General features: G+C 62.4%; 52 protein-coding genes, 2 tRNA genes and 1 riboswitch (2 of these 55 running past the window's edge). Of the genes, 25 read left to right on the forward strand and 29 right to left on the reverse strand.

The features are described 5' to 3' along the window. Positions 1–57: the final stretch of a DUF4442 domain-containing protein gene (locus tag R2E40_RS07535; RefSeq protein ID WP_024943809.1), read on the forward strand. 426 nt of this gene lie to the left of the window's left edge; 57 of the gene's 483 nt are visible here — the last part of the coding sequence; its start codon lies off the left edge, out of view; its stop codon occupies positions 55–57. A 60-nt stretch (positions 58–117) separates the two neighbouring features. Here the strand turns inward: R2E40_RS07535 and fldA are convergent, their stop codons facing one another. Genes fldA through R2E40_RS07555 form a run of 4 tightly spaced genes read right to left on the reverse strand, consistent with a single transcriptional unit; the run spans position 118 to position 2,040 of the window. After that, positions 118–642 carry a flavodoxin FldA gene (fldA, locus tag R2E40_RS07540; protein ID WP_011705429.1) on the reverse strand — a complete coding sequence of 175 codons (525 nt, stop codon included), beginning with the start codon at positions 640–642 and terminating at the stop codon, positions 118–120. A 39-nt stretch (positions 643–681) separates the two neighbouring features. Then, positions 682–978 carry a LexA regulated protein gene (gene ybfE / locus R2E40_RS07545; RefSeq protein WP_011705430.1) on the reverse strand — a complete coding sequence of 99 codons (297 nt, stop codon included), beginning with the start codon at positions 976–978 and terminating at the stop codon, positions 682–684. 20 nt (positions 979–998) lie between these two features. Then, complete coding sequence (locus R2E40_RS07550) at positions 999–1,220, reverse strand: DUF2788 domain-containing protein (protein WP_011705431.1); 222 nt, start codon at positions 1,218–1,220, stop codon at positions 999–1,001. A gap of 55 nt (positions 1,221–1,275) precedes the next feature. After that, positions 1,276–2,040 carry an alpha/beta fold hydrolase gene (locus R2E40_RS07555; RefSeq protein ID WP_318165540.1) on the reverse strand — a complete coding sequence of 255 codons (765 nt, stop codon included), beginning with the start codon at positions 2,038–2,040 and terminating at the stop codon, positions 1,276–1,278. A 292-nt stretch (positions 2,041–2,332) separates the two neighbouring features. On the opposite strand from R2E40_RS07555, the gene seqA reads away from it, so the two are divergent. Together seqA and pgm are read left to right on the forward strand one after the other, a co-directional pair. Continuing rightward, positions 2,333–2,842, forward strand: a complete 510-nt coding sequence (seqA, locus tag R2E40_RS07560) for a replication initiation negative regulator SeqA (protein WP_077095586.1) — start codon at positions 2,333–2,335, stop codon at positions 2,840–2,842. A 57-nt stretch (positions 2,843–2,899) separates the two neighbouring features. Further along, the gene (gene pgm / locus R2E40_RS07565) at positions 2,900–4,549 is read left to right on the forward strand and encodes a phosphoglucomutase (alpha-D-glucose-1,6-bisphosphate-dependent) (protein WP_318165137.1); all 1,650 of its coding nucleotides are present in this window, start codon (positions 2,900–2,902) and stop codon (positions 4,547–4,549) included. A gap of 84 nt (positions 4,550–4,633) precedes the next feature. Here the strand turns inward: pgm and R2E40_RS07570 are convergent, their stop codons facing one another. Then, entirely contained in the window at positions 4,634–5,515 is an 882-nt protein-coding gene (locus R2E40_RS07570) for a DMT family transporter (protein WP_318165138.1), read from the reverse strand. A gap of 96 nt (positions 5,516–5,611) precedes the next feature. On the opposite strand from R2E40_RS07570, the gene R2E40_RS07575 reads away from it, so the two are divergent. Next, positions 5,612–6,094 carry a MarR family winged helix-turn-helix transcriptional regulator gene (locus R2E40_RS07575; RefSeq protein ID WP_011705436.1) on the forward strand — a complete coding sequence of 161 codons (483 nt, stop codon included), beginning with the start codon at positions 5,612–5,614 and terminating at the stop codon, positions 6,092–6,094. 24 nt (positions 6,095–6,118) lie between these two features. Here R2E40_RS07575 and R2E40_RS07580 read toward each other — a convergent pair whose 3' ends face one another. Further along, on the reverse strand, positions 6,119–6,709 hold the full coding sequence (locus R2E40_RS07580; RefSeq protein WP_318165139.1) for a TetR/AcrR family transcriptional regulator: 591 nt from the start codon (positions 6,707–6,709) through the stop codon (positions 6,119–6,121). Positions 6,710–6,821: 112 nt separating this feature from the next. Here R2E40_RS07580 and R2E40_RS07585 point away from each other — a divergent pair, with 112 nt between their 5' ends. After that, complete coding sequence (locus tag R2E40_RS07585) at positions 6,822–7,487, forward strand: peroxiredoxin-like family protein (RefSeq protein WP_318165541.1); 666 nt, start codon at positions 6,822–6,824, stop codon at positions 7,485–7,487. A gap of 77 nt (positions 7,488–7,564) precedes the next feature. Here the strand turns inward: R2E40_RS07585 and mltB are convergent, their stop codons facing one another. The 8 genes from mltB to R2E40_RS07625 form a co-directional block, all read right to left on the reverse strand. Next, positions 7,565–8,668 carry a lytic murein transglycosylase B gene (gene mltB / locus R2E40_RS07590; protein WP_011705439.1) on the reverse strand — a complete coding sequence of 368 codons (1,104 nt, stop codon included), beginning with the start codon at positions 8,666–8,668 and terminating at the stop codon, positions 7,565–7,567. 95 nt (positions 8,669–8,763) lie between these two features. Beyond that, positions 8,764–9,366 (reverse strand): CDP-alcohol phosphatidyltransferase family protein, encoded by a 603-nt coding sequence (locus tag R2E40_RS07595; protein ID WP_318165140.1) that lies wholly within the window; start codon positions 9,364–9,366, stop codon positions 8,764–8,766. Between the two features lie 14 nt (positions 9,367–9,380). Then, positions 9,381–10,019: an ATP-binding cassette domain-containing protein gene (locus R2E40_RS07600; protein WP_318165141.1), complete on the reverse strand. Its 639-nt coding sequence runs from the start codon at positions 10,017–10,019 to the stop codon at positions 9,381–9,383. 23 nt (positions 10,020–10,042) lie between these two features. After that, complete coding sequence (locus tag R2E40_RS07605) at positions 10,043–11,719, reverse strand: ABC transporter permease (RefSeq protein ID WP_318165142.1); 1,677 nt, start codon at positions 11,717–11,719, stop codon at positions 10,043–10,045. Beyond that, positions 11,719–12,903 carry an ABC transporter substrate-binding protein gene (locus R2E40_RS07610; RefSeq protein WP_318165143.1) on the reverse strand — a complete coding sequence of 395 codons (1,185 nt, stop codon included), beginning with the start codon at positions 12,901–12,903 and terminating at the stop codon, positions 11,719–11,721. The genes R2E40_RS07605 and R2E40_RS07610 overlap by 1 nt, the downstream gene beginning before the upstream one ends. A 20-nt stretch (positions 12,904–12,923) precedes the next feature. Then, the gene (locus R2E40_RS07615; RefSeq protein ID WP_318165144.1) at positions 12,924–15,077 is read right to left on the reverse strand and encodes an FAD-dependent oxidoreductase; all 2,154 of its coding nucleotides are present in this window, start codon (positions 15,075–15,077) and stop codon (positions 12,924–12,926) included. After that, positions 15,077–15,658 (reverse strand): carboxymuconolactone decarboxylase family protein, encoded by a 582-nt coding sequence (locus R2E40_RS07620; RefSeq protein ID WP_318165145.1) that lies wholly within the window; start codon positions 15,656–15,658, stop codon positions 15,077–15,079. The genes R2E40_RS07615 and R2E40_RS07620 overlap by 1 nt, the downstream gene beginning before the upstream one ends. Before the next feature lie 11 nt (positions 15,659–15,669). Then, positions 15,670–16,344 carry a DUF1499 domain-containing protein gene (locus R2E40_RS07625; protein WP_318165146.1) on the reverse strand — a complete coding sequence of 225 codons (675 nt, stop codon included), beginning with the start codon at positions 16,342–16,344 and terminating at the stop codon, positions 15,670–15,672. Positions 16,345–16,395: 51 nt separating this feature from the next. On the opposite strand from R2E40_RS07625, the gene R2E40_RS07630 reads away from it, so the two are divergent. Then, positions 16,396–16,956, forward strand: coding sequence for a peptide-methionine (S)-S-oxide reductase (locus R2E40_RS07630; protein ID WP_318165147.1), 561 nt, complete (start codon positions 16,396–16,398; stop codon positions 16,954–16,956). Positions 16,957–16,970: 14 nt separating this feature from the next. On the opposite strand, the gene R2E40_RS07635 is transcribed toward R2E40_RS07630, so the two are convergent. Continuing rightward, complete coding sequence (locus tag R2E40_RS07635; protein ID WP_024943795.1) at positions 16,971–17,249, reverse strand: peptidylprolyl isomerase; 279 nt, start codon at positions 17,247–17,249, stop codon at positions 16,971–16,973. Positions 17,250–17,330: 81 nt separating this feature from the next. Continuing rightward, complete coding sequence (locus R2E40_RS07640) at positions 17,331–17,705, reverse strand: hypothetical protein (protein WP_060388962.1); 375 nt, start codon at positions 17,703–17,705, stop codon at positions 17,331–17,333. A gap of 574 nt (positions 17,706–18,279) precedes the next feature. Between R2E40_RS07640 and R2E40_RS07645 the strand changes: the two genes are divergently transcribed. Together R2E40_RS07645 and R2E40_RS07650 are read left to right on the forward strand one after the other, a co-directional pair. Next, on the forward strand, positions 18,280–20,055 hold the full coding sequence (locus R2E40_RS07645; protein ID WP_372587765.1) for an autotransporter assembly complex protein TamA: 1,776 nt from the start codon (positions 18,280–18,282) through the stop codon (positions 20,053–20,055). A 79-nt stretch (positions 20,056–20,134) separates the two neighbouring features. Continuing rightward, a complete protein-coding gene (locus tag R2E40_RS07650; RefSeq protein ID WP_318165148.1) occupies positions 20,135–23,920 on the forward strand; it encodes a translocation/assembly module TamB domain-containing protein in 3,786 nt (1,261 codons plus the stop codon). A gap of 138 nt (positions 23,921–24,058) precedes the next feature. Here R2E40_RS07650 and R2E40_RS07655 read toward each other — a convergent pair. Continuing rightward, positions 24,059–24,143 (reverse strand) — tRNA-Tyr (locus R2E40_RS07655). A gap of 52 nt (positions 24,144–24,195) precedes the next feature. After that, positions 24,196–24,280 (reverse strand) — tRNA-Tyr (locus tag R2E40_RS07660). Positions 24,281–24,405: 125 nt separating this feature from the next. Between R2E40_RS07660 and R2E40_RS07665 the strand changes: the two genes are divergently transcribed. Continuing rightward, the gene (locus tag R2E40_RS07665; protein WP_282466378.1) at positions 24,406–24,921 is read left to right on the forward strand and encodes a VC2046/SO_2500 family protein; all 516 of its coding nucleotides are present in this window, start codon (positions 24,406–24,408) and stop codon (positions 24,919–24,921) included. Between the two features lie 81 nt (positions 24,922–25,002). On the opposite strand, the gene hpf is transcribed toward R2E40_RS07665, so the two are convergent. Continuing rightward, a complete protein-coding gene (hpf, locus tag R2E40_RS07670; RefSeq protein WP_011705453.1) occupies positions 25,003–25,341 on the reverse strand; it encodes a ribosome hibernation-promoting factor, HPF/YfiA family in 339 nt (112 codons plus the stop codon). Between the two features lie 371 nt (positions 25,342–25,712). Here hpf and R2E40_RS07675 point away from each other — a divergent pair, with 371 nt between their 5' ends. The 5 genes from R2E40_RS07675 (at position 25,713) to yciA (ending at position 33,003) form a co-directional block, all read left to right on the forward strand. Further along, the gene (locus R2E40_RS07675) at positions 25,713–28,229 is read left to right on the forward strand and encodes a putative bifunctional diguanylate cyclase/phosphodiesterase (RefSeq protein WP_139748550.1); all 2,517 of its coding nucleotides are present in this window, start codon (positions 25,713–25,715) and stop codon (positions 28,227–28,229) included. An 84-nt stretch (positions 28,230–28,313) separates the two neighbouring features. Further along, positions 28,314–30,230: a transglycosylase SLT domain-containing protein gene (locus tag R2E40_RS07680; protein WP_318165149.1), complete on the forward strand. Its 1,917-nt coding sequence runs from the start codon at positions 28,314–28,316 to the stop codon at positions 30,228–30,230. Between the two features lie 179 nt (positions 30,231–30,409). Continuing rightward, entirely contained in the window at positions 30,410–31,408 is a 999-nt protein-coding gene (locus R2E40_RS07685; protein WP_024943788.1) for a LacI family DNA-binding transcriptional regulator, read from the forward strand. Positions 31,409–31,666: 258 nt separating this feature from the next. Further along, the gene (locus tag R2E40_RS07690) at positions 31,667–32,479 is read left to right on the forward strand and encodes an SDR family NAD(P)-dependent oxidoreductase (RefSeq protein WP_158197627.1); all 813 of its coding nucleotides are present in this window, start codon (positions 31,667–31,669) and stop codon (positions 32,477–32,479) included. A gap of 128 nt (positions 32,480–32,607) precedes the next feature. Next, positions 32,608–33,003, forward strand: coding sequence for an acyl-CoA thioester hydrolase YciA (yciA, locus tag R2E40_RS07695; RefSeq protein WP_005299258.1), 396 nt, complete (start codon positions 32,608–32,610; stop codon positions 33,001–33,003). Positions 33,004–33,009: 6 nt separating this feature from the next. Here the strand turns inward: yciA and R2E40_RS07700 are convergent, their stop codons facing one another. Beyond that, positions 33,010–33,234, reverse strand: coding sequence for a hypothetical protein (locus R2E40_RS07700; protein ID WP_005299261.1), 225 nt, complete (start codon positions 33,232–33,234; stop codon positions 33,010–33,012). Positions 33,235–33,345: 111 nt separating this feature from the next. On the opposite strand from R2E40_RS07700, the gene R2E40_RS07705 reads away from it, so the two are divergent. After that, a complete protein-coding gene (locus R2E40_RS07705; RefSeq protein WP_016350239.1) occupies positions 33,346–34,191 on the forward strand; it encodes an endonuclease/exonuclease/phosphatase family protein in 846 nt (281 codons plus the stop codon). 85 nt (positions 34,192–34,276) lie between these two features. Here the strand turns inward: R2E40_RS07705 and R2E40_RS07710 are convergent, their stop codons facing one another. Continuing rightward, positions 34,277–35,824: a LysM peptidoglycan-binding domain-containing protein gene (locus tag R2E40_RS07710; RefSeq protein ID WP_011705461.1), complete on the reverse strand. Its 1,548-nt coding sequence runs from the start codon at positions 35,822–35,824 to the stop codon at positions 34,277–34,279. Between the two features lie 70 nt (positions 35,825–35,894). Further along, the gene (gene gloB / locus R2E40_RS07715; RefSeq protein WP_318165150.1) at positions 35,895–36,659 is read right to left on the reverse strand and encodes a hydroxyacylglutathione hydrolase; all 765 of its coding nucleotides are present in this window, start codon (positions 36,657–36,659) and stop codon (positions 35,895–35,897) included. A 71-nt stretch (positions 36,660–36,730) separates the two neighbouring features. Here gloB and R2E40_RS07720 point away from each other — a divergent pair, with 71 nt between their 5' ends. Beyond that, positions 36,731–37,453, forward strand: a complete 723-nt coding sequence (locus tag R2E40_RS07720) for a class I SAM-dependent methyltransferase (RefSeq protein WP_016350242.1) — start codon at positions 36,731–36,733, stop codon at positions 37,451–37,453. Between the two features lie 55 nt (positions 37,454–37,508). Here the strand turns inward: R2E40_RS07720 and rnhA are convergent, their stop codons facing one another. Next, positions 37,509–37,973, reverse strand: a complete 465-nt coding sequence (rnhA, locus tag R2E40_RS07725; RefSeq protein ID WP_029303441.1) for a ribonuclease HI — start codon at positions 37,971–37,973, stop codon at positions 37,509–37,511. Positions 37,974–38,025: 52 nt separating this feature from the next. On the opposite strand from rnhA, the gene dnaQ reads away from it, so the two are divergent. After that, positions 38,026–38,760, forward strand: coding sequence for a DNA polymerase III subunit epsilon (dnaQ, locus tag R2E40_RS07730; protein ID WP_011705465.1), 735 nt, complete (start codon positions 38,026–38,028; stop codon positions 38,758–38,760). Further along, positions 38,757–40,022 (forward strand): TIGR03503 family protein, encoded by a 1,266-nt coding sequence (locus R2E40_RS07735; RefSeq protein ID WP_318165151.1) that lies wholly within the window; start codon positions 38,757–38,759, stop codon positions 40,020–40,022. Before dnaQ ends, R2E40_RS07735 begins: the two co-directional genes overlap by 4 nt. An 81-nt stretch (positions 40,023–40,103) precedes the next feature. Here the strand turns inward: R2E40_RS07735 and R2E40_RS07740 are convergent, their stop codons facing one another. Beyond that, a complete protein-coding gene (locus R2E40_RS07740) occupies positions 40,104–41,621 on the reverse strand; it encodes an HD domain-containing phosphohydrolase (RefSeq protein ID WP_011705467.1) in 1,518 nt (505 codons plus the stop codon). Positions 41,622–41,786: 165 nt separating this feature from the next. Further along, complete coding sequence (gene fadE / locus R2E40_RS07745; RefSeq protein WP_318165152.1) at positions 41,787–44,243, reverse strand: acyl-CoA dehydrogenase FadE; 2,457 nt, start codon at positions 44,241–44,243, stop codon at positions 41,787–41,789. A 244-nt stretch (positions 44,244–44,487) separates the two neighbouring features. Here fadE and lpcA point away from each other — a divergent pair, with 244 nt between their 5' ends. From lpcA to R2E40_RS07760, 3 genes are all read left to right on the forward strand, one after another. After that, positions 44,488–45,066 carry a D-sedoheptulose 7-phosphate isomerase gene (lpcA, locus tag R2E40_RS07750; RefSeq protein WP_011705469.1) on the forward strand — a complete coding sequence of 193 codons (579 nt, stop codon included), beginning with the start codon at positions 44,488–44,490 and terminating at the stop codon, positions 45,064–45,066. Positions 45,067–45,205: 139 nt separating this feature from the next. Next, positions 45,206–45,985 (forward strand): class II glutamine amidotransferase, encoded by a 780-nt coding sequence (locus tag R2E40_RS07755; RefSeq protein WP_042067710.1) that lies wholly within the window; start codon positions 45,206–45,208, stop codon positions 45,983–45,985. Positions 45,986–46,306: 321 nt separating this feature from the next. Then, positions 46,307–46,642, forward strand: coding sequence for an Hpt domain-containing protein (locus tag R2E40_RS07760; RefSeq protein ID WP_011705471.1), 336 nt, complete (start codon positions 46,307–46,309; stop codon positions 46,640–46,642). A gap of 50 nt (positions 46,643–46,692) precedes the next feature. Here the strand turns inward: R2E40_RS07760 and R2E40_RS07765 are convergent, their stop codons facing one another. Beyond that, on the reverse strand, positions 46,693–47,604 hold the full coding sequence (locus R2E40_RS07765; RefSeq protein WP_043167498.1) for a gluconeogenesis factor YvcK family protein: 912 nt from the start codon (positions 47,602–47,604) through the stop codon (positions 46,693–46,695). A 114-nt stretch (positions 47,605–47,718) separates the two neighbouring features. Between R2E40_RS07765 and R2E40_RS07770 the strand changes: the two genes are divergently transcribed. Both R2E40_RS07770 and R2E40_RS07775 read left to right on the forward strand, forming a co-directional pair. Then, positions 47,719–48,903 carry an FIST signal transduction protein gene (locus tag R2E40_RS07770; protein ID WP_318165153.1) on the forward strand — a complete coding sequence of 395 codons (1,185 nt, stop codon included), beginning with the start codon at positions 47,719–47,721 and terminating at the stop codon, positions 48,901–48,903. An 18-nt stretch (positions 48,904–48,921) separates the two neighbouring features. Further along, the gene (locus tag R2E40_RS07775) at positions 48,922–51,018 is read left to right on the forward strand and encodes an ATP-binding protein (RefSeq protein WP_318165154.1); all 2,097 of its coding nucleotides are present in this window, start codon (positions 48,922–48,924) and stop codon (positions 51,016–51,018) included. A gap of 227 nt (positions 51,019–51,245) precedes the next feature. On the opposite strand, the gene R2E40_RS07780 is transcribed toward R2E40_RS07775, so the two are convergent. From R2E40_RS07780 to narQ, 3 genes are all read right to left on the reverse strand, one after another. Then, a complete protein-coding gene (locus R2E40_RS07780) occupies positions 51,246–51,821 on the reverse strand; it encodes an LON peptidase substrate-binding domain-containing protein (protein ID WP_011705475.1) in 576 nt (191 codons plus the stop codon). Positions 51,822–51,925: 104 nt separating this feature from the next. After that, positions 51,926–52,564: a two-component system response regulator NarL gene (gene narL / locus R2E40_RS07785; RefSeq protein ID WP_011705476.1), complete on the reverse strand. Its 639-nt coding sequence runs from the start codon at positions 52,562–52,564 to the stop codon at positions 51,926–51,928. Further along, positions 52,564–54,276 carry a nitrate/nitrite two-component system sensor histidine kinase NarQ gene (gene narQ / locus R2E40_RS07790; RefSeq protein WP_016350249.1) on the reverse strand — a complete coding sequence of 571 codons (1,713 nt, stop codon included), beginning with the start codon at positions 54,274–54,276 and terminating at the stop codon, positions 52,564–52,566. The genes narL and narQ overlap by 1 nt, the downstream gene beginning before the upstream one ends. Positions 54,277–54,355: 79 nt before the next feature. Further along, positions 54,356–54,495: riboswitch (molybdenum cofactor riboswitch) on the forward strand. Between narQ and moaA the strand changes: the two genes are divergently transcribed. Together moaA and napF are read left to right on the forward strand one after the other, a co-directional pair. Beyond that, entirely contained in the window at positions 54,483–55,478 is a 996-nt protein-coding gene (gene moaA, locus R2E40_RS07795) for a GTP 3',8-cyclase MoaA (RefSeq protein ID WP_318165155.1), read from the forward strand. (Overlaps the previous riboswitch by 13 nt.) A 249-nt stretch (positions 55,479–55,727) precedes the next feature. Next, a protein-coding gene (gene napF, locus R2E40_RS07800; protein WP_042067718.1) for a ferredoxin-type protein NapF crosses the window boundary here: on the forward strand, positions 55,728–55,972 show its start. The gene runs 265 nt beyond the window's last position; 245 of the gene's 510 nt are visible here — the first part of the coding sequence; it begins with the start codon at positions 55,728–55,730; the stop codon falls past the right edge of the window.

Here is a 55,972-nt window from a genome sequence, read left to right on the forward strand (position 1 = left end):
AAGCGCACCCTCTATGTGCGGGCCAAACCGGAGCACCGGAGTGGCGAAAGAGGCTGAGCCAGAAAACAACAAGGGCCCCGCGGGGCCCTTGTTGTCAGAGAGGCTGGCGAGCCTGGATCACTCCAGCTCGGCCAGGCACATCTCTTCGTGCAGCTGCTTGCACCAGCCCTTGACGCGCTCGGCGGTCAGCTCCGGCTGGCGATCTTCGTCGATGCCCAGACCCACGAAGTGCTTGTCGTCCACCAGTGCCTTGGAGGCTTCGAATTCGTAGCCGGCGGTTGGCCAGTTGCCGATGACGATGGCGCCTTTGGCTTCGACGATGTCACGCAGGGTGCCCATGGCGTCGAGGAAGTACTCGGCATAGTCTTCCTGATCGCCGCATCCGAAGATGGCGACCAGCTTGTTGGTGAAGTCGATTTCTTCCAGCTCGGGGAAGAAGTCGTCCCAGTCGGCCTGGGCTTCGCCATAGTACCAAGTCGGGATACCGAACATCAGCAGATCGAAGCTGTCGATGTCGGCCTTGCTGCTCTTGGCAATGTCACGGACTTCAATCAGTTGTTTGCCCAGTTCTTTCTGGATCATCTTGGCGACAGCTTCGGTATTACCGGTATCGCTGCCGAAAAACAGACCTACACTAGCCATAGTGTTTAGTTACCCGTATCTGGTGTTAATGCTTAACGGTCAGATTGTGATGCCTGCAGCATGTGCAGACTCAATCTGTTGCTTCAGGATAGATTGGATCAGCTCGGCTCGGCTGACGTTCTGTTGTAACGCAAGTTGGTTCAGGCGTTCCAGCAACTCGGCCTCCACCTTTAACTCTACCCGCTTCAAACCGTTCTCCCGATCGCGCTTGAGCTGGTTGCGCTTGTTGATCTTGAGCTGGGTCTCGCGGGGGAGTGGGTTGGTCTTTGGCCTGCCGGGGCGCTTCTCATTTGCGAACAGATCCAGTGTTGTTCGATCAGTTTGCTGTTTGGCCATACATCACAGATGAAAATAAGTTAGCCGATGCCTGAGCCTTCCCAGCCCAGTTCGATCAGCCCCTTGGCGACAAAACCTGCACAACCCAGGAAGAGTACCAACCAGACGATGAGTCGGCCGAAACGGGGCACGTTGCCGCGTTTGAGCACGTCCTGAATGGCCAGGCCAATCAATACGAAAATGGCCACAAAGAATAACTTCAGGCCCAGACTCTCGATCAGGTCGATATGTTCACTTAGCATGGATTGCGCACACTCCTTATGACGGGCGCACTATATCACAAAGGATTTGAAACTGTTAACCGCCTGTCGACAGGAAATCCACAACCAGTTTGTTGAACAAAACCGGCTTTTCCGCGTGCAGCCAGTGACCGGTACCGGCGATGACCCGGGCCTTGGCGGCGGGGAATTGCGCCATCACCGTCTCGGTATGCGCGGGCAGCATGTAGTCGGAATCCCCCCCCTTGATGAAGAGAGCTGGGCCCTCGAAACGGCTCTGTGCATCGGGCCAGCCCATGATGTCGGCGTAGTTGCGCTCAAGGGCCGGGACGTTGAAACGCCAGCCCCAGCCGTGCCCGGTTTTGGCAAACGACTTGAGCAGGAATTGGCGCACGCCGGCGATCTCGATGTGCTGTGCCAGGATGGCTTCCGCCTCGCTGCGGCTTTGCGGAGCCTGTTCGAGGGTGGCGTTGAGACCGGCGAACACATTCTGGTGGCGGGCGTGGGGGTAGGCGACCGGCGCGATATCGGCCACCACCAGCTTGGCAACGCGCGTTGGCGCGAGCTTGGCCAGCTGCATGCCCACCTTGCCCCCCATGGAGTGACCCACGATGGCCACCTGCTCAAGCCCGAGCCGATCCAGCAGGGCGAGCAGATCGGCGGCCTGGGCCGGGTAGCTCATCTCGTCGGAGTGAAAGGAGGCGCCGTGGTTGCGCAGATCGACGCTGATGACCCGGTATTGTTCGCTCAGCGGGCGCGCCAGCAGGCCGAGGTTGTCCAGGCTGCCGAACAGCCCGTGGATCAGCACGACGGGTTGGCCCTGACCCTGCTCCTTGAAGTTCAATAATGGGTTTTGTTGCAAAATGACACCTTGTCGGTCGTGAGTGCGTTGCTCGTTGTGGTTTAACACACTGGAAAGAAAAGGATTTCACTCATTGCGGAGCAAAAAAGTGTGGTTTTTTTTCTAAAAAAAGTCTGCCAGATCGGCTATCAGTGCGACGGATCACACACTTGGCCCGCTATTATGCCGTATTCTCGATGAGATTCATGCACATCTGTCCGCCCCTTGCTTGGGCTGCCGGGTTTGCCTATGTATAATCGCCGCATCCGAATTTCGACGAGTCCAGCGCATCCCTATGAAAACCATCGAGCTTGATGACGATCTCTACTTCTATATCGCCAGCCAGACCCGGCACATCGGCGAGAGTGCCTCCGATATCCTGCGCCGCCTGCTGGAACAGCCCGCCAATCAGGCTGCGCCGGTGGCCGAGCCGGTGACGACGGCCCAGCCGCACGCCGTGGCCGATGCCATGGGGCTGGAGGCGCTGCTCGATTCTGGCGAGCTGCAAAAAGAAGAGAAGTCCATCAACCGCTTCATGCAGGTGCTCAGTACCCTCTACCGGGATGACCCGGTCGGGTTTACCCAGGCCACCGAAATCAAGGGGCGCAAGCGCGTCTATTTCTCGCGGGATCCCGATGCCCTGCGCGCCAGCGGCAGCACCACCAAGCCCAAGCCGGTGCCACAAACCCCGTTCTGGGTGATCACCAATACCAATACCAGTCGCAAACAGAACATGGTGGCCCAGCTGATGACCAGCATGGGGTATGGCGACGAGGTGATCGCCCGGGTGTGCGGCGCAATTTAACGCTTCATCAGACTCAGGCCTTGCCGGGCAAGGCCGCCATCAAGCAAGGACAACGCCATGGCACAGCATTCCCACGCCGGTCAGCCGGCCCGTTTGAGCGACCTGACCAACATCCCCCGTCTGGTCAGCGCCTACTACCTCAACAAGCCCGACATGAGCCGCCCCGAGCAGCGGGTTGCCTTCGGCACCTCCGGCCACCGCGGCAGCGCCCTGCACAACGCCTTCACCGAATCCCACATCCTGGCGGTGACCCAGGCGCTGGTGGAGTATCGCCAGCAGGCCGGCATCACGGGCCCGCTGTTTGTCGGCATGGATACCCACGCCCTGTCTGAATCCGCCTTTGCCAGCGCGGTGGAAGTGTTGGCGGCCAACGGCGTCGAGACCCGCATTCAGGCCGGTCTCGGCTTCACCCCGACCCCGGTCATCTCCCACGCCATTCTGCGCCACAACGCGGGCAAACCGGCGGCCTTGGCGGACGGCGTGGTGATCACCCCGTCCCACAACCCGCCGGAAGACGGTGGCTTCAAGTACAACCCGCCCCACGGCGGTCCCGCCGAGGGGGAGATCACCAAGTGGGTGGAGGATCGCGCCAACGCGATTCTGGAAGCGGGTCTGGCCGGCGTGAAACGGATGCCGTTCGCCGAGGCCCTCAAGAGCCCGTTCGTGGTCGAGTACGACTATGTCACTCCCTATGTGGATGACCTGAAGAACGTGCTGGACATGGATGCCATCAAGCAGGCCGGCATCAAGATCGGTGTCGATCCGCTGGGTGGCTCCGGCGTCGCCTACTGGGACGTCATCGCCAAGACCTATGGTCTGAACATTGAGGTGGTGAACTACAAGGTCGACCCGACCTTCTCCTTCATGACCCTGGATAAAGACGGCAAGATCCGGATGGACTGCTCCAGCCCGTTTGCCATGGCTAGCCTGATTGCCCTCAAGGACAAGTTCGACATCGCCCTTGGCAACGACCCTGACTACGACCGTCACGGCATCGTCACCAAGTCGGGCCTGATGAACCCGAACCACTATCTGGCGGTAGCGATCCAGTATCTGTTTACCCATCGTACCGGCTGGTCCAAAGAGTCTGCGGTCGGCAAGACGCTGGTCTCCTCGTCCATGATCGACCGGGTGGCCGGCGAGATTGGCCGTACCCTGAAAGAGGTGCCGGTCGGCTTCAAGTGGTTCGTGGATGGCCTCTACAGCGGTGAGTTCGGCTTTGGCGGTGAGGAGAGCGCGGGCGCCTCCTTCCTGCGCAAAGACGGCACCGTCTGGACCACCGACAAGGATGGCTTCATTCTGGCGCTGCTGGCGGCCGAGATCCTGGCGGTGACCGGCAAGGATCCGCAGGCTCACTACGACGCACTGGAAGCCAAGTTTGGCCGCTCCAGCTATCGTCGCATCGACGCCCCGGCCAACAGCGCCCAGAAGGCGGTGCTCTCCAAGCTGGATCCGGCGCTGGTGGAAGCCTCCACCCTGGCCGGTGAGCCCATCATCGCCAAGCTGACCAAGGCGCCGGGCAACGATGCTGCCATCGGCGGCCTCAAGGTGGTGACCGAGAACGGCTGGTTCGCGGCGCGCCCCTCCGGCACCGAGTCCATCTACAAGATCTACATGGAGAGCTTCAAGGGCGAGGCGCACCTGGACCTCATCCAGCAGGAAGCCCAGCAGATCGTCTCCGCCGCCCTGGCCAAGGCCGGGGTCTGAGTTCGACTCAAGCACCCGCGGAATGTGAAAGAGGAGCCTTGATGGCTCCTCTTTTTTATTGCGCTTGAGTTGGAGGCGTTGTGCTCACGGCCTGCCGCACTGGCCGGTGCTTGCCCGGCGGGCCTGCCAGCGTTTGAAGAAGGGGCGGGCCGGCAGCTTCATCAGGAACAGGGAGAGCAGGATCACCCCGATGCCGAGCCATTGGCGAGCATCCAGCGTTTCCCCCACCATCAGCACACCGCAGGAGACCGCCACCATGGGGTTGGTGAGGGCCAGCATGCCCATCACCTCCGGGCCGTGGCGCTTTAGCCCCCACAGCCAGGCCCAGTAGGCCAGCGCCGTGTTGAGCAGGATCAGCCAGAGCAGGCCGGGAGCGCTTGCCGACTGCGGCAGCGGCATGGGGCCGGCCAGCCACCAGGCGAGCGGGATCAGCATCAGGCCGCCCAGCAGCAGCTGCCAGGCGGTCAGCGCCAGCAGATCGCTGACCGGCCAGCGCTGCATCCAGCGGCTCGACTGGCCGATGAGCAGGGTAGCCAGCAGGGCGCAGGTGACGCCGACAGGATCCAGATTGGCGGAAGGGTTGAGCAGCAGCAAGACTCCACCCAGCCCCATCAGGCCCAGCAGCAGCCATTTCAGGGACGGTCTGACGCCATCCTGCAGCCAGGCCAGCAACATCAGGATCAGCGGCAGAGTGGCACCCAGGGTACCCGCCACGGCCCCTGGCAGCCGGAAGGCGGCCACGAACAACAGAGCAAAAAACGCGGCGATGTTGCAAAACGCCAGCAGACACTGTTTGCCCCAGGGCAGGGGCGGCAGACGCGGGCGTACCAGCAACAGGAGCAACCCGGCCGGCAACGCCCGCCACACCGCCACCCAGTAGGGGGAGTAGTCGGTCAGAGAGAGGCTGACGACGGCATAGGTGCTGCCCCAGAGCAGGGGGGCCAGCAGGGCGATCAGCATGGGCATGAACTTGTCTCTTTATAAAGTATCTTTAAGTGAAGATAAATTAGCCTCAAATTGGTTTACCATCAAGTATCTCGATAAAAAGATAAGTGGCCGAAGATGGAATCAGATCATGTAGACCTGCTGCTGGCCCAGTGGGCTCGGCAGCGACCGGATCTCGACTGCTCTCCCATGGGGGTGCTGGGACGGGTGGCGCGAATGGCGGCGATCGCCGGACGGGAGGTGAGCGAGGAGCTCAAGGAGTGCGGCCTGCTTGGCAGCGACTTCGACATTCTGGCGACCCTGCGCCGGGCCGGCGAACCGCTCACCCCGACCGTGCTCTATCAATCCGCCATGTTGAGCTCGGGGGCCATGACCGCCCGCCTCGACAAACTGGCAGAGCGGGGCTTGATCGAACGCCAGGCGGCCCCGAGCGATCGGCGCAGCCTGCTGGTCTGTTTGACCGACGCGGGACGGGAGTTGGTTGACCGGGCGGTGGAGCGGCACGTGGCCAACGAGCGGCGTCTGCTGGCGCCATTGACCCTGGCCGAGCAGGAACAGCTGGCCGCCCTGCTCAAACGCTGGCTGCTGGAAAACGAGTGAACCCCGCAGCCGGGTGAACTGTCGTCATGCGTCCGCAGACAGGATGGCCTGCATCTGGGCCAGCACTGCGTTCACCTTGGCTGCGGGCGGATGGGTGCGGCCCAGCACACGCAATCCCCACACCATGGTCATCAGCAAGGCGGCGGTGGCGTCGATGTCGCGCCCGGCGGCCAGCTCCCCTGCCGCCTGCGGCTGGCGCAGGGCTGCACTGACCCGCAGCTCGACCTCGGCGAGGTGGCTGCTGGCGGTCTCCTGAATGAGCGGGTGGTGGCGGCCGATCTCCAGCAAGGTGTTGACCAGCAGGCAGCCACGGTGTGCCTCGCTGGCGATGGCATCCCGGGCCACAGCATCGAGCAGGGCCTGCACGCCCGCCAGGGGGGAGTCAGCCGAGCCCAGGATCTGCTCGATCTGCGCCAGGCTCTGCGCCGAATAGCGCTGCAGCACCTCCATGAACAACCCCTCCTTGGAGCTGAAGGCGCCGTACAGGCTGCTGGGCTTGAGTCCCATCCGTTCGACCAGCGCGGCAATGCCGGTGTTGCTGAAGCCGGTATCCCAGAAGGCGTTGAGGGCGATTTCCAGTACCTGTTCTCTGTCAAATGATGCGGGTCTTGCCATCTCGATTCCTGCCTTGTGAAACGTTATTTTGGAGTGATCGCTAAAAAACAACTTGACCATGGAGCTTGGTCCGCCTGATATTGTAGCGACCACTACAAAAAGGATGGTCATGATGCACACACTCGAGCAAAAAATCAAAGCGTACGATGAGCAGAAGCAGCGCCAGGTACCGGCCCCGGTACTGGCCCTGATGGAGGAGGCGACCCGCAGCCTGCAGAAAAGCGGGCTGGAGCAGGCTGCGCTGGGGCGCGGAGAGCGGATGCCCGACTTCGCCCTGCCGGATCAGCACGGGGTGGTGCGCCCGCTCTCCCACTATCTGGCGGAGGGGCCTGTGCTGCTCAACGTCTATCGCGGTGGCTGGTGCCCCTACTGCAACATGGAGATGCAGGCGCTCAACGCCGTGTTGCCGGCGCTGCGCGAGCGCGGCGTGAACCTCATCGGCATGACGCCGGAAACCCCCAGTTCGGCGCAGGATACCCTCACCGCCAACGGGCTGGCGATCACCGTGCTGAGTGACGAGGGCAACCGGGTCTCGGCAGCGCTGGGGCTGGTGTTCGAACTGCCGGAGGCGCTCAGGCCCATCTATGCCGGCTTTGGCATCGACATCCCGGCGAGCAACGGCGACGAGAGTTTTACTCTGCCGGTGCCGGCCAGCTACATCATCGGCCAGGACCGCACCGTGCTCTACCACTTCATCAACGCCGATTACACCCGTCGGGTCGAGCCGGCCGCCCTGCTTGCCGAGCTGGATCGTCTGGCGAAGGCGGGGGCGCTGTAAACGCACACTGCGCCCGAAGGCGCAGTGTGGATGGTTGGCGAGGCGGCCCCGAGGGCCGCCTTTTTTATCCGGCCGGCTCAGTAACCGCCGCGGGCATCCTTCACTGCCAATCCCAGCTGCCACACCGCCATGGCGTAGTGGGTGCTGTGGTTGTAGCGGGTGATGGTGTAGAAGTTGGGCAGGCCGTACCAGTACTGATAGCCGGTGCCCACATCCAGGCGCAGCAGGCTCGCCTCGCTGTGGTTGCCGAGGGTGCTGGTGGGGGTCAGCCCGGCGCGGCGCAGGGAGGCGACCGGGTAGCGGGTCTGGAAACCGTGCTCGTAGCCGGGCAGCTGGCCCTGACCGCGCACCGCCACCGGTTGCCCTTTCTCCCAGCCGTGGGCCTTGAAGTAGTTGGCCACGCTGCCGATGGCATCCACCGGATCCCACAGGTTGGTGTGGCCGTTGCCGTTGAAGTCCACCGCGTAGCGCTGGAAGCTGGAGGGCATGAACTGGCCGTAACCCATGGCGCCGGCGTAGGAGCCCTTGGGTTCGGTGGGATCCATCCCCTCGTCGCGGGTCATCACCAGGAAGGATTCCAGCTCGCTGGTGAAGAACTCGGCCCGGCGCGGGTAGTCGAACGCCAGGGTCGCCAACGCGTCCAGGATGCGGGTCTTGCCCATCACCCGGCCCCAGCGGGTCTCCACGCCGATGATGCCGACGATGATCTCCGGCGGCACCCCATACACCTGCTGGGCACGGTTGAGCTCGTTCTCGTACTCACGCCAGAAGCTGACGCCGTTCTGTACGTTGTCCGGGGTGATGAACTTGGCGCGGTAGCGATTCCAGGCGCCGGTCGGGCCGGTGGGGGGCGTGGTGGTGGGGGCCTGGGCATCCATCAGGCGGATGATCCAGTCATAGCGCTCGGCCTGGGCCAGCACCCGGTGCAGCTCGGCGCCGTCGAAGCCGTGCTTTTGCACCATCCGCTGTACGAAGTTGTCCACGTTGGCGCGATTGGCGAAGTCCCCCTTGCTGACACCCGGCTGGCTCACCTGCCCGTAGAAGGGTTTGCTCGGCGGCGTCTGGTTGATGAAGGCGCTGTTGGGCTGGGGCTTGACCACGGGCTTGGCAGCCGGCGTGCTGCTGCAGCCATAGAGCATGGGAAACAGGGAGAGGGTGAGCACGGAGACAAGGCGACGCATAAGGTTCTCATGAGCCTGAAAAAGAGTGCCGCCATGGTAAAACATTGTCGTCCATGCGCAAGTGTTCCGTAGCGGGCCCTTCCCGCCGCCCTGCCTCAGCGCAGGGTGTGGTAACCGCTCCAGAGCCGGGTCAGGGTGGTGATGGCGCAGAGCAGGGCAAAGCCGTAGGCGAGCGGGGCGAAGGCGGCGGGCCACAGGCACATCAGCACGAACAGGGCGATGGTCTCGCTCCCCTCGGTGAGGCCGCCCAGATAGTAGAGGGACTTGTGGTGGTAGACCGGATTGTCGATGCCCCGCTTGCCCGCCATGATGGCAAACGCCAGAAAGCTCGAGCCGGTGCCCATGAAGGCAAACAGCAGGGTAGCGGCGGGCAGCGCATTGGCGGGGACGGCGAGGGCAAAGCCCAGCACCACGGCGGCGTAGAAGATAAAGTCGAGCGTGATGTCGAGAAAGCCGCCGCAGTCGGTGATGCCGGTTTCCCGCGCCACGGCGCCGTCGAGCCCATCCAGCAGCCGGTTGAACAGGATGGCCGCCAGCGCCCACTGATAGCAGCCAAAGGCCAGCAGCGGCAGCGCCAGCATGCCGATGGCAAAGCCGGTGAGGCTTATCTGATTGGCGCTGATCCCGGCGCGGCAGAGCGGTCTGGCGAGCCGGGTGAGGGGGCTGCGGATAACGGGGATCAGGTGGCGGTCAAACAAGGTGAACTCCTCGGTCAAAAACGGGATTCGGTGAGCTGGAGTATGGTGCCCGGCGCGTCGTCTTCGTCGTGGGTCACCAGAATGGCGGGGATGGCCAGTGCCTTGATCTGCGCGAACACCAGTTCGCGAAAGGCGGCCCGCAGCGGCTTGTCGAGGCGGGAGAAGGGCTCGTCCAACAACAATGCCTCGGGCTCGGCCAAGAGGGCCCGCAGCAGACTGACGCGGGCCTTCTGGCCGCCGGAGAGCGCCCCCGGCAGCTTGTCCGCCTGACTGGTCAGATCCACCTGCGCCAGCGCCGCCACCGCCTTTTCCCGCCTCGCCCGATGCCCTTTCACGCTGGCCGGCATGCCGAACATCAGGTTCTCGGCCACCGTCAGATGGGCGAACAACAGATCATCCTGAAACAGCATGCCGATGCGGCGCGCCTGGGGCGGTAGCTGGGTGAGCCGCCGTGCGCCGAGAGCCACGTCCCCCTCCAGCCTAAGCGGGCCGCTTGCGGGCAGCACCCCCGCCAGCGCCGCCAACAGCGAGCTCTTGCCACAGCCACTGGGGCCCATCAGGGTCAATACCTCGCCCGGTGCCACCTGCAGGGCGGGCAGCGAGAGCAGCAAGTTTTCCTCCAGATAGAGGCGAAGGGGCGTAGTGCTCAGCATATGGCTATTTCCATCATGAGAGTTCATCGTGAGCCGCCCCCCTTGAGCGCCGGGTTGAGTCGGGCCGGCAGCCAGAGCGCCAGCAGATAGATAACGAGCGGCAACAAGAGTTGCAGCAGGCCGTAGAGGCCCGCCAGCCGCCGGTTGAGGCCGCTGCCGATGGCCACCGCCTCGGTGGTGATGGTGACCACCCGGCCGGCGCCAAACAGCAGGGTCGGCAGGTATTGGGCCAGGCTCACCGCGGCCCCGACGCCGAAGGCAAACAGCAGCGGACGGGCCAGCAGCGGTCCTTTCACCTGCCACCAGGCTCGCCACGGGGTTGCCCCCAGCAGCAGGGCACTCTGGGTGATCCGCGCGTCGAACTGGCGATAGGGGCCGTGCAGGCACAAATAAACGTAGGGGAAGACAAACAGCAGTTGGCTCCAGAGCACCCAGCCCCAGCCGATGCCATCGCCCCCCCACCGGAGGCTGAGCCAGTCCACCCCGAGGCGAATGCCAAACAGCAGGCTGGCCTGCGGCAGCAGCAGTGGCAGGCTGATGAGCCAGAGCGGCCAGGGGCGGCGGCCGACCTGCGCCTCCAGACTCAGCACCGCCATCCCCAGCGCTATCGCCCCGCTCGCCAGCGCCAGCAGCATGCTGGTGGTCAGCAGCGGCGACAGGGTCGGCAGCAGTTCGAGCCAATAGCGGCCGCTCCACTGGCTCGGCCAGAGGGCGGGAAAGGGCCAGCGCCGGGCCAGTGACCAGAGCAGCAAGGCCCCCAGCACCGCCAGATTGAGGACGATCAGGGTCGCCACGCTGCCGGTGGCAAGGGTGCGGCCAAGAGCGCTTGGGTTTGCTCGCCGGCCATCGAGCCAGCCGGGTTTGCCAAGGGCTCGATGGGCCAGCTCCAGCAGCCGCAACAGGGCCAGCAGCAGCCCTGTGATGGCGAGCAGCAGCAGGGCGCCGCTGGCGGTGGCGCCGCGCCAGACCAGATCCGGGTCCTGATACCAGAGCCACAGGCGGACGGCCAGCGGGGCGGGGGCATCGGGTCCGAGCAGTTGGGCCAGATCCACCACCGCCACCCCGTAGGCGGCCACCGCATAGAGGGGCAGGCGCAGGGCGGGCCACAGCGCCGGCAGCAGCAGGCGCCACCAGATCTGGGGGGCGCTAAAGCCAAGGCAGGCCCCCAACCACTGCTGGCGCGCCACCCTGGCGGGGTCTTGCGCACCGAGCGTCATCAGCAGCAGGAAGGGGGTCTCCTTGAGGGTCAAGGCGAGAATGAGCCCAAGTCCGGCGGGATCGCGCAGGGTCTGCCAGTCGGGGGGCAGTTCAAATCCGGTGAGGGTCGGCGAGAGCAGGCGCAGCAACCAGCCGGAGGGGGCGAGCAGAAAGGCAAAGCCGATGGCAAAGGCCACGTGGGGCAGCGCCAGCAAGGGCGAGAGCAACCGGCGCAGCCAGCAGAAGGCCCGGCTGTCACTGTGGGCCAGCAGCAGGGCGGTCAGCAGCAGGCTGGTCAGGGTCGAGGTGGCGCCAATCCACAGGCTCAGCAGTGCCGAGTGCCACAGGCCCGGTTGGGCCAGCAGCAATTGCAGATGGGGTCGGGTCAATCCCTCAGCCAGCAGCAGCCAGCCCCCCGCCAGCAGCGGAAGGCCAAAAACCAGGGCGCACCCGGCGGTGAACAGGGGGCGCCAACCGAGGGAATCGTAGCCAAACCGGCTCATCAGTGGCCGTAGCGCTCGGCCCAGGCCGCTTCGAGCCTGAGCTGCCAGCTGGGGTGAGGTTCGGCCACCGATTTGAAGCGCAGCGCCGGCACCGGCGGCTGGGTGGCGGGCAGGGCATCGGCCCGCAGTACGCTGGGATCGCCCCAGAAGGCGGGCTCGGCCTTGCGCGCCTGGGCGGCGGGGCTCAGCAGGAAGTTGGCCACTACCTTGGCGCCGGCGCGGGCGTTGGCGTTGAAGGGGATGGCGAGGAAGTGGCTGTTGGTGAGCGCCCCTTTCGCCATGGCCACCGCCATCACGCTGGGGGGCAGGGTGCCGTTTTGCACCGCGCTCTGCGCCTCTTGCGGGTTGAAGCTGATGGCCATCGCCAGCTCGCCATCATCGAGCAGCTGGCGGGTTTCGGCAGCGCTGGCCGGAAACAGTTTGCCCTTGCGCCAGAGCATCGGGTGCAACTCATCCAGCCAGGCCCAGAGCGGGGCGGTAACCCTGGCAAAATCGCTCTCGGTCGCCTCCCGATAGAGGGGGGCGGGGTCCGGCGTCAGCTCCAGCAAGATCTGCTTGAGGAAGCTGGAGCCGTGAAACTGGGGCGGCTTGGGATAGGTGAAGCGGCCGGGGTGGGCCTTGGTCCAGGCGAGCAGGGCCGCCGCCGAGGTGGGCAACTGTTTGACCTCTTCGCCGTTGACCATCAGGTTGAGCTGGCCGATGCCCCAGGGGGCTTCCAGTCCCTCCACCGGCACGGTGAAGTCCTCACTCACCGGCAGGCTGTTGTCTACCAGTGCCATGTTGGGCAGCTCACGGGTAAAGGGGGCGCCGAGCAGCCCCTGCTCCTTGAGCGCCTTGAAGTTCTCGCCGTTGACCCAGAGCAGGTCGATGGGGCCGCCACTGCGCTTGCCCGCCTGCTTGTTGGCCAGCAGCTGGCTGACGCTCTGGGCGATGTCGTCCACCTTCACCTGCACCAGTTTGACCTGGTATTCGCGCGCCAGCTCCTGGCCGGCCCACACCAGATAGGCGTTGATCTCCGGGCTGCCGCCCCAGGCGTTGAAGTAGACGGTCTGCCCCTTGGCCTCCTCGAGGGTCTGCTGCCACTGCGGGTTGTCGGCGGCGTAGGACTGGGTGAAGAGAAGGCTGCCTGCCAGCAGAGGCAGGGTGCGCAACAGTTGTTTGAACGAGGGCAATGAGTGTCGCATCTGGGTTACCTGGAGTTGGGTCAGGCGCCGCGGCGCCAGCGGTGATAACGGGTCAGCAGCGCCAGCAGGGTAGCGGGCTGACGGGCCCGTCGCCACTCGCCCGCCAGATACTTGTTCCCCTCCATCAGGGTGGGGTAGGCGTGAATGGTGGCGAGGATCTTGCCAAGCCCCAGTCGGTGGCGCATGGCGAGCACGAATTCGGCGATCCGCTCGCCTGCGTGAGTGCCCACCAGGGTGGCTCCCAGGATCTGATCCTTGCCGGGCACGGTGAGCACCTCGATAAAGCCCTGACGCTCACCGTCGGCGATGGCCCTGTCCAGCTCGGCCAGCTCGAAGCGGGTCAGCTCGAAGGGGATGCCATGCGCCCTGGCCTCTTTCTGATTGAGGCCGACCCGGGCGATTTCTGGCGTGGTGTAGATGGCGGCCGGCATGACCCGATAGTCGGCCCGAAAGCGCTTGAACGGGCTGAACAGGGCATTGATTGCGGCGTACCAGCCCTGATGGGCGGCGGCATGGGTGAGCTGGTAAGGGCCCGCTACGTCCCCCACCGCCAGAATGCTGGGGTAGTTGGTAGCGAGGAAGCCATCGACCGCCACAGTGCCGCGCGGCGTCAGCTCCACCCCCAGCGCTTCGAGTCCGAAGCCGCTGACGTTGGCGACCCGGCCCAGCGCCAGCAGCAGTTGATCCCCTGCAATGATTTGCGTCTCGTCGCCCCGGCACAGTTGCAGCCGGATGGGCAGATGTTCCTCAGCCGCAGGCAGATAGTCGGCTCGCTCGGCGCACCAGCCGGTGAGCACCCGCACGCCATCGCGGGCCAGCTGTTCCGCCAGCAGCTCGGCCACTTCCCGCTCTTCACGGGGCAGCAGCTGATCCGAGAGCTCCACCAGGGTAACGGGCACCCCAAGCAGGGCGAAACTCTGGGCCAGCTCGCAGCCGATGGGGCCGCCGCCCAATACCAGCAGCTGGCGCGGCGCGGTGCGCAGTTGCCAGAGGGTGTCGGAGGTGAGCCAAGGCACCTGCTCAAGGCCCGGCAGCGTGGGCACCAGCGGCCGGGCGCCGGTGGCGAGCACGATATGGCGGCTGGCAAGGCGCTGGCCGTTCACCTCCACCTCCCAGGGGGAGACCAGCCGCGCCTCCCCTTCGATACATTCCACCCCCAGCCCCTGATAGCGCTCGATGGAGTCGTGGGGTTCGACCTCCTTGATGACGCGGGCGACCCGCTCCATCACGGCGGCGAAATCGGCGCAGGTCTGGCTTGGGCCAAAGCCGAGTTCACTGGCCCGACGCTGCTCGGCGGCAAAGCGGGCGCTTCGGATCAGCGCCTTGGAGGGGACGCAGCCGCTGTTGAGGCAATCGCCCCCCATCTTGTGCTTCTCGATGAGCGCTACCTTGGCCTTCACCGCCGCAGCGATATAGCTGGTCACGAGGCCGCCGGCCCCGGCACCAATCACCAGCAGGTTGTAGTCATAGTGTTTTGGCTTGCGGTAGGGGGCGTGCAGCCGATGTAGGGCGAGGCGCCGCTGCAAACCCTTGAGCAGCATCGGCATCAGCCCGAGCAGGGTCAGCGCCACCATCAGACCGGGGGAGAGGATATTGCCGGTGCTGGTGAGGTTGGCGAGCTCGCTGCCCGCCAGCACGTAGACGAAGGTGCCGGGCAGCATGCCAAGCTGGCTCACCCAGTAGTAGGTGCTGACTCTGATAGGAGTGAGCCCCATCAGCAGGTTGACCAGAAAGAAGGGGAAGATGGGGATGAGGCGCAGGCTCAGCAGATAAAGCGCCCCCTCTTTCTTCATGCCGGCCTGCAAGCTGGCCAGCTTGTCGCCAAAGCGCCGCTCGACCCCGTCGCGCAGCAGAAAGCGGGCGCTGAGAAAGGCCAGGGTCGCGCCAATGCTGCTGGCAAAGGAGACCAGCAGCAGTCCCCAGGCAACGCCGAACACGGCGCTGCCTGCCAGGGTGAGCAGGCTGGCGCCGGGCAGGGAGAGGGCGGTGCTCACCACGTAGACGGCGACGAACAGCAGGGCGGCGCTGACGAAATGGCGGTCGACCAGGGCGGCCAGCTCGGCCTGACGGGCCTGCAGCTGGGGCAGGCTCAGGTAGTGACCAAGGTCGAAGGCGAAAAAGGCGCCGATGAGGCAGCCCATCACCAGCACCAGCAGCAGGCGGGAGCCGCTCATCAGGCGTCCTTGTTATCCGGTTGGGTTGGCCGCTCGGGCTGCACCGGCAGTTGGCAGAAGCCCTGCGGGGCGATATCGAGGGCGGCGTTGAACTTGGCCGACATGTTCTGGAAGGCGATGAGGCCGGTGAGCTCGACCATGGCATCGTCGTCGAACCAGGGCTTGAGGCGGGCGGCCTGCTCATCGCTGACTCCATCGAGGCCGGTCATCGCCTCTGTGTAGTCGAGCACCGCTTTCTCCTTCTCATCGAACAGTGGGCTTTCGCGCCAGTTGGCGAGCGCCTCCACCTTCTCGCTGGAGCCGGCTCTCTTTACCAGAGTCATGGCGTTGATGTCGACGCAAAAGCGGCACCAGTTGAGCTGGGAGACCCGCACCGTCACCAGGGAGCGCAGCACGGGGTCGATGGGGGAGCGCTTGCGGTTGATGACGCCATAGAGGGTGGCGACGGCGGCAAACAGGCGCGGCGAGCGGCCCCAGCACTTGCCCGGAATGAGCACCTGACCGTAGTTGCGCTGTTGCAGCCAGAAAAAGGGGCGGATGAACCAGGCATATTCCCGATCGGGCTTGACCTCGACGCGCATGGATGACCTTCTTATTGCTTCAAATTGGGTTTGTAGGCCTGACCCAGCCGCTCGTTGAGGCGGATCAGAAACTCCTCTATGCGGGCCCGGTTGGTGCCCAGGTCGCTCTGCCCCTGACGGGAGGCGGAGCGCATGTCGATGCGGGTCTCCTTGGGCCCGGCAAAGACCCGCAGCGCCACGTCATCCTGAAAACCGAACCAGCCGGTGGTGACCACCGCCTCGAGGCCATCCGGGCTTGGTCGTACCTGCCAGCCCAGCTCCTGCATCAGCTCCTCAGCCTCGATAACCACCTCTTCGGGGGCAGTATGGGTAAAGAGAGGACCGGGCTTGCCGTCAACTGCTTTCAAGGGGGCCGGATTAATCGGCAGATCCTGCGCCGTTCTGAGCTCGCTGGCCCAGCGCAACTGGGGCGGGTTGTTGGGATCCGTGCTCACATCGTTGACCAGCGGCGTGCGCAGCGCCTGTACCACGAAGGCGAGGGGCAACAGCAGGGGAACAGCGCCCCAGCCATTGGCGCAGCGATTGCGAGACCAGGGCAGGCGAGCCAGCAAGACGAGGGAGACGAGGGCCCCGAGCAGGCAGATGGCAAACCCCAGCCACCAGGGCCAGAGGTGAACACGGCTGCCGAGGGCGCCGGCGAGCGGCAGCAACCAGGCCAGAAGCGGCCACCACAAATATCTGGGCATAACGGGGATCCACTGGTTATGATGGACAAGTGCCCAGAAGGATAAACTTAATTGACTGATAACGTTAGTAAATTTATCTCAATCCTGCTGCTTTTCCCAAGCGTTCCGCTGTGGGCGGACAGCGCCGTGCTGGCGGCGGGGGACATGTGGCGCGCCGAAGCCGTCTACGAGACCCTGCCAGGGGTCAGCCGGGTGGAGCCGGGCTACGTCAGCCAGCTGGCGGCAACGGGGTCGAGCTGGCGGGAAGTACCGCCGCGGCGCCAGGCGGTGCGCATCGACTATGACCCGGTCAAGGTGGGGTATGGCGATCTGCTCAACGTGTTCTGGCAGCTGGTGGATGGGCGCGATGGCGACGGCCAGTATTGCAACCGAGGGCTGGCATTTGCGCCGGCCCTGCTGCCGAAGGATGACTATCAGTGGCGCTTGGCCCAGGTGAGCCTGACGCGCTGGCAGGCCTTGCACGGGCGGCCGAGCCGGGTTGCGCTCTGGCCGCAGAGCCGGTTCACCCCGGCGCCCGAGATGGAGGACTGGGCGGCGCGCCATCCCTGGCGTTTTGGCTTCTATGCCCGCCGCTGCGGTGGCTGGCCGGTGGAGCTGAACCTAGAACCCTGAACCGGGCCCTGAACTCAGCTGCGGTAGAGCACCTTGATGAGGTGAAAGCCGAACTTGGTGCGCACCGGGCCGAGCACGGTCAGCAGTTCGCCCTTGAACACGGCATCGTCAAACGCCTTGACCATGTCGCCTTTCGAAAACTCCCCCAGATCGCCGAAGCGCTTGCTGGAGGCGCAGGTGGAGAAGCGCTTGGCCATCTGGCCGAAGTCGGCTCCCTTGGCAATCTTCTCCTTGATCTCCAGACACTCTTTCTCGGTCTTGACCAGGATGTGCTGGGCACAGGCTTTTCTCATCGGGACGCTCCTCGGCGGTGGGCAAATCGGGGGCGCAAAGAGTACTCCAATTCCTGCCGCGCGTCAGCCGTCATGGCAAATTCAGCTGCGGGCACGGGCAGCAAGCCGGGTTCTGGGCCGTGCCTGCCAGAGGATCTCCAGCCCGAGCAGGGCATGCAGGCTCCAGATGGCCAGCGGATTGAGCCAGTTGCCCCCCAGTTGCAGGGTCGCCAAGGCGCTGCCCGCCAGCAGCAAGGTGACGCCCGGCAGGCGCCAATGGGTCGGCAGCGGTGCCAGCATGGCCATGCCCAGCAGGATGGCGAGCCCGAACGGTAAGTTCAGCGCGGTGAAGGCCAGCGCCTGCTGGCCGTTCATGCCGGTCAGCAGGGCCAGCAGGGCGCTGCAACAGGCGAGAAAGGTGATGAATTCGAGTCGGTCGGCGATGTAGTCCGCCATCTGTTCGCTGCGTGCGTGCATACGGTGTCTCCTCTGGTGGGATGCGAGCCTTGGTGCAATGACCCCAGTGTGGGCGAGAAGTGAGCAGGGGGGCAGCGGGATAAATCGATTGGGTTGAACGAGGCTTTGATTGCGTGATGGCAACTGCTTGATCCTGCAAGATAAAATGCACTAGATCTGCAGGAGCGGGGCAAGGCGGACGGCCCCGTGGTTGCGAGGATGCGGCTGGCGGGCCCGGCGAGAGAGACGATTGCCGCTATCTTGACCAGTTGCCGACAGCTGATGTCGCGCCCATCGGCCAACAAGGGGTGGCGCGATAGCGGGCCGGATGGGCTGGCAGGGGCCATATGGCATGGCCGTGCTGGTCATGGATTGCCCTTTTTGGCCCGCAGTGGCATAAGTCTGCGGGGGAAAGTGTGAAAAATGCACGGCCTACGTGGGCAAAGGCTTCAATAATATGGCGAAATTCGGTGTTACCCCGCTCTGATGTCGGGCCGGGGATATGCTAGGATGAGGCGCGTTTGCGATCGAGTGAGCCTCATATTCGTTCTGAATATCGCATTATTTTAATCATGTTCTTCGGGGAAATTGACGTTTGACAGGATGCAATCCGCCCCTGCCTGCAGGGATCTCACCGCCCGCACGGGCCTTTCGTCGTGGGCTTCGCGCGCTGGGACTGAGCCTCTGTCTGCTGCTGTTCGTCACGCCTGCCATGGCGGCCAAACTCACCTATCAGGTCAAGGGACTGAAGGGGGAGAACAAGGACAACGTCGAGGCCTACCTCAACGCCCTGCCGGTCTATCAGGAGCGCCAGTACCGTCCGGCCCGCGCCAAGATCACCGAGAGCGTGCAAAAGGCGCTGCAGGTCTATGGCTACTACCAGCCCAAGATCACCTTGAGCCGCGACAAGAAGGCGCCCGCCAAAGTGATCATCGAGGTGGAGCCGGGCAAGCCGGTCATCATCTCCCGTCTCGACATCCTGCTGGAAGGGGATGCCAGCAGCGACGAGCTCTACAGCGAGCTGTTGGACAAGCTGCCCCTGAAAGAGGGGGATCCCCTCAACCACGGCAAATACGAATCCATCAAGGCGGATCTGGGCAGTCTGGGGCTGGCGCGCGGCTACTTCGACGCCAAGATCAGCAAGAGCCAGGTCAAGGTGTTCCCGGATCAGGGCACCGCCGAGATCTACATCCTGTTTCGCTCCGGCCCGCGTTACCACTTCGGCGAGATCCACTACGACGCCACGCCGGAGGCGCTGCGCCTCATCCGCCCGCTCATCAACATCAAGAGCGGTGACCCCTATCTGGCGATCCGGCTGGCGGAGATGTCGCAGGATGTCTCCTCCACCAAGCTGTTCAAGCAGGTGGACATCAAGCCGCTCATCAGCCAGGCCGAGGGCAACCGGGTGCCGGTGCAGGTGACCCTCTCCAACCGGGTCGATCACGAGATTGAAACGGGTATCGGCTATGCCACCGACGTGGGGCCGCGCATGAGCGCCACCTGGGAGAAGCCCTGGGTCAACCGCTACGGTCACCGGCTCAACGCCACCGCCAAGGTCTCCCAGCCCGAGGCCGAGCTCAGCTTCGACTACCAGATCCCGGTGGGCAACCCGCTGCGGGACTACTACTCGCTGCAGGCCGGTTATCAATACAAGGACAACAACGATACCCGCTCCGACCTGACCACCCTCAGCGTGCACCGCTGGAAGCGGCGGCCGGAGAGCTGGGACCGGGACGTGTTCATCCGGCTGGAGAACGAGATCTATACCCAGGGCGCCGACGAGGGCAACAGCTTGCTGCTGATCCCCGGCGTCTCCTGGTCGCGGCTGCGGGTGCGCGGCGGCCTGGTGCCCGACTGGGGCGATCGCCAGCAGCTCACCCTGGAGTTTTCCGATCCCTACTGGGGCTCCGACATCAGCTTCGTGCGGGTGTGGGGGCGCAGCAAGTGGCTGCGTACCCTGGGGGAGGATCACCGCTTCCTGCTGCGGGCTGAACAGGGGGCCATCATAGGGGACAGCTTCTCGCTGGTGCCGCCCTCCCTGCGCTTCTTTACCGGTGGTGACCAGACGGTGCGCGGCTACGGCTACGAGACCATCTCGCCGCGCGGCAGCGACGGCAAGCTGCTGGGGGGCCGCTATGTGAGTGTCGCCAGTGCCGAATACAACTACCGCTTCAGTGACAAGTGGCTGGGGGCCCTGTTCGTGGACAGCGGTACCGCCACGGTCGACTACAGCGAGGCCTGGAAGATAGGCACCGGGGTCGGCGTGCGCTGGGTGACCCCCATCGGTCAGGTCAGGCTCGACCTGGCGGTGGGCATTTCCGAGCAGGAGAAGCCGCTGCGACTCCACTTCGCGCTGGGGCCTGAACTATGATCCGGCCGCTTTCCACTCCTCTTCTCTTCTGTTCTCCTGACCGGCCGCTGCGGCTGCATCTTTCGCGGGGGTCTGCACTGTGATCTGGGTAAAACGTATTTTTCTCTGGCTGATGGGGCTCATCTTCCTGCTGCTCATCGGTGTCAGCCTGCTGGGCTTCACCCATCAGGGCAACAAGTGGCTGTGGCAGCAGGCCAGGGCCGCCCTGCCTTCCCTCAAGGGGGAACTGGTGGCGGGCCAGCTCGGCTATGGCTGGACCCTGGAAGGGGTCGGCTGGCAAGACGAGCTGGTGGACGTCACGGTGGATCGCGCCGTGCTGGACTGGGATCTGGGCAAGCTGCTGCAGGGCAAGCTCTGGATCAAATCCCTTAACGTCACCCACCCGGTGGTCAAGGTGGCCGACTCCGAACCGACCCCGGAAGAACCGTCAGAGCCCTTCGTCTGGCACCCGCTGCCCCTGAAGATTCAGGTCGACAGCCTCCAGGTGGCGGATCTCGATGTGACGGTGCCCGGGGTGGGGGTGAGCCTCAAGTCCCTCGACATCGGCGCCACCCTCAGCCGCAAGGGGCTCATTGTGCAGGGGCCCGTGCTGGATGGCCTCAAGGTGACCCTGGCCGAGACGCAGGCCACCGAGGCTGCCAAACCGGCCAACCCCAAGGCAACCTCCCAAGACAAGGCTGCGGCCAAGTCGCCGGTCACCGCCAAGGCGAAGCCGGCGGATGGGAGCAAGGCGCAGCAGGCAACCAAGGCAGCCCCCATCGAGCTGCCCGCCATCCGGCTGCCGTTCCCCATCCAGCTGGAGGGATTGCAGGTCACGGCGTTTCGCTATCAGCAAGGTGAATTGATTGAAGGGCTCGACACCCTGCGGCTGTCGGCCAGTGCCGAGGGCAGCGACATCGCGCTGCGCGAGCTCTCCCTGCGCCACGCCATGGCGGATCTGGCGCTCAAGGGCAAGATCCAGCTCAAAGACGATTACCCGCTCGCCCTGACCCTGGATGCCAAGGCCCGCAAGGGGCTGCTGGATGGCGAGCTGCAGGGGCAACAGGCCAGCCTGACCCTCGGCGGTTCGGTGGGCAAGCTGGCACTGGCGCTGCAGGCCAAGGGGCCGGTGGCCGCCAACCTCAAGGGCTCTCTGGCGGCCCTCGACCCCGACTTGCCCTTTGATGCAGGGCTGGAGTGGAAGAGCCTGGGGTGGCCGCTGCACAAGCCTGCCAAAGATGAGCCCAGCTACCGGCTGGAGAAGGGCAGTTTGAGTGCCAAGGGCAAGCTCTCTGGCTACCAGTTTGCCTTGAATACCGCCGGCAAGGGCACGGATGTGCCCCCCTTCAAGCTGGCGCTGACGGGCAAGGGTGATCTGACGCAGCTGAACCAGATCAACCTGCTGCTCAATGCCCTCAAGGGGGAGCTCAAGCTGGACGGCAAGCTCGCCTGGGACAAGGGGGTGCGCTGGCAGGGGACCACGGAATTCAAGGGGATCAACCCGGCTGAGCTGGTACCCGAGCTCAAAGGGGCGCTGGCGGGCAAGATTGCCAGCCGTTTCGAGCTCGATGAGGCGGGCCACTGGCAACTGCAACTGCCCGAGCTGAAGGTGGACGGCAAGCTCAACCAGTATCCGCTGGCCATCAAGGGCAGCGCGAGTGGCAACGACAAGATGGAGTGGACCATCCCTGCGCTGGCGCTGCAAAGCGGCCCCAACCAGCTGCAGGCCAAGGGCAGCCTGAGCCAGCAGGCGTGGAAATTGGATGCGGATCTCGATGCCCCCAACCTAGCCGGGCTCTACCCCGGCCTCAAGGGGGACATCAAGGGGCAGGTGCGCCTGACCGGCAATCAGCAGGCACCGCGGGTCACCACAGAGCTGGCTGCCAGCCGCCTCTATTATGCCGGCACCGATCTGAAGGGGATCGCCATCAAGGGCAATGCCCTGGTCGGTGACAAGCCGGCAGGGGAAGTGGCCCTGACGGTGGCCAGCCTGGTGCAGGGGGCGACCAGTCTCAGCCAGCTGGCGCTCAACCTGAACGGCGATCTCAACCAGCACGCCCTGTCGCTTACCATGAAGGGCGATCCGGTGGCGGCCAACCTCAAGCTGAGCGGCGGTCTGCGCGGGGATCGCTGGCGCGGTGCCCTCAGCGAGCTCAAGTTGAAGACGCCGCTGCGGCGCTGGGAGCTGAGCGCGCCCTGGGCCCTCGATCTCGACCTGCCGCGTCAGCGGCTGACCATGGGGGATCTCTGCCTCGGCTCCCAGGGGGCCAGCCTCTGCGTCAAGGGCAGCCAGGTGTCGGCCCAGCAGGGCAGCTTGGAGTTTGCCCTCAACCAGTTTGACCTCAAGCGCCTGCGCCCCTGGCTGCCGGACAACTTCCGCTGGCAGGCGGTGCTCTCCGCCGACGGGCGGGCCAGCTGGCGCGGCAATCAGCCGACCCTGCACGCCACCGTGCGCACCACGCCGGGCACCTTCGTGGCCGACGAGCTCAAGACCGACTATCAGCGCCTTGAGCTCGGGGTGGACTTCGAGCGCCAGCAGGCGGCCATCCGGCTCGACTTTGCCTCCGAGCAGATCGGCAACATCGACACCAAGCTCTATATCCGGGATCCGTCCGGTCGCGGCAATCTCTCCGGTCAGCTCAAGTTTGACGACCTCAAGCTGACCACCTTCGCCCCGCTCATCCCCGAGGTGCGCTCACTTCAAGGGGTCATCTCGGCCGATGCCCGCTTCGACGGTACCCTGGCCTCGCCGCTGCTGTTTGGTCAGCTCAACCTGCTGGATGGGGAGGTGCAGACCCACTCCGACATGGTGACCCTCTCCAAGCTGGTGACCCGCCTCAAGATTGAAGGCAACCGGGCCGAGCTCGATGGCACCATGCTGGTGGGCAAGGGGCCGCTGGCACTGGGGGGCTGGCTGAGCTGGGCACAGCTGCCGGTCACCGGCAGCCTCACCATCCAGGGCAAGGAGCTGGAAGCCCAGTATCCGGGCATGGGCCGGGTGCGGGTCTCCCCAGACATCGCCATCTCGCTGGGGGAGGAGACCCGGATCACCGGTCAGGTCGATATCCCCTGGGCGCGGATCCTGGTCAAGAGCCTGCCCGAGAGCGCGGTGGCGGTGTCGGACGACGTGACCGTGGTCTACGACGATCTACCGCCGGTGCCCAAGGCGGCGCCGCTGCCGATGGCGATCAAGCTGGCCATCCGGCTGGGTGACGACGTGCGGCTGGAGGCGATGGGGCTCAAGACCAAGGTGGGGGGCGGCATCAACATCCGCCAGGATCCCTCGCGGCCGCTGGCGGGCAACGGCCAGCTGGTGCTCAACGACGGGCGTTTCAAGGCCTATGGCCAGAACCTCATCATCAAGGATGGCCGCATCCTCTTCTCCGGCCCCCTCGATCAGCCGTTCCTCAACATAGAGGCGTATCGGGATCCCGATACCATCGAAGACAAGGTGACGGTGGGGGTGCGGGTGACCGGGCCGGCCAGCAAACCCAAGATCACCGTCTACTCGGAGCCGCAGATGGCCCAGTCCGAGCAGCTCTCCTACATGCTGCGCGGCAAGGGGCTGCAGACCAGCGGTGAGGATGGCGGCTTCAACGGTCTGCTGGTGGCGGGCGCGGTCAGCCAGGCCAACGGCGTGGTCTCCAGTCTGGGGGAATCCCTCGGCATGAGCGACGTGGCCCTCGACACCGCCGGCAGTGGCGACAACACCCAGGTGACCCTGTCGGCCTACCTGCTGCCGGGGCTGCAGTTCCAGTACGGGGTCGGGGTGTTCAGCCCCATCGCCGAGTTCAAGCTGCGCTACGAGCTGATGCCCAGGCTCTACCTGCAGGCCATGAGCGGGGTGGCCCAGGCGGTGGATATCTTCTATCGCTTCACCCTGTAGCGGGCAGGAAGAGACAAGAACGGGAGGCACAAGCCTCCCGTTTTTATGGGTGGCGTTGATGCGGCTGACGTTGATGTTGATGATCAGGGGGATGCTGAAAAGCGAAAACCCGGCGCGAGGCCGGGTTTTCTTGAATGATGGTGGAGGGAGAAGGATTCGAACCTTCGAAGGCAGAGCCGTCAGATTTACAGTCTGATCCCTTTGGCCGCTCGGGAACCCCTCCACGGGGTATTGCCAATTTTTATTCACGGCGGGCGCCGTGATTGCACTTGAAATGGTGGAGGGAGAAGGATTCGAACCTTCGAAGGCAGAGCCGTCAGATTTACAGTCTGATCCCTTTGGCCACTCGGGAACCCCTCCACAAGTGCGAGGCGCATACTAACAGATCTGCCGGGGTTGTGAACCCCTTGGCGGGATTTTTCCTGCTTAAAGGATCGTATTTGCGGCCGATAAAGGATGAAAACACCGTTTCCAAGAGTTATCTCATGCTACCCAGCGCCATTCGTGAGCAGTGGCTGGTGGACGAGGCCCAGCTGGGGCAACGTCTCAACCAGGATCTCCAGCATGGAGACAGGGCTGACTTTCGCCTGCATCTGGCCCTGCTGACCGATGCGGTGGAAGAGCAGCCCTGGTTCGACCCGAGGCAGCCAACAAAGGCTGAGAGCCGGGTCTGGCGCAGCCGTTTTGAGCTGCCGCCAGCCACGCCCTTGCAGGGCAGTGCAAATGATGAAGAGGCCGCTTTGCTCAACGAGCGGCTGCAACAGGGAGGCTCCATGGTGGATGTGCGGCTCTGGCTGGCGCTGCGCTCACCGCCGCTGCTCGGCGCCCCGCCGGCGCTGGAGCCTGCCGTCTATGACAACCTCTCGCCGCTTGGACGGGAGCGCTGGCAGGGCAAGCTGGCGGATCAGCCCAGACGCGACGATCCCCTGCTGATGCTGCCGATCCTCGATACGCTCAAGGCGGGGGTGGATGCCAGGCTGCACTGGCTCAGTGGTTGCTGAAGGCGACAAACGCCGGCATTCGGACAGCAAAAAGGCGGGGAGATCCCGCCTTTGTCGTTGTTGGCTGTGCCGTGGCGCAGTTTAGGCGTCGGCTTCATCCTCTTGCGGCACTTCCTTGCCAGCCGCTGCGGCGCGACGGGCGATGGGTTTTTCGGTGTGACGGTTGAGCTGGCGTTCCAGCTTTTGCCCCAGTTCGGTGATGGCGGCGTACAAGTCCTCATGTTCTGCCTGGGCAAACAGCTTGCCGTTGGGGATGCCAGCAGTGGCTTCAACGATGAACATCAGACGCTCTTTGGAGACAATCACATGGGGTGTGATAAGAGGCACCTGAAGACGCTCGAGCTTGTCAAAACGGGATTCAATGCGCTCGCGGATAGCCGGGGTGATGTCGATGATTTTGCTGGTAATTTCGATTTTCATATTGGCCCCCTTCGGGTCGTCTTGCTTGTGTCTTCACCTTCAGATTACTCATGGCTGAACATTAAAATGTGATCTTCGTCACGAACTGTGGCCTTGCTTCCGAGGGGAGGAATAAATTGTGATCTTTTCCCGTTCTGCACCAAAAAGCGCTTGAGCTCCACGAAACTGGCAGGCAGTATGGAGAAACTTGGATCGTTTCTGTCCCTTCGTGGCAGCGCCGCATGTCGACCTCATGTCCGGTTTTCACCGCTTAGTCTCGCATCTTTTGCACTTTCTCCCCGCACCGCCCTTGCCGACGTGCGCGCTGTGAATGTGGGCGCTGCCAAGTCGTCAGGGGCTTGAACGTGGTTGTTGTGGTGTTGGAGTAGTACATGAAACAGCAGGCCACTCAGATGATGTGGTTTTATGATCGGCAACACGCCCAGTGGAGTCTGTCCGATCATGCCTCCTACCAGCTCTGGCAAGGAGAGGGGCCTCACCCCTGGTTCGGGCAATTGGCGGCAGATGACGAGGCCGGCTTTGCCGACTTTCTCGCCAGACTTTACCACTCACAGCAACCGGCCCAGTTCATCGGTCACCTCTGCGAGGAGGGCGGCGAGGTGCGCCATGTGCTCTGGAGCGGCCAGTACGTGCCGGCCCAGCAGATGTGTTGCGGCTGGATTGCGCCGCTCGACACCACCCGCAGCACCCAGCTGCCTGCCGACCTCTCCCAGCAACTGCCGCTGCTGCAAGACCCCTTGTTGACCCAGCTGGCGCAGGCGCTCTCTGCCCGGACCGGGCTCGATTTCTTCAATACCCTGGTCAATCAGCTCGCCCACATCCTGGTGGCGGACGCGGTCTGGCTGGCGGAGCGTACCGGCAGCGGACGGCTCAAGGTACTGGCCTGCCATGGTATCGACCTCAAGGAGTACGAACTCGACGGCATGCCCTGCCAGCAGGTCTATCTGGCGGGGGAGGCCTGCGTCATTCCCCTGGCGAACGATCTACCCTGCTGTACCGGTTTCAAGGCGGGGCAGGGTTACTACGGCCTGCCGCTGTGTGATCGCAACGGCCAGATCCTGGGCCACCTGGCGCTGCTTTTCTCCGATCAGAGCGCGATCCCCAATCTGGGCTCGGTGCTGACCACCTTCTCCATGCGCATGGTGGCGGAGCTGGAACGGCTGCAGAGTGATGCCCAGCTGCGCCTTTCTGCCGTAGCGTTTGAAACCCATGAAGGGATCATCATCACCGATCCCGATTTCAAGATCTTGCGGGTCAACCACGCCTTCAGCCAGATCACCGGTTTTGACAGCCAGCGGGTGATCGGCCTGCATCTGGGCAACGATCTCTGGTGCGGGTTGGGGGGGCTTGGCTACGAGCTCGGCACCCTGAGCCGCTGGCAGGGGGAGACCCAACGCCTGCACGCGGACGGCTATCCCTATCCGCAGTGGGAGATCGTCACCCCGGTGCAGGATGACAGGGGGGAGATCAGCCACTTCGTCATCTGTTTCGAGGATATCTCCGAGCGCAAAGAGGCCGAGCGCCGCATTCAGGATCTCGCCTACTACGACGAGCTGACCGGCCTGCCCAACCGCCGCCAGCTGCACGAAACCCTGGCTCACGCCTTTGGCGAGGCGAGCCGCGACTATCTGATCGGCGCCCTGCTGTTCATCGATCTGGATCACTTCAAGACCATCAACGACTCCCTCGGCCACGCCACCGGCGACTGGCTGCTCAAGGAGGTCGCCAGCCGGCTCAAGCGGCTGGTACGGCAGGGGGACTGTCTGGCGCGGCTTGGCGGCGACGAGTTCGTGCTGCTGCTGCCCTCGCTCTCGGCGAGCCCCCCCCAGGCGGAGATGCAGGCCGACCTCATCGCCGAGCGGCTCATCAGCGAGATTGCGGCCCCCTACAACCATGCGGGCCAGGTGCTGCACATCGGCGCCAGCGTCGGCATTACCCTCTTCCCCGGTCGGGAGCAGGGGGTGGACGATCTGCTCAAGCAGGCGGACACCGCCATGTATCAGGCCAAGTCGGCCGGTCGCAAGACCCGGCGCTTCTTCGATGCCTCCATGCAGTTGCAGGCGGATCGCCGGCTGCTCATCCACAACGAGCTGCGCAGCGCCCTTAACCAGCAGGAGCTGACCCTCTACTACCAGCCCCAGCACATGGTGGAGGGGGGCGACATCATTGGCGTCGAGGCGCTGATCCGCTGGCAGCCGCCCGGCCGGGCCCTGGTGTCGCCCGCCGAGTTCATCCCCATCGCCGAGGAGACGGATCTTATCGTCGACATCGGCAACTGGGTATTGTACGAAGCCTGCGCCCAGTACGTGCGCTGGGAGGAGAACGGCATTCACATCCCGCAGCTGTCGGTCAACGTCAGTGCCAAGCAGTTTCACGCCACCGATTTCGTCGACCGGATCCACGACGTGCTGGCCTCCACCGGCATGGACCCCGCCAGCCTGAATCTGGAGATCACCGAATCCGTGGTGCTGGGGCACGCGGAAGACACCATCAGCAAGATGAGCGAGCTCAAGGCGCTCGGCATCAGCTTTGCCATCGATGACTTCGGCGCCGGTTACTCCTCCCTGAGCTACCTCAAGCGGCTGCCGGCGGACGAGCTCAAGATCGATCGCTCCTTCATCCAGGACATCCCGCGCGATGGCGACAACATGGCCATCGTCGAGGCGGTGATCGCCATGGCGCGCCACATGGGCTTCAACGTGACGGCAGAAGGGGTGGAGTCGCGTCAGCAGCTGGAGTTTCTGCAGGCCCAGGGTTGCCACTTCTACCAGGGCTATTTGGCCTCCAAGCCGCTGCCGGTGCCCTATCTGGAGCGCTACGTGCAGCGCCTTGCCCGCAGCGAAAGCCCGTTGGCCGGGGGCAAAAATAGTCTCGCCGGCGAGCTGTAGCCCCTCGGGTTAACGGGTAGAATGAGGGAATATGACACCACCGCCAGCGGGCGGTGGCATTGCCTCTCAATGGAGACGTCTCTCGTGAAAGCCGTGCAGGGAATCATTTTATCGGCGCTGTGCGTGCCGGGGCTGCTGACGCAGGTTGCGGCGCAGACTCTGGAACAATCTCTCTATCGCCAGGCTTATGACGCGGTGCGGGCCGACGATCAGGCCCGTTTTCAGCAAATTCGCGCCCGTTTGACCCATTATCCGCTGCTGCCCTATCTCGATTACTACCAGCTGGCCTTTCGGCCGGGGGCGGCAGAGTATGACGACGTGACCCGCTTCATCCGCGAACACGGCGACACCCCCCAATCCAACCGGCTGGAGCGCAGTTACCTCACCTATCTGGCCCAGAGCCAGCAATGGTCCCAGTTCCTGCGCTTCTATCCGGCCAAGCCGAACTCCACCGATCTGCTCTGCATGCACTATCAGGCGCGCTACTACACCGGTCAGCAGAGCCAGGCACTGCAGGAGGCGGGCAAGCTCTGGCTGAGCGGCCAGTCCCGCCCCGATGCCTGCGATCCCCTGTTCCAGCTCTGGCAACAGGCCGGCTTGCGGACCCAGGAGAAGATCTGGACCCGCATGACCTTGGCCTTCGAGGCGGAGAACCCGAACCTCATCCGCCACCTCGGCGCCCAGCTCGGCAGCGGCATGAAGGCGTACGGGGATCAGATGATTACCCTGTTCGAGCAGCCCGCCAAGGCGATGAACACGGCCTATTTCACTACCGCCGCCCCCTCCAAAAAGTTGCTGCTGCTGGGCTTGGCCCGCTATGCCAACCAGCAGCCGGAAGCGGTACTGGGGCAGCTCGGCTATCTGCGCGCGCGTTTTGCGCTGAGTGCGGCCGAACTCAAACCGGTGGAGCGGGCGGTAGCCAGACGGCTGCTGCTGGATCGCTCAACCGCCCAGCGCAACTGGCTGGATGCTACCGTGGTGCGCCAGGCTGACCCGGATCTGCTGGAGCTGCGGGCCCGGCTCGCCATCTGGGAGCAGGACTGGAAAGGGCTCTCCGGCTGGGTCAAGCGGATGCCCATGGCCCTGCAGAAGGAGGATCGCTGGCGCTACTGGCTGGCGCGCTCGCTGGAGGTGCAGGGCCAGCAGAAACCGGCGCGGGATCTCTATCTGGAGACCGCCAATCTGCGTGGCTTCTACGGCTTCATGGCGGCGCAGCGCAGCGGCGTGCCCTATCGGATGAAGAATCAGAGCGTGGCGAAGAAGGTGCCGGACTGGCGCACCGCCAGCCGCCGCTGGCCCTTCCTGCTGCGGGTGCGCGAGTTGCTCGACATGAACGAGATCACGGCGGCGCGGGCGGAGTGGATCCACAACATGGATCGCAATCCGGTGGCCCAGCGCCTCGAGTTCGGCCACATCGCCCTCAACCAGGGCTGGCATGAACTGGCCATTCTGGCCAGCATCCGGGCCGAGGCCTGGGATGCCCTCGATTTGCGCTTCCCGCTGCCGCTCAAGCACACCTTCTCCCAGATGGCGCAGGAGCGGACCATGAACACCAGCCTGCTCTACGCCATCTCCCGGCAGGAGAGCGCGCTCTACCCGCTGGCACAGTCGCCGGTCGGGGCGAGGGGATTGATGCAGCTGATGCCGACCACCGCCAAGGAGACGGCCAGCAAGCTGGGAGTGCCCTATCGCAACGAGCAGCAGCTGTTTGATCCCACCATGAACATCCGCCTTGGCAGCGCCTATCTCAAGCGGCTGCTGGATGTGTACGACGGCAACCGGATCCTGGCGGCGGCGGCCTACAACGCCGGCCCCGGCCGGGTCAAACGCTGGCGCGATCAGAGTGCGGACAAGCCGATGGATGTCTGGGTCGAGAGCATCCCCTACAAGGAGACGCGCAACTATGTGCAGAACGTGCTGTCGTTCGATCTCATCTATCAGCACAAGCTGCAGCAGCCGCTGCGCTTCATGTCCGATCGCGAGCTGAGTCACGCTTATTGAGACGGCTGCCGCCCTGGCGGCAGCCGGATTCCCATTCCCTCCCCAAAATGGTTATTATCCCATAAGGTTTTGTTACAAAAGGAAACCTGCCAGGTGATCGGGCGCCATCTCTTGGTCTGGCAGGTTCGTTATAATCGCCCGTTCAACACAGACAGGCTCCCCCAACAAAGGAATTGATAGTGGCAACGATTAAAGACGTTTCCCGGTTGGCTAATGTGTCCATTTCAACTGTGTCGCGAGTCATCAACAACACGGCGCAGGTGGCACCAGAAAAGCGTGAGGCCGTCATGGCGGCCATGAAGGAACTCAATTTTCGTCCCAACAGCTTTGCCCAGGCGCTGGTCAGCAAGCGCTCCAACTGCATCGGTGTGCTGGTGGGGGATCTGTGTGGTGGCCCCTTCTTCGCCCAGATGATGCGCGGCATCGAGAGCGTGGTGGACAAGGCGGACAAGTTCACCATCGTCATGTCCGGCAACCACGACGAGGTGCGCGAGCGCCACGCCATCCAGGCGCTGCTGCAGCGCCAGTGCGATGCGCTGATCCTGCACAGCAAGGCGCTGCCCGACGAGGAGCTGAGCGAGCTGGTGGCGGGCAGCACCCCGGTGGTCTTCATCAATCGCCAGGTGCCGGGCGCCGAAGATCGCTGCGTCTGGCTGGACAACCAGGCCGGCATCACCACCGCCTGCCAGCACCTGCTGGATGCGGGCCATCGCAAGATTGCCTTCGTCACCTCGGACGATGAAGAGTTCGTCGATGGCCAGCAGCGGATGGCGGGGTATCATCACGCCCTGCAGCGGGCCGGCATCGCTCTTGATCCTGCCCTCATCGGCCGCGCCTTCGCCGACGAGAACGGCGGTTACGTGGCGATGGGCGAGCTGCTGGATCGGGGGGTTGAGTTTACCGCCGTGCTCGGTTTCAACGACGCCATGGTGGCGGGGGCCATCTCCTGTCTGCTGGAGCGGGGATACAAGATCCCGCAGCAGATCTCGGTGGTGGGTTTCGATGACATTCCCTATGCCCGCTACATCTATCCCAAGCTCACCACGGTGCGTTACCCCATCGAGGAGATGGGCGGCCGGGCTGCCGAGCTGGCGCTGAGCCTGCTGGATCACAAACCGGCCGAGGGGCTGGAGCTCAAGTTCGAGGCCGAGCTGGTCAGACGGGAATCCGTCGCCTGAGTGGCCGACATTGGCCCTGAATGGGCCAATGTCGCTCCCCTGTTTTGCGGAAAAATTGAAAGCGTTTTCAGAAATCCTTTTCAACTGTGATCCGCTTCAAAGCTTTTTGGACTGCCTGCCACTAGCATAGGCCCCACGAATTAGGAGCCTGCGCTCCCGATTTTCCCGCTGTGGGAGGTAACTGGTTAATCCAGCTATTTCCTTCGTTACTTTCGACGGTCATCATGGATGGCCGTTTTTTTTTGCCAGGATTTTGTCATGACAACAGAGAGTGAATACCAGACGGGGATCGTGGGCGCTGGCTGGCTGGGGTTGCCGCTGGCCCGGGCACTGCAGGCCGAGGGTCGCCAGGTGGCGGTGACGGTCAGCTCGGATCAGAAAGCCGCGCAGCTGACTGCAGAGGGGCTGCAGGCCTGGCCGCTGCAACTGGGCATCGGGCTGACCGCCCTGCCGTTTCGCTGCCGCGAGCTGGTGATCTGCGTGCCGCCGAGCAAGGTCGAGGATTACCCGGCGGCCATCGGGCGGGTGGCCGAACTGGCGCAGGCCGCCGGCGTGCAGCGGCTGCTGTTCGTGAGTGCCACCTCGGTCTGGGCGCCGGGGCAGGGGGAGGATGAACACCCCATGCCTGCCCACGAGCGCGGGATGCGGATGCTGGCCGCCGAGCAGGCGGCGATGGGGGCCGGTATTCCCTGTGCCATGGTACTGCGCCTGGCCGGGCTGTACGGGCCACAGCGCCATCCCGGCCGCTTCCTGGCGGGCAAGACCCTGGAGGGGGGCGGTCAGGCGGTGAACCTGGTGCACCTGGATGACGTGGTGGCCGCTTGCCAACTGCTGCTGGTGCAGGGAAAGGATGGCGATGCCTACAACCTGAGTGCGCCGGTGCACCCACGCCGGGAGCAGTTCTACCCCTTTGCCGCGCGCCAGCTGGGCCTGCCGGCCCCGGTCTTTATCGAGCCTGCCGGGATCTTTGCCCCGGTCGAGGGTCAGCGCCTCTGCGAGCAGCTCGGTTTTGTCTATCGCTGGCCCGATCCGGCGCACTGGTTTGCCGAGCTGGCGGCCCGGGGTCACTGAGCATCCCGCCCTGTGCTATAGAGTGGGGCACAGGCGGCTCTAATGGTGTGGCGCGGCGGGCAATTGAGGTTTGCCAAGGGGGGGCTCGCCCCCTATCATGCCGCATCCATATAGAGAGAGCGGTAAAGATGGTAGATACAAGACGTCACCCCGATGGGGAGCTGTTGCTGAGAACCCTGGCAATGCCAGCCGATACCAACCCCAATGGCGATATCTTCGGGGGCTGGATCATGTCCCAGATGGATATAGGTGGGGGCATCATGGCCAAGGAGCTGGCAAAAGGACGTATTTGTACCGTATCCGTCGAGGGCATGACCTTTCACAGCCCGGTCAAGGTGGGCGACGTGGTGTGTTGCTACGGGCGCTGTCTGAAGATCGGTCGCAGCTCCATGCGGCTGAAGCTGGAGGTGTGGGTCAAGCCGGTGCTGCGTGAAAACGAGGCCCAGCGCTACTGTGTGACCGAAGGGATCTTCACCTATGTCGCCATCGACGAACAGGGAAAATCCCGTCCGGTACCGGTCTGATCCGGCTCAGATAAGCCGGGCGTTGATGATGGATATTTCCTGCTCAAACCCGGTTTTTTGCCGTATCATGCGTTCCAGCATCTCTTCCGAGCCGACGCACTGCTGGGTGTCGAACAGGCAGAGATCGCACTGGGGATCCCGTCTGATCTGATAGACGGTGGAAAGCTCCACTTGATGACAATTTCCTTGTTGATCATAAAATGTCACGCGGTACTGGTGCTGTCTCGCCATCGTTGAATTCCTTCTGGATGAGCCGGGCCGGACACGAGCTATCAGCCTAGTCGGCAGCGATGACATTTGTGATGGTCAGGACACAATGCAGAGGCAGGTGGTTGTTAGCCAATGAAAAATAGTTATCGCATTCTGGGTACGTCGCTGCTGACGTTGGGACTGGTCGGCTGTTTCGAGGTGCCGGATCAGGATCACCTGGTCACGGCGCAGGGCATCATTCCCGGCGCCAACTGCCAGAAGCCGCCGCTGGTGGCGCTGGCCTCCACCGCCTTGCCACGCGAGTTCGGCATTACCGTCTGGAATCTCTACAAGGGTCAGCGTAAAAACTGGCGCGAGGGGCTCGACGAGTATGCCAAATCCCAGGATCTGGTACTGCTGCAGGAGTCGGCGACCCGCCCTGACATGCTGGAATGGCTGAAGGCCGGTGATTTCCAGTGGCAGCAATTGCAAGCCTTTACCCAGGGCGGCGTCTCCTTCGGCGTGATGACGGTCGCCAAGACGCCACAGGCGTTCGTGTGCGGCGTGCGCTCACCCGAGCCGCTGCTGCGCATTCCCAAATCCGGTCTGGTTAGCCTCTACCCCTTGCAGGGGGATCCTGACGGCGTGCTGGTGGTGAACCTGCATGCGGTGAATTTCGAGCTGGGGATGGCGACCTTTCGCGAGCAGCTCAACGATCTGACCGCCCTGATCCATCGCCATCAGGGTCCCGTCATTCTGGCCGGGGATTTCAACACCTGGAGCGACAAGCGCGAATTCTGGCTGAACAAGCTGGTGGGCGAACTGGGACTGCAGGAGGCGATCCCGGTGCCGGATCTGCGCCGGACCGCGTTCGGCCGGCCGCTGGATCACCTCTACTACCGCAACCTGGACCTGGTTGAAGTGAGCAGCCCGGCGACTGATGCCTCGGATCACAACCCCATCATGGCCCGTTTCGCGGCCCAGGCCATCACTCCCTGAAGCCATACAGGCCGCCACGGTGGCCTGTGCCAGATAAAAAAATACCCCGCTTTTGGCGGGGTATTTTTTATGAAGCGATGAACGATCAGCTGTTGTTCTTCACGAACAGGGTCAGCTCCTGACCCGGCTTGAGGTAATCGCTCTTGCCCAGCTGATTCCAGCGCATCACATCCATCACGGCAACCTGAAAACGGGCGGCGATAGAGGAGAGGGAATCGCCGCGGCGTACCTGATAGACCATGGACTTGTTGCTGCTCTTGCCCTGCTTGGGCCAGACCACCAGCTTCATGCCAGGCTTCAAGGCCGACTTGGCATTGAGACCATTCCACTTGGCCAGCTCGTCATGGGTGACCCCGTGCGCCTGGCTGATGCTCCACAGATTGTCACCGGCACGCACCTTGTACTGGATCTTGCCGGCACTGCGGCTGGCAAGTTGCTGTGGCTTGCTCTGGGCGCTCTGACTGACCACCGGCTTGCTGCCGCTGGTCGGGATCATCAGGGTCTGGCCACGGCGCAGGTGGTTACCACTCAGGTTGTTGGCCAGCTTGAGCTGCTGCACGCTCACCCCGTGATTCTGGGCGATGCGAGAGAGGGTGTCGCCGCTGGTGACCTGATAGGAGCGGGTGCGGATGCGCTCGCTCTGGGGCAGATCGGCCAGGGCCAGCTCCAGGGTATCGGCATACTCGACCGGTACCAGCAGGCGATAGGGCCCCTTGGGTGAGGTCGACCAGCGCGTCAGGGCCGGATTGACCTCTTTCAGCTGAGCCGGACGCAGGCCTGCCAGCTGGGCTGCCACGTTCAGATCGATCTGACCGCCGGTGTTGACCACCCGTAGCTGAGGCTTGTTGGCCAGTACCGGCAAGGTTACATTGTACTTGTCCGCGTTGCGGATCATGTCGGCCATGGCCAGGATCTTGGGCACATACATCCGGGTTTCGCGGGGCAGATCGAGTGACCAGTAGTCGGTCGGTCGGCCTGCCTTCTGATTGCGGGTGATGGCGTTGCGCACCCGTCCTTCACCGGCATTGTAAGCCGCCAGCGTCTGCAGCCAGTCGCCGTCGAAGAAACGGTTCAGGTACTCCAGATAATCCAGCGCGGCATTGGTGGAGGCCAGTACATCGCGGCGGCCGTCGTACCAGTTGTCGTGGCGCAGGCCGAAGTTCTTGCCGGTCGCAGGAACGAACTGCCACAGACCCACCGCATTGCTGCGGGAACGGGCGTGGGGATCGAACATGCTCTCGATCATGGGGATGGTAATAAGCTCCATTGGCAGCTCACGCCGTTCGATTTCCTCTACCATCAGATACAGGTAGGGCTCAGCCCGGCTGGCAATGGTCGCCAGATGCTTATCATTGCGCAGCAACCAATCACGCTGCTGGCGGACACGGTCGTTCTCCTGCGGATCAAACTGCATATCATCGCTGATACGCACCCACAGGTTATCGGTGTCATCCAGTTCGTCGATCTGTTCGTCTCCGAACAGGAAGCGCGCCGAATGCTTTTTATACGCTTTTTTGTTGACTTGGGGGGACTTGATCGGCTCGATTGCCGTTAGCGCCCGGTCATCCTGATGGCTCAGGTTTTGGCAGCCGCTGAGAAACAGCGCCGCCAATAAGGCCGTTCGTACCTTCATCTCGCTCAGGTCATCTTTAGGAAAAACAGCTCGCATCATAAGGGGCAATGGCCCCCTGATCAAGGTTTGTTCAAAAAACGTCCTTCCAGGATCGCAGCACGGTGAAGGTATCCTCTGGATTTTCCAAGCATTTTAAGGCGTATTTCTCAGCAGAAAATTTCACGGAATCCTGTTCGCATCGCAGAAAAACGTTGAACTCCCGCTCATCCCCCAGCCGTGAGGGCAGACTCGGCAGACCCTGCTGGCGCAGCTTGCTGATCAGCCCGATCCGCTGCTGGATCGCCTGGTTGTCCGGCTCGACCGCGTAGGCGAAACGCAGGTTGGAGAGGGTGTACTCATGGGCACAATAAATGAGGGTGTCGTCGGGCAGGGCAGCGAGTCGTTGCAGTGAGGCGTGCATCTGGGCCGGGGTACCTTCGAACAGGCGGCCGCAACCGGCACTGAAGAGGGTATCGCCACAAAACAGCATGCCGTGGCCGTAATAGGCGATGTGGCCATGGGTATGGCCGGGCACATGGATCACCTCGAGACTCAGGCCATGCCAGTTGATCTGATCCCCGTCATCGAGCCACTGGCCGTGATGAGCGGGCATGGGGTCAAGTTTGGGACCATAGAGTCTGGCGTGGGGGAAGTGGCCGAGCAGGGCGGTGACGCCTCCCACATGATCGTGGTGGTGATGGGTCAGCAGAATCGCATCGAGTTGCAGGTCCAGCGCGGCCAGTCGCTCCAGCACGGGTTCGGCATCGCCCGGGTCGACGACCAGGCAGTGATTTTCGTGTCGGATCAACCAGATGTAGTTGTCGTTAAAGGCAGGAACTGTGATCACTGGATACATGAGTCTGCTTCTCTTTATGGAGGGTATCTTATATAACTGGATGGCGTTCGAACCCCAAGTTGAGCCCTATTATGCAGGTGGCACGTACCGAACAACAAATCGAGATCCCGACCAGCTGGTCGGCACTGCCCATGGGGGACTGGGTAGCGGCCGAGATCCAGGAACGGCTCGACAGCTGGTGCCCACATCTGTTTGGTTATCATCTGCTTAAAGTCGGGGCGCTGAGCGCCGAACTCTCCTGCGGCTGCTCTTCCATTCGCCACCAGATAGGCGTTGCCCCCAGTGGCAGATTGCTGGATCTCAAGGGCGACCCACTGGCCTTGCCGGTGCGTACCGGCAGCGTGGATGCCTGCCTGCTGGCCCACTGCCTCGACTTTTCGCCAGACCCCCACCAGGTGCTGCGCGAGGCGGAGCGGGTGCTGACCGACGATGGCTGGCTCATCGTCAGCGGCTACAATCCGCTCAGCCTGGTCGGCATCGGCCACTGCCTGCCTTTCCTGCGTCAACATCTGCCCTGGTCGGCCCGCATGTTCACTCCGGCGCGGGTCACCGACTGGCTGCAGCTGCTCGGGTGTGAAGTGATGTTTGACGAGCGCTTTGGCTACTCGTTCATGGGCAAGCAAAGCCGAATAGGCTGGTGGCGGGAGAGTGTGGGGCGGGATTATTGCAGGCCGTTTGCGTCCGTCTACGTGATAGCGGCGCGCAAGCGGCGCTTTCCGTTGACGCCGGTGCGCCGCCGCTGGCGCTTGCCCGAGTCGATAGCGACGCCGGGCATGGCGCGCCAGGGTTGGTAGCCAGTCTCTGGAGGCTCGGCGGGCGAGCGGCCCTCACGGGTGAGGCTGGCCCGGATCAGGGCTGGTAGCCGGTATCCTCGGCCAGCTGCTTGCCGCTGGCGGCCTCGCGGGCCAGCTCGTCACAGCGTTCGTTTTCCGGGTGACCGGAGTGCCCCTTGACCCAGAGCCATTCGATCTGATGGCGCGCCACTTCCGCATCCAATGCCTGCCAGAGATCGACGTTCTTGACCGGCTGGCGGCTGGCAGTCATCCACCCCTTTTTCTTCCAGCCGATGATCCACTGGGTGATCCCCTGGCGCACATACTGGCTGTCGGTGGTGAGTCTGACCTGGCAGGGCTCGTTCAGGGTGCGCAGCCCCATAATGGCGGCCATCAGCTCCATCCGGTTGTTGGTGGTGAGGCGAAAACCGCCGGCGAGCTCCTTGCGGTGCTTGCCATAGACCATGACGGCACCATAGCCGCCAGGGCCGGGGTTGCCGAGACAGGAACCATCCGTATACAAATCGATCTTTTTTAGCATGAGTCTTGGGGTAAACTAGCGGGTAAAGCCGAAGTTTGACATAGATTGGATCATGAACACACCCCAACTGAATCGCCAGATCATTCTGGATACTGAAACCACAGGTATGAACACCGCCGGTGGCCCCGTCTATCTGGGACACCGCATCATCGAGATCGGCTGTGTGGAGGTGATCAACCGCAAGCTGACCGGTAACCACTTCCACGTCTACATCAAGCCGGATCGGCTGGTGGACCCCGAGGCCATCCAGGTGCACGGCATCACCGATGAGTTCCTGCGTGACAAGCCGTCGTTCAGCCAGATCGCCGACGAGTTCATCGAGTTCATCCGCGGTGCCGAGCTGATTGCCCACAACGCGCCGTTTGACGTGAGCTTCATGGACTATGAGTTCGGCAAGCTCGGCCTCAATTTCAAGACTGCCGACATCTGTGGCATCACGGATACCCTGGCGATGGCGCGGGACCTGTTCCCGGGCAAGCGCAACAACCTCGATGTACTGTGCGATCGCTACGGTATCGACAACTCGCACCGTACCCTGCACGGGGCTTTGCTCGATGCGGAGATCCTGGCGGACGTCTACCTGCTGATGACGGGTGGCCAGACCAAGTTGAATCTGGCTACCGAGAGCAGTGAAAATGAGAGCAACCAGGACACCAGCATCCGCCGGCTGGAGAGCAATCGCCCACCGCTCAAGGTGATCCGTGCCAGCGCCGAGATTGAGGCTGTGCACGAAGCGCGGCTGGATCTGGTGCAGAAAAAAGGAGGAGCCTGCCTGTGGCGGCAATGAGCAAGCTATGGGGCGGCCTGCTGTTGCTGGCCTCGCTGACGGCCTCGGCCAACGAGGTGTTTGCCCCCTCCGACATTCCTCTGCTCGACAATCGCTTTCGCATCGATTACGGGGTGAAAGAGATCACCTTCATCGTGACGCGCAAGCCGGGCACCCCGTCGGTGATCCTGGTGCGTCCGGACGGCAGCAAGCTCTATGTGGGCAAGGTGACGCCCCCCGATGTGGGCTGGCTGGCGCTCAAGGATCAGGATCTCATCACCATCCGTGATCCCATGCCGGGCCCCTGGCAGGCCATCGGCGAGGTGGACCCGGACAACCGGGTGCGCCTGCTGTCGAACATCAGGCTGGAAACCGATCAATTGCCGACCCAGCTTTATCAGGGGGAAAGGGTCAAGCTCAAGTCCTGGCTGCTGATCGACGATGCGCCGCCCAAGGCGGGTTATTACCTGACCGACCTTGGCATGACGGTGCGATTGCAGCGTTTCAACGACGCCAAGCAGGAGGGTGAGCCCATCGTTGACGAAGTGCTCGGCCACTATCGTGACGATGGCAAGGGGCTCGACGAGGTGCCGGGTGACGGCATCATGACAGCCGAGGCGGTACTGGATGTGGCTGCGGGAAAATACCGGGCCATGTACAGCACGGGCAATCAGGTGTTTTCCCGCGCTCGCTATCAGGACGTGCTGATCTACCCGTTGCCGGTCAGCTATACCCTGGCACCTCCCTCGCAGGAGTTTGGCGCCAAGCTCTCCTTCCTGATCGATGCGGATGAGCTGGATCCGGCCTCCGTGGTCATTGAGGGCAAGGCGACCAACACGGTAGGAGCCAGCATGGCGTTCAATGCGGTGGCGACTGAACCCCGGGTGGAAGTGGATCTCTCCGCCATCAAGGAGGTTGGCCAGTATGAGGTGAACGCCACCCTGTTTGGCACCACCCGGCTGGGCCGCGAGATCCAGGTCACGCTGCCGGTGAAATCGTTCAATATCTTCCCGGTGCTGGCGGCTGAGCCATCGGCGGCCTCTGCGGCTTCTGAAACCTCGGCTGCAGTGCCCAACCAGGTGAAATTCGAGGAAAAGCAGAGCAGCGGCTGGTTGATCTGGTTGCTGGGTGGGGTCGGTATCCTGCTGGTCTTGCTGGGCGGTGTCGGTTTCATCTTGCTGCAAAAGCGGCGAGCACTGAAAAAAGCGATGGCGGCGCAGAAAGCCGAGAGCGAAAGCGCCAAGCCGGAAGCCAAACTGGATCTGAACCTGCCCGAACAATAACCGGGTAACCGCATGAAAAAGCCGCCCATCGAGGCGGCTTTGTTATTTGTGGGGAAGCGGGTTAGCTGCAACCCTTCAGCATCAATGTTCCCCGACGTAGATGTCTTTGTGTTGATCGCGGATTTCGAGGAACTTGTCGAGGTTGGCCAGCATCAGTTCTACCAACTGGGGATCGAAGTGCTGACCTTTCTCCTCCTGGATCAGCGCCAGTACCTTGTCCAGCGGCCAGGCCTTCTTGTAGCAGCGATCCGAGCCGAGCGCATCAAACACGTCAGCCAGCGCCACCACCCGTCCTTCCAGCGGAATGGCATCACCCTTGAGGCCACGGGGATAGCCGCTGCCATTCCACTTTTCATGGTGGTTGCCGGCGATGGTGGCGCCAATCTGGAACAGCGCCAGATCGCTGCCGGAGAGCATGTCCTGCCCCAGCTGGGCGTGGGTCTTCATTATTTCCCACTCCTCGGGGGTCAGCTTGCCCGGTTTGTGGAGGATGGCATCCGGAATGCCCACCTTGCCGATGTCATGCAGCGGGGAAGCGCGCTTGATGAGCTCGCTCTGCTCCTCGCTCATGCCAAGCAGCTGGCAGAACAGCTCGGTGTAAAGGGCGACCCGTTTCACGTGCAGGCCGGACTCCTTGGAGCGGGTCTCCACCAGCTCGCCGATCCGATAGATGATCTCGCGCTGGTTGTCGGCGATCACTTCGTTGAGCCGGATGTTCTCCAGCGCCACTATGATGTTTTCGGTAAACAGGCTGAGCAGCCCCATGTCCATCTGGCTGAGCTGGCGAGTGGTCTCGATATGAAACAGCAGGTGATGACGGGGGTTCTGGCAGTAGAGCACCATCTGGTTGCCGTCATAGACGTTGGCACGATTGGCCATGGCCTGGCGCAGAATGGAGGGAGCGTCCGCCAGCCGCAGTGACGGGTGGCCCGGCAGCAGGGGCTCCAGAATTTGATCCCGCACTTCGTAGGCGAACTGCTTCACGTCGTAGATTTGCGATTCTTCCAGACTGAGCAGGGCCCCGAGCTGTTCCTGAGCCCCTTCCACAAACTGGCGCAGCGCCCGTTTCTCGAAGATCCCCTTGGAGGCCTCGATGACTTTTTCCAGCCCCTGGCGATTGCTCTCCAGCGTGCGAATGTCGCGATATGAACGCAGGCTGGCCCGCAGCAGGGTGCGCAGCTTCTGGGAGGTGAGCTCGGTCTTGTCCTTGTAGTCGTTGATGTCGTAGTTGGTGACCACGTCATCTTCCGGGGCCTGACCGGGTTGGCCGGTACGTAGCACGATGCGCACCATCTTGTTTTGCAGATCCTCGCGCACGAATTTGACCACATCGAGGCCGGCGTGATCGACCTCCATGACCACGTCCAGCAGCAACAGTGCTACGTCCGGGGTCTTGGCGAGCAACTCCCTGGCCTGGGCGGCTGAATAAGCATGCAAAAATTCAATGGGTCTATTATCGAATTCAAACTTGCTCAGGGTGATCTTGGTGATGCGATGAACCTCGGGTTCATCGTCCACAATCATCACCTTCCATCCAGCCTGCTGGTCATCGAGAAGGGGCAGATCGTCATCGTCAATAATCAGGATTTGGTCATCCATCATGCAATCCTGTTTGGGATCCTGTGCTTACATTAACTGCTTCACTAAGGATAGGAAACTTATTGAGAAATAAAATTTGATCTGTGAAATCTCTTTGTCGTCATCCTGCTTCAGCCCCATAAAAAACGCCTCCACATGGGAGGCGTTTGACTATCAATGTGTCTGTCAGGCGGCTCTGTGATAGGCCGATGGCTCAAACAGTGTCTTGTTGGCCACCAGGTCGATGGGATCAAAATCATCGACGTTGATGGTGCGCAAGCGGCTCTCTTCGGCGCGGCGCAGCAGGTCCGCTTCGGTCTGGTTGAGCACTCCCAGCGCCAGGCCGATCTCTGCCACCTTGTCCAGTTGCATAAACGGACGCTTGATGCCGTCAGCCTTGCATACTTTCTCAAACAGCGGCTCGGCAGAGAGCACGTCGTCCAGCGCCTGCTCCAGCAGGCCGAAGGGGTTGCCCTCTTCGCGGGTGAGATACTGACCCTGGGCCAGACGGCTGCGGGTTTCGCTCGGGGTCTGCAACAGGCGGGCGACCTGGCTGTCCAGCTTGTCGCTCGGGCGTTTCAGGTCGCGACCCAGCGGCAGCACGATGACGCGCAGGGCAAGACCAATCCAGCGATTCGGGAAGTTGCGCAGCAACTCGTCGATGGCTTCCTGCGCCTTGAACAGGGCATCTTGCAGCGCCCAGTGCAGCAGCGGCAGATCGGCGTGCTGACGACCCTCATCCTGATAGCGTTTGAGGGCGCTGGAGGCCAGATAGAGCTGGCTCAGCACGTCGCCAAGACGAGCGGAGACCCGCTCCTTGCGCTTGAGCTCGCCCCCCAGGGTGCCCATCGCCATGTCTGACAGGAAGGCCAGGTTGGCAGAGAGGCGGGAGAGCTGCTGGTAGTAGCCCTTGGTCTGATCCTTGAACGGCGCGGCGGCGAAGCGGGCACCGGTTAACCCTAACCAGAAGCTGCGCACCAGATTGCTGATGGCAAAGCCGACGTGGCTGAACATCGCCTTGTCGAAATCCTTGAGGGCCTGCTCCTGATCCGGGTGACTGGCGGCCAGCATCTCCGGCAGCACGTACGGGTGGCAGCGGATGGCGCCCTGACCGTAGATGATCATGCTGCGGGTCAGGATGTTGGCCCCTTCCACCGTGACGGCGATGGGGGCACCCTGATAGCCGCGGGCCAGATAGTTGTTGGGGCCCATGCAGATGGCCTTGCCGCCGTGGATGTCCATGGCATCGATGATGCACTTCTGGGCGCGGTCGGTGAGGTGGTATTTGACGATGGCAGAGATGACCGAGGGTTTCTCGCCCAGGTCGATGCCGGTCACGGTCAGGTTGGCGGCGGCCCCCATGATGTAGGCGTTGCCACCGAGGCGGGCCAGCGGCTCTTCAATCCCTTCCATTTTGCCGATGGGCAGCTTGAACTGGCGACGGATACGGCTGTAGGCGCCGGTCGCAAGGGCCAGCATCTTGACGCCGCCGGTGCTGTTGGAGGGCAGGGTGATGCCGCGTCCGACCGAGAGGCACTCCACCAGCATGCGCCAGCCCTGACCGGCCATGGCCGGGCCGCCGATGATGAAGTCGAGCGGGACGAACACGTCCTTGCCGCGGGTCGGACCGTTCTGGAACGGCACGTTGAGCGGGAAGTGGCGGCGGCCGATGTCGACCCCCTTGATGTGGGTCGGAATGAGGGCGCAGGTGATGCCAAGCTCTTCCTCGTCACCCAGCAGGTGATCCGGGTCGCGCAGTTTGAAGGCCAGACCCAGCACGGTCGCGATGGGGGCCAGGGTGATGTAGCGCTTGTTCCAGGTGAGGCGCATGCCGAGCACCTCTTCCCCTTCCCATTCACCCTTGGCGATGATACCGAAGTCGGGGATGGAGCCGGCGTCTGAACCTGCTTCCGGACTGGTCAGGGCGAAGCAGGGGATCTCCTTGCCAACTGCCAGACGGGGCAGGTAGTAATCCTTCTGCTCGTCGGTGCCATAGTGTTGTAGCAGCTCACCCGGGCCCAGCGAGTTGGGTACGCCAACGGTGGAGGCCAGCACGGCGCTGGCGCCGCACAGCTTTTGCAGCACGCAGGATTGGGCATAGGCGGAGAATTCCAGCCCGCCGTATTTCTTCTTGATGATCATGGCGAAGAACTTGTGGTCCTTCAGGTATTGCCACACTTCGGGAGAGAGGTCGGCCCGCTCGTGGGTCACTTCCCAGTCGTTGACCATGCGGCACACCTCTTCAACCGGACCGTCCATAAACGCCTGCTCTTCGGCAGACAGCGTGCTGACCGGAATGGCGTGCAGCTTCTTCCAGTTCGGGTTGCCGGCAAACAGGTCTGCTTCCCACCAGGTGGTGCCCGCTTCAATGGCCTCTTTTTCGGTGCGGGACATCTCCGGCATGATGGATTTGTAAAGTTTGAACAGCGGCTTGGTCAGCTGGTTGCGACGAAAATCCACCAGGTTGAGGGGGATGGCGATCACGACAAACAGCGCCCAGACCAGCAGGGGGACGTGGCCATAGAGGGTGCCGACAATCAGGGCTGCTGCGGTGGCAAGCGTGGAGGTGAACAGAGACGCCCGGCGATAAGCCATGGCGCCGATCACCAGGATCACTCCGAGCAGAGTGAGGGTCGTCGTCATTTTTCGCTCCTTGCATGAGTTGCCGAAGTTGGGTGAATATGGTTGAACTGATCCAGAGGTCTGACCTGTTGGATGTGGTCCCTGTTGTAATTCATACGCACAAACTTATCAAGCTGTTTACAAGCTTGTTACCTTGGCTCTGTGATCGGCATAACGTCCTGCAGAGGGGCTCTTGACGGGCAGGGGGCGACTCCGGGATTGGCTTGTGCGACAATGGCGCGGCCCATATTTTGGAAGAGACATCATGTACCAAGAACTGATCCGCAATGAATTGACCGAAGCTGCCAGCGTGCTCCAGGCGTTCCTGGCAGATGAGCAAAATCTCAAGGACATCGAAGCGGCCGCCAAGCTGCTCGCTGACTCCTTCAAGCAGGAAGGCAAGGTACTCTCCTGTGGCAACGGTGGCTCCCACTGCGACGCCATGCACTTTGCCGAAGAGCTGACCGGCCGTTATCGCGAGAACCGCCCCGGTTATGCCGGTATCGCCATCTCCGATCCCAGCCACCTCTCCTGTGTGTCCAACGACTTTGGCTATGACTATGTCTTCTCCCGCTACGTGGAAGCGGTCGGCCGTCGTGGTGACGTGCTGCTCGGCATCTCTACCAGCGGCAACTCCGGCAATATCCTGAAAGCCATCGAAGCCGCCCATGCCAAAGGCATGAAGGTGATTGCGCTGACTGGCAAGGACGGCGGCAAGATGGCCGGTCTGGCCGATGTCGAGATCCGGGTGCCGCACTTTGGTTACGCCGACCGCATTCAGGAAGTGCACATCAAGGTGATCCACATCCTGATCCAGCTGGTCGAAAAAGAGATGGCCAAGTAAGGCAGGGATCTCGAGCCGGGATAGTCGTGCCTTGTCTGGCCGTGTCCCGGCGGGATCTTGCGCGAGCGGCCGGTGTCAGCGCAGGCTGAGCCGGCCGATTGGCAATGAGATGGTCAAGTAAGCAAGGAGCCCGCAGCCTATGTGCGAACTGCTCGGCATGAGTGCCAATGTGCCGACCGATATCTGCTTCAGCTTCACCGGCCTGATGCTGCGCGGCGGCAAGACCGGGCCTCACAAAGATGGCTGGGGCATCACTTTTTACGAAGGGAAAGGCTTTCGTACCTTCAAGGATCCCGAGCCCAGCGCCCAGTCACCGATTGCCAGGCTGGTGCAGGCGCTGCCCATCAAGAGCCGCGCCGTGGTCAGCCATATTCGGCAGGCCAACCGTGGCTGCGTCTCGCTGGAAAATACCCACCCCTTTACCCGCGAGCTGTGGGGTCGTTACTGGACCTTTGCCCACAATGGCCAGTTGACGGGTTACAAAGGGTTGGCCACCGGCCGCCATCGACCGGTGGGCGACACCGACAGCGAACACGCCTTCTGCTGGCTGCTCGATCGGCTGGAACAAAAATATCCCCGACGCCCTGCCAACTTCCCCGCCATGTTTCGCTACCTGGCGACCCTGTGCGACGAGCTGCGCGGCCTGGGGGTATTCAACATGTTGCTGTCGGATGGGGAGTTCGTGATGACCTACTGCAGCAACAACCTCTACTGGTTGACCCGGCGCGCTCCATTCGGGGAGGCCCGTCTGCTGGATGAAGATGTCGCCATCGACTTTCAGAGCGAGACGACACCGGACGATGTGGTGACCCTGATTGCGACCCGGCCGCTGACCGGTAATGAAGACTGGGTAAAAATGGCGCCGGGCGAGTTCAGTCTGTTTCGACTGGGTGAGCGGGTGGGTGCCAATCAGCAGTGATAATTAGCTGATCCAGAGATAAAAAAATACCAGGGTAGAATCCTACCCTGGTTCTTCGCAGCAGCCATACAGGCAAAAGGGATGAGAGAGGTGTTGCTGAGTCGCATCATTCTCACGGCTGCCATTGTTATTTAATTGTTAATTTAATGGCAACATTTATGTTGCAACTCGGCCATCAATTGTCTGGTTAGGCGATCCTGATCACGCTTTTCTCATGAAAGTCCCGTTTGAGTTCGATTTTCTGACGGCGATGAAACGTGACTGAGTCGTGCCAGGCATCTATAGTATGGTCTGTTTGAATACCATCAGGAGGATGACGGAATGGAGTGGCTGGATCAGAAGGTGTTGCGACAGCTGGCGGAAGATATCGGCCAGGAGATGATGCCGGTGGTGATCTCGGTCTTCATCGAAGAGGTGGGGGAACAGCTGGCCCAGCTGCGCCCGCTCTATGAACAGCAGGACTGGCCCGCACTGGCCCGGCTTGCCCACAGCATGAAGTCCTCCTGCGGCAGCTATGGCGCCCAGCTCAGTTACCAGCAGGTGGTGGCGTTGGAACAAGCCTGCAAACATGAAGACGGCGAGCAAGTCGCCCGTCTGTTGACCGAGCTGGAGCAATCCCTACCCCAGGTGCTCTCCCACCTCGCCAACTATCACTGAGCCCCTGCAGCCGGCGCATCGGCGCCGGACTTGCCATCCTCTACCCCCCGTTAGCGTTGATTGACCAGTTGCTGGATAACCCTGTCCAGTGCCAGCTTCAATTTCAGGCGATCGTGCCGATGGGGAAGGGCGGCCTCGCCCAGCTCGGCCAGGATCAATCGGCCAGCCAGCTCTGCCGGATATTCCCCCACCGGGGCCAGAATGGCATCGACCCGACCCGCTCCGACCCGTGACTCCAGCCAGCGCCACTGATTGTGCAGGCTGAGCTGGCTGGCAGGACCGTTTTCGGCGACCAGATTGCAGATGAACACCAGCATGGCATCGCTCTCGTTGATGGCCTGGGCCACCTCAGCCAGCAGCAGGGGCGGCATGATGGAGGTAAGAAAGCTGCCGGGGCCGAGGATGATCATGTCGGCTTGCGCCAATGCCTGCACCGCCTCGCGGGTGGCCGGTACCTCCGGGCTCAGGCTGAGGGAGAGCGGCGGGGTGTCGAGCTGATCGATGGAAACTTCCCCCAGGATCTGGTTGCCACAGGCCGTGTGGGCGCACAGGTCGGTGGGAAATTCAGACATGGGTAACAATTGTGACTCTATTTTCAGCATGTCGCTGATGAGCTTGATAGCATCAAGAGGGCGCACGCAGAGGTTGTCGAGCGCCAGCAGCATCAGGTTGCCGAGGTTGTGGCCCGCCAGTTCGCCGCGACCGGCGAACCGATATTCGAACAGCAGGCTGCCGATACTGGGATCGGTCACCAGTTGATTAAGGCAGTTGCGCAGATCCCCCCAGGCGATACACTCCTGGCTCTTGCGCAGTCGTCCGGTAGAGCCGCCATCATCTGTGGTGGTGACGATGCCGGTCAGGCGCGATCCCAGAAACGAGAGTGAAGAGAGCACGCGGCCCATGCCGTGGCCGCCACCGATGGCGACGACCCGGTCAAAATCATTGATGTTCTTCTGCCACATGCCGTTTTCCTGGGGTTGGGCTCAATTGAGTGTGATTCTAATCGATAAGACGGGATAATTGTTTGATTAAGGTATGATTTTTGCTTACCCCCCAGCATCATGAACAACTAGGAGATGGTGTTGAACTTCCTGACGGCTCACTCTCTTGAAGAGACCTCCCTGCTGGCTGCCCGGCAGGTCTGTGAGCGGCTGCTCGCTCAAGCACCTCATTCCCCTTCGCTGTTACTGGTCTATTTTACTCAGGCTCACGATGCCGAGGAACTGCGCCATCACTTCAAACAGCAGTTCCCGTCGTCTCGGATGATCGGTTGCAGCTCCTGTGGCGGGGTCATGACCCAGACCGGCCATCATGCCCGCCAGGGGATCGGTCTGGCAGTGGCGGCCATCTACGATGAGAAGGGAGCCTACGGCGTGGCGGGCCAGGCGGGGGATGCGGTGGATGTGCGCCAGCTGCTGCGCAGTGCCATCGCCGATGGGGGGCGCCCCGGCGAGCTGCCACAACTCATCTTGCTGCATGCAAGCCCGGGCCAGGAGGAGGCGATGCTGGAGAGCATCGAAGCCGAGCTGGGCACGACGGTCCCGGTCGTCGGGGGCTCCGCCGCCGACAACAGTGTCAACGGTGACTGGCAGCTGTGCTGGGATGAGGGCAGTACCCGCGAAGGCGTCGCGCTGGCCGTGCTCTATCCCGATTGCCAACTGGCGTTCCAGTTTCACTCCGGCTATGTCCCCACCGAATATCGCGGCACCATCACGGCCCTGTCGGGACGGGAGATCCTCACCATCGATCATGAGCCCGCAGCCGAGGTCTATGCTCGCTGGAGCGGACGGACAACCCCCTGGCCGGTGGGCCCCATCCTGCGGGAGACCACCCTGTCGCCGCTGGCCAGACAGGTTGGCACCCTGGATGACATGCCCTATTACAAGCTCTCCCACCCGGAGGCTGTGACAGAAGGTGGCGGATTGCGCCTCTTTACCGATACTCAGGTCGGGGAGCGGTTGCTGCTGATGTACAGCAGCCAGGAGGGCTTGCTGCAACGCAGTCTGAATGCAACCCGCATCGAACCCGAGTACGGCATGGCCACCGAGATGCAGCCGTTTGGCGCCCTTGTGATTTTTTGTGCTGGTTGTCGCTTGGCTCTTGGTGATAGCTTATGCCAATTTGTCGATCAATTTCATACCCGGCTGGGGGACATCCCCTTCATCACCCCGTTCACCTTCGGCGAGCAGGGCCGCCTGCCCCATGGTGAGCTGGCGCACGGCAACCTGATGGTCTCGAGCGTGATCTTCCTCGACAGCTGACATTGCGCTGGAAACAAGATGATAGGTAACACGGAACTGGAAGCCCTCGGCGACAAGCTGCAGACCACCTTGGTGGAGCTGGTGCGTTGCCGGGAACGGGAGGCCAAATACAGGCAGGAGTCGCAAACCCTGTTGTGCGGGGTGGCGACGCTGGCCGATGCCCAGACGCTGGAACAGGTGCTGGACAGCCTCATTCAGGTGCTCAAGCCTTTCATCGGCTTCGAACATGCGGATGTGGTGGCCTGGGAGGGAGAGGGCGGCATTACCCACCTCAGCACCCAGGATGGCGAAGTGGGGCGCAGCTGGCAGCTGACCCAGCTCTTCTCTCGCGCCATCGAGGGAGAGACCCTGGTCATCTATGATCCGACCCAGTTGCCGGAACTGGCGCCGTTGGCCGATGTTGAGGGCTGGGCCAGCGTCATGATGACGGGCTTGCGCGCTCCCGGTTTTTCCGGCGTGCTCATCTGCCGTCACGCCGTGATGGGGACCTTCGATCTCAAGAGCAAGGCGGCCATGCAGCGCTGTCGTCCGCTCATCTCTCAGGCGCTGGTCAACATCGCCTATCGAGCCCGCCTGCAGGAACAGGTCGAGCTGAAAACGCTGGCGCTGCAAGCGGGCGAACAGCGTTTTCGCAGCTTTGCCGGCATGGCGTCCGACTGGTTCTGGGAGACAGATACCGAGCACCGGCTGAGCTATGTATCGGCCCCCGGTCAGCAGGGAGACATGCTGGTGCATCAACCCGGCCAGAGCCTCTACGATTACGCCCATGACAGGCGCGACCCCGAATGGGGCAAGTATCGCCGGCTTATCGGTCTGCACCTGCCGGTGCGGGCGGTGCGGGCCCAGGTCAGCCTGGCCAAGGGGCCGCGCTGGATGGAGATCAACGCCGAACCCTGTTTCGATGCCGCCGGCGCCTTCATCGGTTATCGCGGCACGGCGCGGGATGTGGGCAACCAGATCCGCCGTGAGCAGGAGCTGGCCAGGGCGCGGGACGAAGCGGAAGCGGCCAACCGCGCCAAGTCGCAGTTCCTGGCCATGATGACCCACGAGATCCGCTCTCCCATGAACGCGGTGCTGGGCATGCTGGATCTGCTGCAACACGCCCAGCTCGAACCCCAGCAACAGACGCTGCTGGGCCACGCCACCCATGCGGCTCGCCTGCTGCAGACCATCATCGACGACGTACTCGATTTCTCGAAGATTGAATCCCATACCCTGGAGTTTCACTGCGAGACGCTGCAGCCGGCCCAGCTCTGTCAGTCCCTCATCGAGCCGTTGCTGGCGCAGGCGGGCAGCAAGGGCATCGACCTGCGTTGGCAGGTAGACGACGCCGTACCAGCCCAGTTGCAGGGGGATCCGGTGCGCCTCTCCCAGGTGATCAGCAACCTGCTCGGCAACGCGGTGAAATTCACCAGTCAGGGCAGCGTGTTGCTGCAACTGAGCTGGCATGAACAGCAATTGAGGGTCTCGGTGACCGACAGCGGGATCGGTATCTCGGCCGAGGATCAAGCGCTGCTGTTCGAACCCTTCTCTCAGGTCGACAGTTCGGCCACCCGCCGTTTCTCGGGCACCGGGCTGGGGCTGGCCATCAGCAAGCGGCTGGTGGAGTTGATGGGCGGCAGCATTCAGCTGCGCAGTACCCCCGGTGAGGGGAGCTGCTTCTGGTTCGATTTGCCGGGCATGGCGCTGCCATGTGAATGCAGCAGCCGGCCCGAGCCGGATCAGCAGCCGATTCAGGATCTGGATGTGCTGGTGGTGGAAGACAGTCCGGTCAATCAGCTGGTGGTATCGCTCATGCTGCAAAAGCTGGTGAGCCGGGTCAGAGTCGCGGCCAACGGATTGGAGGCGCTGGCCCAAGTAGCGGAACAACGGCCGGATCTCATCCTGATGGACATGCGGATGCCGCAGATGGATGGACTGGAGGCGACCCGGCGTCTGCGAGAACTGGGTTGTAGCGTGCCCATCGTGGCGCTGACGGCCAACGCCATGGCGGAAGACAGGGCTCGTTGCCTGGCCCAGGGGATGGATGACTTTCTGGCCAAACCGATAAGCCTGATGCGGCTGCGGGAGTGTCTGCAGCGCCATTTTCAGCCCGCAGCGCCGGATCGCAGCTAAAAAAAATGGTCAACCTGGGTGGTTGACCAATTCTTCAGCAAATACTGAAGAGAGCACGGGATAAATCGGGTTGTACGATTCTATATGAAAAAGTCGTGCCAACTTTTCAGAACCAGTTTATGCGGCTTGCAGCGCGGTTATTGATTTTTATTGGGCGCTTTATTTGCAAAATGCGAAAACCTTGTTTTCATTATCGGAATATTCGCATTTTGCAATACACTTCTGACTCACTGTGCGATCAGTCGGCGCAAGAATTGACGGGCCGCTTCGCTATTTTGTTTGGCAATCAACATCTGTTTTTCATAGATCGGCATCGGCAGGATTTCGAGCCAGCGTTGGCAGAGCCAGGCCGCATCGTCAAACTGCTTGTCCGGGTAAAGTTCATCCAGTTCCGGATACTGTTCAAACACTTCCCGCAGCCGGGTCACCAGCGGCTTGTCGCTGAAGTCTGAATGGGTGCTCGGCCAGTTGGGCAGCGCTTCCACTCTGGCCCGGCGCAGACCCAGCTCGTCCGTTTCCATCTCGTGGATGCAGAAACGTTCCATGCCGAGTACGGTGACGCCGAGCAGGCCGTCATTCAGGGTGTAAAAGTCGGTGACTTTGACCCGGGTGCCGACCGGCAGGATCCGCCCGGACTTGCCAGTCGTCGTCGCCTCTTCCATCACGATGCCGAAGCCCTGGTCATCGATGAATGACTCTTTGAGCATCTGCAGGTGGCGCGGTTCAAACAAACGCAGAGGAAGCTTGCCACCAGGCAGTATGTGGGAAGGCAAGGGGAACAGTGCCAAGGGTTGAAGTTTCATGTTCCATCCTCCATTGAGTAGTTGCTGAATAGGACAATGCAGCGACTGTGCCAGAGAATGAAAAAAGCCACCGGAAGGTGGCTTTTTGCTGGCTGGGAGGGCGTTTAGTTGCGCTGCTCCAGGTACATGACAGCAGCTTCCACGCGGCTTTGCGCCTCAAGCTTCTTGAGCAGGCTCTTGACGTGTACCTTGACCGTGCCTTCGGAAATATGGAGCACGGAGGCGACCTGTTTGTTGGAGAGGCCCTTTGCAATTTCGCGCAGGATTTGCATTTCGCGACGCGTTAAGCTCTCCAGCTTCTGCTGCAGGTGATCCAGCTCATAGATGTTCTCGAGGTAGGGGCGCAGCGGCTCGCTCAGGATCTGCTTGCCGGTCATCACGTCCGCCAGCTGGGCCAGCAGCATCTCTGGCTCGGTATCCTTGAGCAGGTAGCCGTCGGCGCCGGCCTTGAGCAGCGCCACCACGTCCTGACGGGCGTCGGAAACGGTCAGGATCACCACCCGGGAGGTCACTTCCTCGGTGCGCAGCGCCTTGAGGGTGTCCAGACCGGAGAGGCCTTTCATGTTGAGGTCGAGCAGGATCAGATCCGGTTCGGACTCCTTGGCCATGGCGACGGCATCGGTACCGTTGGAAGCTTCACCGACGACTTCGATGTTCTCCTCCAGGGCCAGCAGCTGCACAATCCCTTTGCGCATGAGGGGATGGTCATCCACGACCAGAACACTATATTTCATCTCGTCCATCAGGCATCTCTTGTTAGGCTGGTGGGAAAGGTCAGATGTACGCAGGTGCCTCTGGGCGGCCTTTCGCTGATGGTCAGCAGACCATGCAGCTTGCTGGCACGCTCGTTCATGATGCTCAGGCCATAGTGGTTGACCGCCGAGCTTGCGATCCCTATTCCGACACCATCATCTGAAATCTGAACCTGGATGTTACCATCGGCGAGGGTCTCACAGCTAACATCAATCACTTGCGCACTGGCATGTTTGATGGCATTGAGCACTGCCTCACGGATCAGCTGCAAGATGTGGATATGCTGACCGGCTTCGAGATCGGTATCGGCCAGACCGTAATGGAGCCTGATGTCGGCCTGGGTCTGCGGCTTGAGCTGCTCCAGCATCACCTTGATGGCTTCACCGAGGTTGGCGTCGCCAATGCTGAGACGGAAGGTGCCGAGCAGCTCGCGTAACTGGGTATAGGCGCTGCCAAGCCCCTCGTCGATCTGCTGCATGGCGGCTTCGGCTTTGACCGTATCCCCCTTGGCGAAGGAGCGCTTGAGCAGGGTGGACTGGATTTTGAGATAGGAGAGGGCCTGGGCCAGCGAGTCGTGCAGCTCGCGGGCGATGACGGCCCGCTCTTCCATCAGCAGCAGGCGCTGGTGTTGCAACAGGGTCTGATCCTTGTGCAGCACCTGGGCCAGCAGCATGGAGAAGTTTTTCATCAGCCGCTCGTCGATGGGGTGGCTGCTGATGACGTCGAGCCGGCCATACTCCTGCTCGTCCATCTGCAGATAGAAGCTGACCACGGCATCCAGATCGCCGGGCCAGCCCTTGCGGCCGGTGATGTAGTCCGGCATGGCATTGTGCTCGAAGCGGGTCAGCCGGATGTAGTCGATGTGCTGGTGGGCCGCCGCCCGCTCCAGCAGCTTGAGCAGGGTACGCCGGCTCAGCGGCGCCGCATGCAGCTTCTGGGCGGTGCTGTAGAGGAAGGAGAGGGTGTCGTTGGCCTGCTGCAGCTTGGCGGTCTTCTCTTCGACCTTGCTCTCCAGCTCCCGGTAGAGTTTGCCGAGCTCGTCGGCCATGGTGACGAAAGCCCCCGACAGCTCCCCCAGCTCGTTTTCGCAGTGGGGGGGCAGGGTCAGGTCGAACTCCTGGCGCTGGATCTGGCGGGCGCAATAGACCAGCTGGTTGAGCGGAGCCACCACCTGCTGGCGGGTAAAACGCACCGTGAACCAGGCGATGGTGATGATGGAAAGTAGCCCCAGCCCCTCGGCCAGCGCCAGCATGCGCACCTTGAACTCCACGTGGTACTGCATCTGGTTGACGAAGTCGTCGATGGCCGCGACGAACTGCTCGGTGTTGTCGGTGTAGCGCCGCGGGGTGGCGTTTTCGATGTGTTCGCGCATCACCTGCCACTGCTGCAGCACCTCGCCATAGGTGCGGCGCAGGGAGGCGGGAGTGATCCAGCGCTGGGTCTCCTGCAGCTCGGCGGCGTGCAGGGTCTGCTCGAACTGATCGAGCCGGCTCAGCACCTGCTGGCCCTGTTCAATCTCGTAGGCCATCCGGTAGGCCTGCATCCGCAGGGAGCCGGAGAGATTGATCGCCTTGGCGTCAGGCACCGAATAGAACAGGGTCACCATGGCCACCACGGCGATCAGGCTTGCCATGAACAGGATGAGCACCATGGAGCGCCCGATGGCACTGCTGACCGAATGTACCTTGAACCACTTTCCCATGCCGGCTCTCTTCCTTCACTTCAGACAATAACCCCACAAAGTAGCATGGGAGTGTACTCCAACTTGTGCTAGCATCGAAAAACTAGATGAACTCCGAGCGGTTTTGCCTAAGTCCTCATGATAGGGGGAAACCGCCGTCAGCCGATGTTCGAGCTGTAAGGGTCAGGAAAGAAATGCCCTGGCCTCCCGTATTTGGAAAGGTGTTTATGTCGCCACTGCAAGATGGTTTTTCCCGTCGTTTCTACTATTTGCGCCTGTCGATCACCGACGTGTGCAATTTTCGTTGTACCTACTGCCTGCCCGATGGCTACCGCCCACCGGCCGGTGACAAGGCGGGGCGTCAGCCCTTCCTCTCTCTGGAAGAGATCCGCCGCGTCGTGTCCGGATTTGCCGCCATGGGCACCCGCAAGGTGCGCCTGACCGGCGGGGAGCCCTCCCTGCGTCGGGACTTCACCGCCATCATAGAGACGGTGGCCAATACCCCCGGCATCGAGAAGGTGGCCATGACCACCAATGGTTATCGTTTGAAAGAGCGGGCCCAGGAGTGGTTCGATGCGGGCCTGACCGCCCTCAACGTCAGTGTCGACAGCCTGGATCCACGCCAGTTTCACCAGATCACCGGTGAGAACAAGCTGGCGGAGGTGATGGATGGCATCGAAGCGGCGCTGGTCGCCGGCTTCAAGTCGGTCAAGATCAATGCCGTGCTGCTCAAGGGGCTCAACGATCATCAGCTGGATGCGTTTCTGGCCTGGATCCGGCACAAGCCCATCGAGCTGCGCTTCATCGAGCTGATGCAGACCGGCGAGATGGATACCCTGTTTCGCGATCATCACGCCAGCGGGGCGCTCATCAAGCAGCGTCTGCTCGATGCCGGTTGGCTGCAGCAGCTGCGCGGTGCCGACGATGGCCCCGCCCAGGTGTTCATGCATCCGGAGTCGATGGGCGGGGTTGGACTCATCATGCCCTACAGCAAGGATTTCTGTGCCGGTTGCAACCGGCTGCGGGTCTCTTCCCTCGGCAAGCTGCACCTCTGTCTGTTCGGCGACCACGGGGTGGAGCTGCGGGATCTGTTGACGGCCGACGGTCAACAGGATGAATTGCAGCAGCGGATCCGCAGCGCTCTTGTCGGCAAAGCGGCGACCCATCGACTGCACGAAGGCAATGCCGGCATGACCCCGCATCTGGCCTCCATCGGCGGCTGATCCACGGCAGCCGATAAAAATAGCCATCGATTAATAAGCAATCCTCAAATGGGGGTATTTTGCCTTGCCCCCATTGTACTTTATTGCGCCAAGGGTTTGATCCAGCGCAAGAATCCCCCCTGATTATCTCCCTGGTGGTATATCCCTGAACTTGTCAGGGCCGCAATATACACCCACTCTTATAATAGGTATTGAAAATACCTGTCATGGGACTCACTCGTGCGCCATTACCAGCAGCAAGGAGCCGTTATGCCGGATGGGGTCAACCTGTCGCGTCGCAGTCTGTTTCGGGGTCGTCTGACATCGAATGAGCCTCGGGTGCAACTGCCTTGGTCCGTCACCTGGTCTGATTTTGCCGCCGACTGCACTCGCTGCGGTGACTGCCTCACGGCTTGCCCGGAGCAGATCCTGGTCAAGGGTGATGGTGGTTTTCCGAGCGTGGATTTTCTGCGCGGCGAGTGCACTTTCTGTGGGGAATGTGTCGCCGCTTGCAA

This window comes from Aeromonas sp. CD (assembly GCF_033349375.1).
In the GTDB taxonomy this organism is placed as follows: Bacteria; Pseudomonadota; Gammaproteobacteria; order Enterobacterales; family Aeromonadaceae; genus Aeromonas; species Aeromonas hydrophila.

Coding starts and splice junctions, on each gene's coding strand:
- fldA (WP_011705429.1), bottom strand. CDS start 642: ATGGCTAGTGTAGGTCTGTTTTTCGGCAGCGATACCGGTAATACCGAA.
- ybfE (WP_011705430.1), bottom strand. CDS start 978: ATGGCCAAACAGCAAACTGATCGAACAACACTGGATCTGTTCGCAAAT.
- R2E40_RS07550 (WP_011705431.1), bottom strand. CDS start 1,220: ATGCTAAGTGAACATATCGACCTGATCGAGAGTCTGGGCCTGAAGTTA.
- seqA (WP_077095586.1), top strand. CDS start 2,333: ATGAAAACCATCGAGCTTGATGACGATCTCTACTTCTATATCGCCAGC.
- pgm (WP_318165137.1), top strand. CDS start 2,900: ATGGCACAGCATTCCCACGCCGGTCAGCCGGCCCGTTTGAGCGACCTG.
- R2E40_RS07570 (WP_318165138.1), bottom strand. CDS start 5,515: ATGCCCATGCTGATCGCCCTGCTGGCCCCCCTGCTCTGGGGCAGCACC.
- R2E40_RS07575 (WP_011705436.1), top strand. CDS start 5,612: ATGGAATCAGATCATGTAGACCTGCTGCTGGCCCAGTGGGCTCGGCAG.
- R2E40_RS07580 (WP_318165139.1), bottom strand. CDS start 6,709: ATGGCAAGACCCGCATCATTTGACAGAGAACAGGTACTGGAAATCGCC.
- R2E40_RS07585 (WP_318165541.1), top strand. CDS start 6,822: ATGCACACACTCGAGCAAAAAATCAAAGCGTACGATGAGCAGAAGCAG.
- mltB (WP_011705439.1), bottom strand. CDS start 8,668: ATGCGTCGCCTTGTCTCCGTGCTCACCCTCTCCCTGTTTCCCATGCTC.
- R2E40_RS07600 (WP_318165141.1), bottom strand. CDS start 10,019: ATGCTGAGCACTACGCCCCTTCGCCTCTATCTGGAGGAAAACTTGCTG.
- R2E40_RS07605 (WP_318165142.1), bottom strand. CDS start 11,719: ATGAGCCGGTTTGGCTACGATTCCCTCGGTTGGCGCCCCCTGTTCACC.
- R2E40_RS07610 (WP_318165143.1), bottom strand. CDS start 12,903: ATGCGACACTCATTGCCCTCGTTCAAACAACTGTTGCGCACCCTGCCT.
- R2E40_RS07615 (WP_318165144.1), bottom strand. CDS start 15,077: ATGAGCGGCTCCCGCCTGCTGCTGGTGCTGGTGATGGGCTGCCTCATC.
- R2E40_RS07620 (WP_318165145.1), bottom strand. CDS start 15,658: ATGCGCGTCGAGGTCAAGCCCGATCGGGAATATGCCTGGTTCATCCGC.
- R2E40_RS07625 (WP_318165146.1), bottom strand. CDS start 16,344: ATGCCCAGATATTTGTGGTGGCCGCTTCTGGCCTGGTTGCTGCCGCTC.
- R2E40_RS07635 (WP_024943795.1), bottom strand. CDS start 17,249: ATGAGAAAAGCCTGTGCCCAGCACATCCTGGTCAAGACCGAGAAAGAG.
- R2E40_RS07640 (WP_060388962.1), bottom strand. CDS start 17,705: ATGCACGCACGCAGCGAACAGATGGCGGACTACATCGCCGACCGACTC.
- R2E40_RS07665 (WP_282466378.1), top strand. CDS start 24,406: ATGCTACCCAGCGCCATTCGTGAGCAGTGGCTGGTGGACGAGGCCCAG.
- hpf (WP_011705453.1), bottom strand. CDS start 25,341: ATGAAAATCGAAATTACCAGCAAAATCATCGACATCACCCCGGCTATC.
- R2E40_RS07675 (WP_139748550.1), top strand. CDS start 25,713: ATGAAACAGCAGGCCACTCAGATGATGTGGTTTTATGATCGGCAACAC.
- R2E40_RS07690 (WP_158197627.1), top strand. CDS start 31,667: ATGACAACAGAGAGTGAATACCAGACGGGGATCGTGGGCGCTGGCTGG.
- yciA (WP_005299258.1), top strand. CDS start 32,608: ATGGTAGATACAAGACGTCACCCCGATGGGGAGCTGTTGCTGAGAACC.
- R2E40_RS07700 (WP_005299261.1), bottom strand. CDS start 33,234: ATGGCGAGACAGCACCAGTACCGCGTGACATTTTATGATCAACAAGGA.
- R2E40_RS07705 (WP_016350239.1), top strand. CDS start 33,346: ATGAAAAATAGTTATCGCATTCTGGGTACGTCGCTGCTGACGTTGGGA.
- R2E40_RS07710 (WP_011705461.1), bottom strand. CDS start 35,824: ATGAAGGTACGAACGGCCTTATTGGCGGCGCTGTTTCTCAGCGGCTGC.
- gloB (WP_318165150.1), bottom strand. CDS start 36,659: ATGTATCCAGTGATCACAGTTCCTGCCTTTAACGACAACTACATCTGG.
- R2E40_RS07720 (WP_016350242.1), top strand. CDS start 36,731: ATGCAGGTGGCACGTACCGAACAACAAATCGAGATCCCGACCAGCTGG.
- rnhA (WP_029303441.1), bottom strand. CDS start 37,973: ATGCTAAAAAAGATCGATTTGTATACGGATGGTTCCTGTCTCGGCAAC.
- dnaQ (WP_011705465.1), top strand. CDS start 38,026: ATGAACACACCCCAACTGAATCGCCAGATCATTCTGGATACTGAAACC.
- R2E40_RS07735 (WP_318165151.1), top strand. CDS start 38,757: ATGAGCAAGCTATGGGGCGGCCTGCTGTTGCTGGCCTCGCTGACGGCC.
- R2E40_RS07740 (WP_011705467.1), bottom strand. CDS start 41,621: ATGGATGACCAAATCCTGATTATTGACGATGACGATCTGCCCCTTCTC.
- fadE (WP_318165152.1), bottom strand. CDS start 44,243: ATGACGACGACCCTCACTCTGCTCGGAGTGATCCTGGTGATCGGCGCC.
- lpcA (WP_011705469.1), top strand. CDS start 44,488: ATGTACCAAGAACTGATCCGCAATGAATTGACCGAAGCTGCCAGCGTG.
- R2E40_RS07755 (WP_042067710.1), top strand. CDS start 45,206: ATGTGCGAACTGCTCGGCATGAGTGCCAATGTGCCGACCGATATCTGC.
- R2E40_RS07760 (WP_011705471.1), top strand. CDS start 46,307: ATGGAGTGGCTGGATCAGAAGGTGTTGCGACAGCTGGCGGAAGATATC.
- R2E40_RS07765 (WP_043167498.1), bottom strand. CDS start 47,604: ATGTGGCAGAAGAACATCAATGATTTTGACCGGGTCGTCGCCATCGGT.
- R2E40_RS07770 (WP_318165153.1), top strand. CDS start 47,719: ATGGTGTTGAACTTCCTGACGGCTCACTCTCTTGAAGAGACCTCCCTG.
- R2E40_RS07775 (WP_318165154.1), top strand. CDS start 48,922: ATGATAGGTAACACGGAACTGGAAGCCCTCGGCGACAAGCTGCAGACC.
- R2E40_RS07780 (WP_011705475.1), bottom strand. CDS start 51,821: ATGAAACTTCAACCCTTGGCACTGTTCCCCTTGCCTTCCCACATACTG.
- narL (WP_011705476.1), bottom strand. CDS start 52,564: ATGGACGAGATGAAATATAGTGTTCTGGTCGTGGATGACCATCCCCTC.
- narQ (WP_016350249.1), bottom strand. CDS start 54,276: ATGGGAAAGTGGTTCAAGGTACATTCGGTCAGCAGTGCCATCGGGCGC.
- moaA (WP_318165155.1), top strand. CDS start 54,483: ATGTCGCCACTGCAAGATGGTTTTTCCCGTCGTTTCTACTATTTGCGC.